This window comes from Streptomyces sp. NPDC048516 (assembly GCF_043199875.1).
In the GTDB taxonomy this organism is placed as follows: Bacteria; Actinomycetota; Actinomycetes; order Streptomycetales; family Streptomycetaceae; genus Streptomyces.
This window is the reverse complement of record NZ_JBICWS010000023.1, coordinates 1-56,760: the sequence shown is the minus strand read 5'-3', so window position 1 is coordinate 56,760 and position 56,760 is coordinate 1. Positions and strand designations below refer to the sequence as shown.

51 protein-coding genes, 1 tRNA gene and 1 pseudogene (1 of these 53 only partly in view) are annotated in these 56,760 nt (G+C 72.3%); 25 read left to right on the top strand and 28 right to left on the bottom strand.

The window, feature by feature from the left end:
• Nucleotides 1–638 carry the 3' portion of an alpha/beta hydrolase gene (locus tag ACGFR7_RS32295; RefSeq protein ID WP_393326042.1) on the top strand. It extends 367 nt beyond the left edge of the window, so 638 of the gene's 1,005 nt are visible here — the last part of the coding sequence; its start codon lies off the left edge, out of view; it ends in the stop codon at nt 636–638.
• Nucleotides 639–1,017: 379 nt separating this feature from the next.
• On the opposite strand, the gene ACGFR7_RS32290 is transcribed toward ACGFR7_RS32295, so the two are convergent.
• Nucleotides 1,018–1,227 (bottom strand): hypothetical protein, encoded by a 210-nt coding sequence (locus ACGFR7_RS32290; RefSeq protein ID WP_393326039.1) that lies wholly within the window; start codon nt 1,225–1,227, stop codon nt 1,018–1,020.
• A gap of 189 nt (nt 1,228–1,416) precedes the next feature.
• Between ACGFR7_RS32290 and ACGFR7_RS32285 the strand changes: the two genes are divergently transcribed.
• The 4 genes from ACGFR7_RS32285 to ACGFR7_RS32270 all read left to right on the top strand — a co-directional run bounded on the left by ACGFR7_RS32285 (nt 1,417) and on the right by ACGFR7_RS32270 (nt 3,592).
• Nucleotides 1,417–2,274, top strand: a complete 858-nt coding sequence (locus ACGFR7_RS32285) for a helix-turn-helix domain-containing protein (RefSeq protein WP_393326037.1) — start codon at nt 1,417–1,419, stop codon at nt 2,272–2,274.
• Nucleotides 2,255–2,473 (top strand): DUF397 domain-containing protein, encoded by a 219-nt coding sequence (locus ACGFR7_RS32280; protein ID WP_393326034.1) that lies wholly within the window; start codon nt 2,255–2,257, stop codon nt 2,471–2,473. The genes ACGFR7_RS32285 and ACGFR7_RS32280 overlap by 20 nt, the downstream gene beginning before the upstream one ends.
• 133 nt (nt 2,474–2,606) lie before the next feature.
• Complete coding sequence (locus ACGFR7_RS32275; RefSeq protein ID WP_393326031.1) at nt 2,607–2,825, top strand: DUF397 domain-containing protein; 219 nt, start codon at nt 2,607–2,609, stop codon at nt 2,823–2,825.
• A 170-nt stretch (nt 2,826–2,995) separates the two neighbouring features.
• Complete coding sequence (locus ACGFR7_RS32270) at nt 2,996–3,592, top strand: hypothetical protein (protein ID WP_393326028.1); 597 nt, start codon at nt 2,996–2,998, stop codon at nt 3,590–3,592.
• A 123-nt stretch (nt 3,593–3,715) separates the two neighbouring features.
• On the opposite strand, the gene ACGFR7_RS32265 is transcribed toward ACGFR7_RS32270, so the two are convergent.
• The 6 genes from ACGFR7_RS32265 to rsmI form a co-directional block, all read right to left on the bottom strand.
• Nucleotides 3,716–4,621 (bottom strand): 4-(cytidine 5'-diphospho)-2-C-methyl-D-erythritol kinase, encoded by a 906-nt coding sequence (locus ACGFR7_RS32265; RefSeq protein ID WP_393326026.1) that lies wholly within the window; start codon nt 4,619–4,621, stop codon nt 3,716–3,718.
• Nucleotides 4,618–5,604 (bottom strand): 16S rRNA (adenine(1518)-N(6)/adenine(1519)-N(6))-dimethyltransferase RsmA, encoded by a 987-nt coding sequence (gene rsmA / locus ACGFR7_RS32260; RefSeq protein WP_393326024.1) that lies wholly within the window; start codon nt 5,602–5,604, stop codon nt 4,618–4,620. Before rsmA ends, ACGFR7_RS32265 begins: the two co-directional genes overlap by 4 nt.
• Before the next feature lie 22 nt (nt 5,605–5,626).
• Nucleotides 5,627–6,781, bottom strand: coding sequence for a ubiquitin-like domain-containing protein (locus ACGFR7_RS32255; RefSeq protein WP_393326022.1), 1,155 nt, complete (start codon nt 6,779–6,781; stop codon nt 5,627–5,629).
• Between the two features lie 275 nt (nt 6,782–7,056).
• Nucleotides 7,057–7,932: a TatD family hydrolase gene (locus ACGFR7_RS32250; protein ID WP_393326020.1), complete on the bottom strand. Its 876-nt coding sequence runs from the start codon at nt 7,930–7,932 to the stop codon at nt 7,057–7,059.
• A 33-nt stretch (nt 7,933–7,965) separates the two neighbouring features.
• The gene (locus ACGFR7_RS32245) at nt 7,966–8,448 is read right to left on the bottom strand and encodes a hypothetical protein (RefSeq protein WP_393326017.1); all 483 of its coding nucleotides are present in this window, start codon (nt 8,446–8,448) and stop codon (nt 7,966–7,968) included.
• 294 nt (nt 8,449–8,742) lie between these two features.
• A complete protein-coding gene (gene rsmI / locus ACGFR7_RS32240; protein ID WP_393326014.1) occupies nt 8,743–9,636 on the bottom strand; it encodes a 16S rRNA (cytidine(1402)-2'-O)-methyltransferase in 894 nt (297 codons plus the stop codon).
• 88 nt (nt 9,637–9,724) lie between these two features.
• Here rsmI and ACGFR7_RS32235 point away from each other — a divergent pair, with 88 nt between their 5' ends.
• The 4 genes from ACGFR7_RS32235 to ACGFR7_RS32220 all read left to right on the top strand — a co-directional run bounded on the left by ACGFR7_RS32235 (nt 9,725) and on the right by ACGFR7_RS32220 (nt 14,756).
• A complete protein-coding gene (locus tag ACGFR7_RS32235; RefSeq protein WP_393326012.1) occupies nt 9,725–11,464 on the top strand; it encodes a dolichyl-phosphate-mannose--protein mannosyltransferase in 1,740 nt (579 codons plus the stop codon).
• Between the two features lie 188 nt (nt 11,465–11,652).
• Nucleotides 11,653–13,305 (top strand): penicillin-binding transpeptidase domain-containing protein, encoded by a 1,653-nt coding sequence (locus ACGFR7_RS32230; RefSeq protein ID WP_393326009.1) that lies wholly within the window; start codon nt 11,653–11,655, stop codon nt 13,303–13,305.
• 87 nt (nt 13,306–13,392) lie between these two features.
• Nucleotides 13,393–13,908: a YbaK/EbsC family protein gene (locus tag ACGFR7_RS32225; RefSeq protein WP_393326007.1), complete on the top strand. Its 516-nt coding sequence runs from the start codon at nt 13,393–13,395 to the stop codon at nt 13,906–13,908.
• Nucleotides 13,905–14,756, top strand: coding sequence for an EamA family transporter (locus ACGFR7_RS32220; RefSeq protein ID WP_393326004.1), 852 nt, complete (start codon nt 13,905–13,907; stop codon nt 14,754–14,756). The genes ACGFR7_RS32225 and ACGFR7_RS32220 overlap by 4 nt, the downstream gene beginning before the upstream one ends.
• A 23-nt stretch (nt 14,757–14,779) precedes the next feature.
• On the opposite strand, the gene ACGFR7_RS32215 is transcribed toward ACGFR7_RS32220, so the two are convergent.
• The 7 genes from ACGFR7_RS32215 to ACGFR7_RS32185 form a co-directional block, all read right to left on the bottom strand.
• Complete coding sequence (locus ACGFR7_RS32215; RefSeq protein WP_393326001.1) at nt 14,780–15,733, bottom strand: TIGR01777 family oxidoreductase; 954 nt, start codon at nt 15,731–15,733, stop codon at nt 14,780–14,782.
• A gap of 259 nt (nt 15,734–15,992) precedes the next feature.
• Nucleotides 15,993–17,201 (bottom strand): serine hydrolase domain-containing protein, encoded by a 1,209-nt coding sequence (locus ACGFR7_RS32210; protein WP_393325999.1) that lies wholly within the window; start codon nt 17,199–17,201, stop codon nt 15,993–15,995.
• Between the two features lie 205 nt (nt 17,202–17,406).
• Entirely contained in the window at nt 17,407–18,180 is a 774-nt protein-coding gene (locus ACGFR7_RS32205; RefSeq protein ID WP_393325996.1) for an energy-coupling factor ABC transporter ATP-binding protein, read from the bottom strand.
• Nucleotides 18,168–18,929, bottom strand: a complete 762-nt coding sequence (gene cbiQ / locus ACGFR7_RS32200) for a cobalt ECF transporter T component CbiQ (RefSeq protein ID WP_393325993.1) — start codon at nt 18,927–18,929, stop codon at nt 18,168–18,170. The genes ACGFR7_RS32205 and cbiQ overlap by 13 nt, the downstream gene beginning before the upstream one ends.
• Nucleotide 18,930: 1 nt before the next feature.
• Nucleotides 18,931–20,097, bottom strand: a complete 1,167-nt coding sequence (locus tag ACGFR7_RS32195) for an energy-coupling factor ABC transporter permease (RefSeq protein ID WP_393325991.1) — start codon at nt 20,095–20,097, stop codon at nt 18,931–18,933.
• A 224-nt stretch (nt 20,098–20,321) separates the two neighbouring features.
• Nucleotides 20,322–22,622, bottom strand: coding sequence for an MMPL family transporter (locus ACGFR7_RS32190; protein ID WP_393325988.1), 2,301 nt, complete (start codon nt 22,620–22,622; stop codon nt 20,322–20,324).
• Between the two features lie 138 nt (nt 22,623–22,760).
• Entirely contained in the window at nt 22,761–23,336 is a 576-nt protein-coding gene (locus tag ACGFR7_RS32185; RefSeq protein WP_393325986.1) for a TetR/AcrR family transcriptional regulator, read from the bottom strand.
• A 579-nt stretch (nt 23,337–23,915) separates the two neighbouring features.
• On the opposite strand from ACGFR7_RS32185, the gene ACGFR7_RS32180 reads away from it, so the two are divergent.
• A complete protein-coding gene (locus ACGFR7_RS32180; RefSeq protein ID WP_393326108.1) occupies nt 23,916–27,257 on the top strand; it encodes a S41 family peptidase in 3,342 nt (1,113 codons plus the stop codon).
• 155 nt (nt 27,258–27,412) lie between these two features.
• Nucleotides 27,413–27,697, top strand: a complete 285-nt coding sequence (locus ACGFR7_RS32175) for a hypothetical protein (protein ID WP_393325984.1) — start codon at nt 27,413–27,415, stop codon at nt 27,695–27,697.
• Between the two features lie 186 nt (nt 27,698–27,883).
• Here ACGFR7_RS32175 and ACGFR7_RS32170 read toward each other — a convergent pair whose 3' ends face one another.
• Genes ACGFR7_RS32170 through ACGFR7_RS32160 form a run of 3 tightly spaced genes read right to left on the bottom strand, consistent with a single transcriptional unit; the run spans nt 27,884 to nt 31,250 of the window.
• The gene (locus tag ACGFR7_RS32170; RefSeq protein ID WP_393325981.1) at nt 27,884–28,771 is read right to left on the bottom strand and encodes an SDR family oxidoreductase; all 888 of its coding nucleotides are present in this window, start codon (nt 28,769–28,771) and stop codon (nt 27,884–27,886) included.
• Nucleotides 28,768–29,721: an alpha/beta fold hydrolase gene (locus ACGFR7_RS32165; protein ID WP_393325978.1), complete on the bottom strand. Its 954-nt coding sequence runs from the start codon at nt 29,719–29,721 to the stop codon at nt 28,768–28,770. The genes ACGFR7_RS32170 and ACGFR7_RS32165 overlap by 4 nt, the downstream gene beginning before the upstream one ends.
• On the bottom strand, nt 29,718–31,250 hold the full coding sequence (locus ACGFR7_RS32160) for a flavin-containing monooxygenase (protein ID WP_393325975.1): 1,533 nt from the start codon (nt 31,248–31,250) through the stop codon (nt 29,718–29,720). The genes ACGFR7_RS32165 and ACGFR7_RS32160 overlap by 4 nt, the downstream gene beginning before the upstream one ends.
• A gap of 210 nt (nt 31,251–31,460) precedes the next feature.
• Between ACGFR7_RS32160 and ACGFR7_RS32155 the strand changes: the two genes are divergently transcribed.
• Complete coding sequence (locus tag ACGFR7_RS32155; RefSeq protein WP_393325972.1) at nt 31,461–32,273, top strand: MerR family transcriptional regulator; 813 nt, start codon at nt 31,461–31,463, stop codon at nt 32,271–32,273.
• Between the two features lie 25 nt (nt 32,274–32,298).
• Here ACGFR7_RS32155 and ACGFR7_RS32150 read toward each other — a convergent pair whose 3' ends face one another.
• The gene (locus tag ACGFR7_RS32150; protein ID WP_393325970.1) at nt 32,299–34,167 is read right to left on the bottom strand and encodes a BTAD domain-containing putative transcriptional regulator; all 1,869 of its coding nucleotides are present in this window, start codon (nt 34,165–34,167) and stop codon (nt 32,299–32,301) included.
• Nucleotides 34,168–34,527: 360 nt separating this feature from the next.
• Between ACGFR7_RS32150 and ACGFR7_RS32145 the strand changes: the two genes are divergently transcribed.
• Nucleotides 34,528–34,887, top strand: a complete 360-nt coding sequence (locus ACGFR7_RS32145) for a hypothetical protein (protein ID WP_393325968.1) — start codon at nt 34,528–34,530, stop codon at nt 34,885–34,887.
• Nucleotides 34,888–34,926: 39 nt separating this feature from the next.
• Entirely contained in the window at nt 34,927–35,109 is a 183-nt protein-coding gene (locus tag ACGFR7_RS32140; RefSeq protein WP_393325965.1) for a hypothetical protein, read from the top strand.
• Nucleotides 35,110–35,188: 79 nt separating this feature from the next.
• On the opposite strand, the gene ACGFR7_RS32135 is transcribed toward ACGFR7_RS32140, so the two are convergent.
• Complete coding sequence (locus ACGFR7_RS32135; RefSeq protein WP_393325962.1) at nt 35,189–36,001, bottom strand: exodeoxyribonuclease III; 813 nt, start codon at nt 35,999–36,001, stop codon at nt 35,189–35,191.
• Between the two features lie 134 nt (nt 36,002–36,135).
• Between ACGFR7_RS32135 and ACGFR7_RS32130 the strand changes: the two genes are divergently transcribed.
• From ACGFR7_RS32130 to ACGFR7_RS32085, 10 genes are all read left to right on the top strand, one after another.
• Nucleotides 36,136–36,624, top strand: a complete 489-nt coding sequence (locus ACGFR7_RS32130) for a GNAT family N-acetyltransferase (RefSeq protein ID WP_393325959.1) — start codon at nt 36,136–36,138, stop codon at nt 36,622–36,624.
• 133 nt (nt 36,625–36,757) lie between these two features.
• Entirely contained in the window at nt 36,758–37,687 is a 930-nt protein-coding gene (locus ACGFR7_RS32125; RefSeq protein ID WP_393325956.1) for an ABC transporter ATP-binding protein, read from the top strand.
• Nucleotides 37,684–38,709: an ABC transporter permease subunit gene (locus ACGFR7_RS32120; protein WP_393325954.1), complete on the top strand. Its 1,026-nt coding sequence runs from the start codon at nt 37,684–37,686 to the stop codon at nt 38,707–38,709. Before ACGFR7_RS32125 ends, ACGFR7_RS32120 begins: the two co-directional genes overlap by 4 nt.
• Nucleotides 38,710–38,920: 211 nt before the next feature.
• Nucleotides 38,921–39,316, top strand: a complete 396-nt coding sequence (locus ACGFR7_RS32115; RefSeq protein ID WP_088798196.1) for a GntR family transcriptional regulator — start codon at nt 38,921–38,923, stop codon at nt 39,314–39,316.
• A gap of 143 nt (nt 39,317–39,459) precedes the next feature.
• Nucleotides 39,460–40,239, top strand: a complete 780-nt coding sequence (locus ACGFR7_RS32110) for a MerR family transcriptional regulator (protein ID WP_393325952.1) — start codon at nt 39,460–39,462, stop codon at nt 40,237–40,239.
• Nucleotides 40,240–40,510: 271 nt separating this feature from the next.
• Nucleotides 40,511–41,779: a glycosyltransferase gene (locus ACGFR7_RS32105; RefSeq protein WP_393325949.1), complete on the top strand. Its 1,269-nt coding sequence runs from the start codon at nt 40,511–40,513 to the stop codon at nt 41,777–41,779.
• Nucleotides 41,780–41,937: 158 nt separating this feature from the next.
• Nucleotides 41,938–42,507 (top strand): M23 family metallopeptidase, encoded by a 570-nt coding sequence (locus tag ACGFR7_RS32100; protein ID WP_393325947.1) that lies wholly within the window; start codon nt 41,938–41,940, stop codon nt 42,505–42,507.
• A gap of 105 nt (nt 42,508–42,612) precedes the next feature.
• Nucleotides 42,613–43,044: a helix-turn-helix domain-containing protein gene (locus ACGFR7_RS32095; RefSeq protein ID WP_393325945.1), complete on the top strand. Its 432-nt coding sequence runs from the start codon at nt 42,613–42,615 to the stop codon at nt 43,042–43,044.
• Entirely contained in the window at nt 43,041–43,880 is an 840-nt protein-coding gene (locus tag ACGFR7_RS32090) for an alpha/beta fold hydrolase (RefSeq protein ID WP_393325942.1), read from the top strand. The genes ACGFR7_RS32095 and ACGFR7_RS32090 overlap by 4 nt, the downstream gene beginning before the upstream one ends.
• A 132-nt stretch (nt 43,881–44,012) precedes the next feature.
• On the top strand, nt 44,013–47,540 hold the full coding sequence (locus ACGFR7_RS32085; RefSeq protein ID WP_393325940.1) for a HelD family protein: 3,528 nt from the start codon (nt 44,013–44,015) through the stop codon (nt 47,538–47,540).
• Between the two features lie 523 nt (nt 47,541–48,063).
• Here the strand turns inward: ACGFR7_RS32085 and ACGFR7_RS32080 are convergent.
• From ACGFR7_RS32080 to galU, 9 genes and pseudogenes are all read right to left on the bottom strand, one after another.
• Entirely contained in the window at nt 48,064–49,077 is a 1,014-nt protein-coding gene (locus ACGFR7_RS32080) for a DMT family transporter (RefSeq protein ID WP_393325937.1), read from the bottom strand.
• Nucleotides 49,078–49,506: 429 nt separating this feature from the next.
• A pseudogene (locus ACGFR7_RS32075) lies at nt 49,507–50,172 on the bottom strand (DUF6192 family protein); the annotation flags it as partial.
• Between the two features lie 398 nt (nt 50,173–50,570).
• Nucleotides 50,571–50,643 (bottom strand) — tRNA-Ala (locus tag ACGFR7_RS32070).
• A 75-nt stretch (nt 50,644–50,718) separates the two neighbouring features.
• The gene (locus ACGFR7_RS32065) at nt 50,719–51,765 is read right to left on the bottom strand and encodes a hypothetical protein (RefSeq protein WP_393325935.1); all 1,047 of its coding nucleotides are present in this window, start codon (nt 51,763–51,765) and stop codon (nt 50,719–50,721) included.
• Nucleotides 51,766–51,916: 151 nt separating this feature from the next.
• Nucleotides 51,917–52,531 carry a GNAT family N-acetyltransferase gene (locus ACGFR7_RS32060; RefSeq protein WP_393325932.1) on the bottom strand — a complete coding sequence of 205 codons (615 nt, stop codon included), beginning with the start codon at nt 52,529–52,531 and terminating at the stop codon, nt 51,917–51,919.
• A 14-nt stretch (nt 52,532–52,545) separates the two neighbouring features.
• Entirely contained in the window at nt 52,546–53,049 is a 504-nt protein-coding gene (locus tag ACGFR7_RS32055) for a molybdenum cofactor biosynthesis protein B (protein ID WP_393325930.1), read from the bottom strand.
• On the bottom strand, nt 53,046–53,528 hold the full coding sequence (gene moaC, locus ACGFR7_RS32050) for a cyclic pyranopterin monophosphate synthase MoaC (protein WP_393325928.1): 483 nt from the start codon (nt 53,526–53,528) through the stop codon (nt 53,046–53,048). The genes ACGFR7_RS32055 and moaC overlap by 4 nt, the downstream gene beginning before the upstream one ends.
• 61 nt (nt 53,529–53,589) lie before the next feature.
• Nucleotides 53,590–54,906 (bottom strand): gephyrin-like molybdotransferase Glp, encoded by a 1,317-nt coding sequence (glp, locus tag ACGFR7_RS32045; RefSeq protein ID WP_393325926.1) that lies wholly within the window; start codon nt 54,904–54,906, stop codon nt 53,590–53,592.
• A gap of 4 nt (nt 54,907–54,910) precedes the next feature.
• Nucleotides 54,911–55,813 carry a UTP--glucose-1-phosphate uridylyltransferase GalU gene (gene galU / locus ACGFR7_RS32040; RefSeq protein WP_393325924.1) on the bottom strand — a complete coding sequence of 301 codons (903 nt, stop codon included), beginning with the start codon at nt 55,811–55,813 and terminating at the stop codon, nt 54,911–54,913.
• 87 nt (nt 55,814–55,900) lie between these two features.
• Here galU and ACGFR7_RS32035 point away from each other — a divergent pair, with 87 nt between their 5' ends.
• A complete protein-coding gene (locus ACGFR7_RS32035) occupies nt 55,901–56,596 on the top strand; it encodes a 5-formyltetrahydrofolate cyclo-ligase (protein WP_393326107.1) in 696 nt (231 codons plus the stop codon).
• Nucleotides 56,597–56,760 lie beyond the last annotated feature (164 nt).

Here is a 56,760-nt window from a genome sequence, read left to right as displayed (position 1 = left end):
GGCTGCTGGTGCTCGTACCGGACTGGCGCTCGGACGCCGCGGACGGGGGCCGGGCGCACCTGCTGGAGTCACTGGCCTTCGTGCGCGGAGAAGCGGGCGGGCTGGGCGGCGACGGAGAGTCGTTCGTGCTGGCCGGGTGGTCGGCGGGGGCCGGGACCGCGCTGGGGGTCGCACTGCGGCCCGAGATCGTGGAGGGGTGGCGGCCGAGGGCGGTGGTGGGCCTGGCGGGCCGCTACGACCTGCCGGCGCGGACCACCGGGACCGCGCCGCTGGCCGATCTCGCCGAGGGCCGGGTCCCGGGCGTCCCGGTCCGCCTCGTCCACGGCAGCCGCGACGCCGTCTTGAACTCCCACTGGTCCCGCGACCTCGCCGAGGCACTGCGGGCGGCGGGTCGGGCGGAGCGGGCGGAGCGGGCGGATGGGGTGGAGCGAGCGGATCGCGTGCCCCAGGCGGACGGGGCGGACCAGGTGGACCGGACGGTGACGCTGCAGGAGCCGGACACCGACCACGCGGGCGTGATCATGACCGCGTACGACCCGGCGGTGGACCGCTGCGTCCCGACGACCGCCGAACACGCCGTACGCGCGGGCCGGTTGGTCGCCAGGGTGCTGGCCGAGGCGGCCGGGGGCTCGGCGTAGCCCTCCGCCCCCCGCACGCCCATGGCGCCTCAGCGGCGCCCGCCCCCACCGGACGACCAGGTGTTGAGCCTGCGCACGGACTCCTCCAGCTCCCGGCGCCGGGCGTCCTGAGCCGCACGCTGCCGTGCCTCCGCGGCAGTGACGTCCGGCCGGACGGTGACGTACGGAGGGACAAGGCCGCCATCCTCAACGCACAGCGGCAACAGGCCGGGCGGCACCCGGCGGACCCGTACGAGGCGCCGCCGGGCCGAAGCCAGCGGCGACCCTGCCGAGGCAGCGAGCACACCGGCAGTGGTGGTCGTACGACGGCTTCCCCGCCCCGGAAGTAACCAGCTCAGCAGCGCTCCGAGGGTTGTCCGGACGAGCCCCGGCGTCCCGTTCAACGGGCGGCCGCCTTGCGGAGAACTTCGGTGAGTGCGCGTGCGGTGGTCGCGTTGCAGTTACCGAGGGCGACCAGCGGGACGCCGTAGACGGCCGCGAAGCCGGGCAGATCAACGCCGAGCGAGGGCAGCGTGATGCCGTGATCCTTGAGTGCCGTACGCAGCTCTTCGACGCTGGCGTGCACCTCGTCGTGCGGGTCGTTGTGCATGTGTCGTACGCCTTCCTGTGCGCAATGTAACGAAGCGCTCACAGAATGATGTGACGCGGCGTAGCGTGAAAGGGGTTTGGGCTCCCGGTCGCGGTCCGGGGAATGCGTGGTGTGACGTGGTGGAAATGTGGGAACCGCCGGGGCCCGTCCGCAACGACTGGGAATCAGCTACACGTACGGCGGTGAACCGTGGCACGACGCAAGGACATTGACGGCTCAGCGGGAGTCCCCACCTTTTACGGCGCGGAGCTGCGCTACCAGCGGGAGTTGGCCGGGCTCACGCTCTCGCAACTGGTCGAGGGCAGCTTCTACGGCCCGAGCCACCTCAGCGAGATCGAGCGCGGTGAACGGCGGATGCCGGCGGAACTGGCCGAGCATGTGGACAAGGTGCTCAAGACAGACGGCTTCTTCACGCGGCGCTGCGAGGACGTACGGAAGGCGCGACGGACCGGCCACGCCGAGTACTTCGAGCGCGTATTGGAGGCGGAGAAGTACGCCGCAAGCATCGAAGAGTGGTCCCCCACCGTCATTCCTGGTTTGTTGCGGACCGAGCCGTACACACGAGCAGTGGCGCAGGCCGCGCGTCCACTGGCGTCCGACGCAGAGGTGGACGAGAAGGTCAACGCCTCTATGGCCCGCGCCTGCCTGTTCGAGGCCGACCACAAGACCCCAGAGTATTGGGTGATCCTGCACGAGTCGCTGCTGCGTCACCCGATCCTTCCGCCGGAAGCTGCGGCTGACCAGCTAGACCACATCTCAGCGCTGGCACAGAGCCGCCGGATCGTTCCACAGATCCTTCCGTGGAACTGCGGACCGCATCCCCTCATGGTGGTGGGCTTGGCCAAGATCATGACCTTTGCGGATGCTCCGCCACTGGCCTACTTGGAGTCGCAGTACAGCGGTGACACGATCGATGATCCGGCTCTCGTGCAGAAGTACCGCAAGGCATACGATTGGCTCAGGGCCGCCGCGCTGCCGCCGAAGGCGTCCCTCGCCATGATCGACGAAGCGGCTGAGGATTATCGAAATGGCAAACAGCCACATTGACTTGAGCACGGTCGCCTGGCGCAAGAGCAGCTACAGCAACGGCGACGGCGGGGACTGCGTCGAGGTGGTCGACGACCTTCCCGGCATCGTTCCCGTCCGCGACTCCAAGGACCCCCACGGCCCGGCGCTCGTCTTCCCGGCCACCGCCTGGTCGAGCTTCGTCACCGCCGTCAAGGGCACCGGGCTGCCGAACGTCTGAATGCTCCCGGGCGCCCGAAAGCTCGGGGGTATGGGCGCCCGTGAGAACGCCAACCGGGCAACGCCGCGTTGTCGCCCCACGGCCGGGCAGGCTTCTCCCTGCAGGGATCGAGGCAGCGGCAGAGGAGGCCGAAATGGCAAGCAACCACGTTGACTTGAGCGTAGCCATCTGGCGCAAGAGCAGCTACACCAACGGCTCAGGTGGCGACTGCGTCGAGGTGGTCGACGGCCTCCCCGGCCTCGTCCCCGTCCGCGACTCCAAGGATGCCCACGGCCCCGCCATCGCCTTCCCGGCCGCCGCCTGGTCGACCTTCGTCACCGCCATCAAGTCGACCGACCTGCCGGGCGTCTGAGTCCGCCCGGCAGGCCAATCCACCGACCGCCGGCCTGCTGACATGATGTGACGCTCATGACGTGCGCCGGACACAATGACGAAGGTCAGGCGGCTGTTGAACACGGCCGCACCAACCGGGGGCCGGCGAAGAGGCCTGGGCCTCACCGGTGCAAGGAAGGTACGAGGGGGATGAACTTCACGCGCACGCTGCGTGCGGTGGGCGGCGCGATGGCGGTGGGGGCACTGCTCTTCGGCACCGCGTCGGTTGCTTCAGCAGACCAGATCAGGCACGACCAGCGGCCGTTGAGGTCTTTCGGAGCTCACGTCGTCGGGAAGGTCTCGACAGGCTCGAAGAACGGGCCGCTGCCCGCCCTCAGCGATGCCGCGCCCGCGGTGCCGGCCAAGAGCCTGGCCAGCGGCGGTGAGTACCAGCCCAAGGGCAACAAGGTCGCCATCGTCAGCATCGCCGGTGGTGTGGTCGTCCTCCTCATCGTCATCTTGGTTGTTGTCACGGTGACCGTGAAGAAGAAGCGCCGTAATGGGCCGCCTCCGGGTGGTCCTGGCGGTTACGGCGGTCCCGGTGGGCCGGGCTTCCCCGGTGGTTTTGTGCCGCAGCCTCCGGGTCCCTACCAGCAGCAGCCCAGCGCACCGGGCACCTACCCGCCCGCTCCTTACCAGCAGCAGCCCAGCGCGCCCGGCACCTACCCGCCCGGCACCTACCAGCAGCAGCCAGGGGCGCCCGCTTCGTTCCCGCCTGCACCGCCCACCCCGCCGTCAAACGGCTAGCGCACCGCCGTAGCGAAGACGGCAGGGCACCAGCTTGCACACAGGCTGCCGACCCCACCCTGCCCCGGACTGCATACAGTCCGGGGCTTTCGCTGCCACGACGGTTCCGGGAACCGTCCCCGCCTACAGAACTCGCGCCCCCGCCGCCGGCGCATCCGCCACCCGTACCTGGCGGCAGGTCCCCGACGCCAGCAGGTCCTGGGCCACCCGCCCGGCCGCGTCTGCGTCCTTGACCAGGAAGGCGGTCGTCGGTCCCGAGCCGGAGACCAGGGCGGCCAGGGCGCCGGCCGCGGTGCCCGCCTCCAGGGTGGCGGTCAGGGGCGGGCACAGGGACAGCGCCGCGGGTTGCAGGTCGTTGGTGAGGGCTCCGGCGAGGGCTGTGGCGTCGCCGGATTCCAAGGCCGTCAGCAGTTCAGGGGCCGCCTCCGGCTCCGGTACGTCCGTGCCCGCCGTCAGGCGGTCGAACTCGCCGTAGACGGCCGGGGTGGACAGCCCGCCGTCGGCGACCGCGAAGACCCAGTGGAAGGTGCCGCCGACGGGGAGCGGGGTCAGCAATTCGCCGCGGCCGCGGCCCAGTGCGGCGCCGCCGACCAGGCTGAACGGGACGTCGCTGCCCAACTCGGCGCAGATGGCCAGGAGTTCTTCGTGCGAGGAGCCGGTGGACCAGAGGGCGTCACAGGCCAGCAGGGCGCCGGCCGCGTCCGCGCTGCCACCCGCCATGCCGCCCGCGACGGGGATGTCCTTGGTGATGTGGAGGTGGACGTTCGGCTCGATGCCGTGGCGGGCGGCGAGGAGTTCGGCGGCGCGGGCGGCCAGATTCGTGCGGTCCAGGGGGATGCGGTCGACGTCGTGGCCCTCGGCGGTGATCCGGAGGGTGTCGGCCGGGGTGGCGGTGACCTCGTCGTAGAGGCCGACGGCGAGGAAGACGTTCGCCAGGTCGTGGAACCCGTCCGCGCGGGCGGCGCCCACCGCCAGCTGGACGTTGACCTTGGCCGGCACCCGGACGGTGACCGAGGTGGTGGTCGTCATGCCTGCTCTCCCCCTGCTGTCTGTTCTCCCCCTGCTGCCTGCTCTCCCCCTGACGCCTGTTCTCCGGCTGCGGCGCGCTCTCCCCGTGATTGCCGGATGCCCGGCGCCCCGCCCGGTCCCTTGTGCTCGGCGATCCGCGCGAACTCCTCGACGGTCAGCGCCTCGCCGCGGGCCTGCGGCGAGACGCCCGCGGCGACCAGCGCGGCCTCGGCGGCGGCGGCCGATCCGGCCCAGCCCGACAGCGCGGCCCGCAGCGTCTTGCGGCGCTGGGCGAAGGCGGCGTCGACGACGGCGAAGACCTCGTCGCGGGAAGCGGTCGTCTCGATCGGCTTCTCGCGCCGGACCAGGGAGACGAGACCCGAGTCGACGTTGGGCGCGGGCCAGAAGACATTGCGGCCGATGGCGCCGGCCCGCTTGACCTCGGCGTACCAGTTGGCCTTCACCGACGGCACGCCGTAGACCTTGTTGCCGGGGCGGGCGGCCAGCCGGTCGGCGACCTCGGACTGCACCATGACCAGGGTGCGGTCGATGGTGGGGAAGGCCGCGAGCATGTGCAGCAGCACCGGCACGGCGACGTTGTACGGGAGGTTGGCGACCAGCGCGGTGGGCGCGGGGCCGGGCAGCTCGGTGACGTGCATGGCGTCGCTGTGCACCAGCGCGAAGCGGTCGGCGCGCTCGGGCATCCGGGCCGCGACGGTGGACGGCAGCGCGGCCGCCAGCACCTCGTCGATCTCGACGGCGATGACCCGGTCGGCGGCCTCCAGCAGCCCCAGGGTCAGCGAGCCCAGGCCGGGACCGATCTCGACGACGACGTCGTCGGGCGTGACCTCGGCGGTCCGCACGATCCGGCGGACCGTATTGGCGTCGATGACGAAGTTCTGGCCGCGCTGCTTGGTGGGCCGGACGCCCAGCGCGGCGGCCAGCTCGCGGATGTCGGCGGCGCCCAGGAGGGGGCCGGAATCGTCGGTGGTGCTCTTGGTCATGCCAAAGCCTCGCTGCGCTCGTTCACCCGTGAAGCTTACGGCCGCAGACCGGCCACGGGCTCGCCCCCCTTCTGATGTAGAGCTTCTTGGCCCGGAAGGTCTGTTCCCGGGAGGAGGCGTCCTGCGGGCGGCCGCGGCCGCCGAGGGCCCGCCAGGTGGGGACGTCGAACTGGTAGAGCCCGCCGTAGGTGCCCGAGGCGTCGACGGCGTGCGGACGGCCGCCCGTCTCGCACTGCGCCAGCGCATGCCAGGCGAGGTGGTCGGCGCCGCGCACGGAGGCCGGCAGCACCATGGTGCCCAGGTGCACGATCTGCGGACGGGGCGCGTGCACGACCTTGCTGTGCAGCCGCTTCGGCTTCTGCCGGACGCCGTTGACGGTGCGCACCCGGTAGGTGACCCGCCGCACCCCGGGCCGTCCCTGCTGGACGACCGACTGGACGCCGCGGGCCAGATGCGGGTCGGCGCGCAGGATCGTACGGAAGGGCAGGCGCTCCTCGCGGACCTCCTTGGAGCCGGTGATCCGCATCACGGAGATGGTCTGGCCCTCGCGCGGGAAGCTGTCCGGCGGCACCGAGGTGGTGTCCTGGTCGCGCAGTGCGAGGCCGGCCTCGGCCAGCGCCTCGCGGACGGTGGCGGCGTTGGTGCGCACCCGGTGTTCCCGGCCGTCGGCGACGATGACCAGCGAGCGTTCGGTGCGGACCGCGAGCTCCATGCCGTGCTGCTCGATGCGCCGGGAGCGGTCGGCGGACAGCACGGCGCCCTCGGCCCGTACGCCGAGCTGGTGGAGCGCGCCGGCGACGGTGTCCGCGGTGGTCCACACCTGGCGGCGCTGTCCGTCGATGGTCAGGACGACCGGGCGGCCGTGCCGGACGACGATCTCGTCACCGCTGCTGAGCCCGGTGCCGGGGGCGGGCGCGACGAGGTCGTGGGCACCGATGTCGAGATGCTCGGCGGCGAGCAGATCGCCGACGTCGCCGGCGAAGGTGTGCAGAGTGCGCGGGGTGCCGTCGACGGTGAGCCGGACCGCCTTGTCGTGGACGACGAAGGCGGTGGTGCCACCGGCGAGGAAGGCGACGACCAGGGCCTGCGGCAGCAGCCGGCGCAGCGCTTCGGGGCCCTCGGCGCGGCGTCTACGACGGCCGCGCGCGGCGCGGTGGCTGCTCTGCGAATGACTCACGGCGCGCTCCACATGCCACGGGATGCGGTTGACGGCCGGAATGTAGCGGAGTGCGGGTGACTCTCCAAAGTCGGATCACTACGGAGCGTGGTCACATGGGCGTTTCGGTGACGGTCCGCGGTGGTGCCGGAGAGCCGCCGGGGGCCGGGCGGAAGGCCGCCGGGGGCCGGGCGGCAGCCCGTCGGCGGCCGGCGGAATACGGTGGCGTCCGTTCAGCATCCGAAGGCACGCGGGGGTGCCTTCGGATGCGCGTGATCAGTGCCCGAAGGCTCGTGTCAGTACCCGAAGGCGCGGGCGGTGTTCGCCGCGACGGCGGTGGCCAGTGCGTCCTCGGTCATGGCCTTGACCTCTGCCATCGCCCGCAGCGTGACCGGAACGAGGTACGGGGCGTTGGCCCGGCCGCGGTAGGGGGCGGGGGTCAGGAAGGGGGCGTCGGTCTCGACGAGGACCAGCTCGGGCGGGGCGACGGCGAGGGCGTCGCGCAGCGGCTGGGCGTTCTTGAAGGTGACGTTGCCGGCGAAGGACATGAAGTAGCCGGCCGCGGCGCAGACCTCGGCCATCCCGGCGTCACCGGAGTAGCAGTGGAAGACGACCCGTTCGGGGGCACCCTCCTCGCGCAGGATGCGCAGCACGTCGTCGTGCGCCTCGCGGTCGTGGATGACCAGGGCCTTGCCGTGGCGCTTGGCGATCTCGATGTGCGCGCGGAAGGACCGCTCCTGGGCGGCCATGCCCTCGGGCCCCGTACGGAAGTAGTCCAGGCCGGTCTCGCCGACGCCGCGGACCTGGGGCAGCGCGGCCATGTCGTCGATCTCCGCCAGCGCGGCGTCCAGGGCCCTGTCGCCGCCGGCCTGCCTGGCCCCCTGCCGCGACCAGCCGTCCGGATCGCCCAGCACGATCCGCGGCGCCTCGTTGGGGTGCAGCGCGACGGTCGCGTGCACGCTGTCGTGCGCGGCCGCGGTGTCGGCGGCCCAGCGCGAACCGGCCAGGTCACAGCCCACCTGGACGACGGTGGTCACGCCGACGGAGGCGGCCTTGGCGAGCGCGTCCTCGACGGTGCAGTCCTGCATGTCCAGGTGGGTGTGCGAATCCGCGACCGCCACCCGAAGGGGCTCGGGCAGCGGCGGCGGGGTGTTCTTGTCCTGCGGTGCCATGGCCGCGATCCTACGAGGGCCGCGGCACGGGCCTCACTTGCGGTGGTGCTGGAAGGGGTGCAGCAGGTCGGAGAGGTGCCAGTGGTGGCGTCCGGGGTCCTCGGCGGTGCTGCCGGCGTGGTCCGGGACGGTCGCGGAGGGTGCCGGGGCCGATGCCGGCGCCGGTGCCGGCGCCTTCTTACGCTCGCTGCCGTGCTGGCGCTGATGCATGCTCGCGATCGCGTCCGAGACCATCGAGACCTGGCCGGAGCGCATGATGCGTACGACGTTGCTGCCGCAGTTCAGGCAGGTGGGGCAGGTCAACGGGGACGGGACCCGCTCGCCGTCCGCGTAGTAGACGACATGCGTCTCGCCCTTGCCGTCGACCTGGTGGACTATCTCGTACGCCTGCTCCCAGCCGTGCCCGCACCTCATGCAGGCGAAGGAATAGGCCTCGTGCGCGGCGGCGTCCGGACGGGCGGCGGGGTGATCTCCGCCGGTGGTCGAAACGCCGGTGGTCTTCGCGATCTCGCTCATGTGCGCGCTCCTCTTGTCCGCTGGACAAGGTCTTCGGGAACCGTTCGTCCCTCGTCCAGTGGACGCCTTCGGCGCGTCCTGCGCAGCCCCCAGCCGACGCTATTGGCCCAGATTTGGCCGACGGTAGGAAAATCACCTCAACGCGCCGACCTGCGCTTTACCTTTCCGGTCAGCCGTTTACCTTCTGATGAGTCGCTTTTCGCCCGGCGCCGCGCATCAATTCTCCGCTGGGTCCTTCGCGGGGTCCTTCGCCGGAACCCTCGCGGGGTTCCGCGCGGCGTTCTCCCCGGGGCTTTACGCCGGGCCCTTCGCCGCGCCCTTCGCGGAGCCCTTCTCCGTGCTCTTCTCGGCGTTCTTCGCCGCGACCACCGCGTCGAAGACCTCCCGCTTGGGCAGCCCGGCGTCCGCGGCGACCGCGGCAATGGCCTCCTTGCGGCGCTCCCCGGCCTCCTCACGGACCCGCACCCGGCGCACCAGCTCGTCGGCGTCCAGCTCCTGCGGTCCGCTCTCCGGGGCGCCCTCGACGACGATGGTGATCTCGCCGCGCACCCCCTCGGCCGCCCAGGGCGCGAGGTCGCCCAGCGGCCCGCGCTTGACCTCCTCGTACGTCTTGGTCAGCTCTCGGCACACCGCGGCGCGCCGGTCGGCACCGAAGATCTCGGCCATCGCGACGAGGGTGTCGTCCAGGCGGTGCGGCGCCTCGAAGTAGACGAGGGTGCGGCGCTCGCCTTCGACCTCGCGCAGCCGGGAGCGCCGCTCGCCGCCCTTGCGGGGCAGGAAGCCCTCGAAGCAGAAGCGGTCCACCGGCAGTCCGGAGACGGCGAGTGCGGTGAGTACCGCGCTGGGGCCCGGTACGGCGGTGACCTTGATGTCCCGCTCGACCGCCGCGGCCACCAGGCGGTAGCCGGGGTCGGAGACGGAGGGCATGCCGGCGTCGGTGACCAGCAGCACCCGTGCCCCGCCGGCCAGCGCGTCGGCCAGCTCGGGCGTCCTGGCCGCCTCGTTGCCCTCGAAGTACGACACGATCCGCCCGGTGGGCTGGACGTCGAGCGCCTGGGTCAGCCGGCGCAGCCGCCGGGTGTCCTCGGCGGCGATCACATCGGCGGCGGCCAGCTCGGTGGCGAGCCGCGGCGGCGCGTCCGCGATCTCCCCGATGGGCGTCCCTGCAAGTACCAGCGTTCCAGTCACCTCCCCATCCTCCCAGGAGGCCGCCGCGCCCCGATCTGCCGGTGTCCCCCGGTGGCGTGCCCACCGGTCCACAGGCCGCTTCCCTACGATGGGCCGGGTGACGAGTGACACCACCGCGACCGACGCCGCCGCGCAGCACGCCCCGGAGCTGGCCAAAGAGCCCCCCGTGTGGCAGCGGCGGCTGCGCCGCTTCGGGTATCCCGTCCGCGCGCAGGGCGATGTCCGCGCGCGGCTGGTGCCCGCCTTCCCCGAGCCGAGCGGTCGCCTGTGGGCGGTGTTCGGCGTGGGCCCGGACGCCGCGGCCCGGCTGGCGAGGTGGTCGGGCTGGGCCGGTCCGCTGCTGGTGACGCTGTTCGCGGGGGTGCTGCGGTTCTGGAACCTGGGCAGCCCGCGGAAGGTGATATTCGACGAGACGTACTACCCCAAGGACGCCTGGTCGCTGCTGCAGTACGGCTACGAGGGCACCTGGGCCAAGAACGCCAATGCCGCGCTGGTCGGGCATCCGCCGCAGATCCTGCTCTCGCCCGAGCACTCGTATGTCGTCCACCCGCCGATGGGCAAGTGGCTGATCGCGCTCGGTGAGTGGGCGTTCGGGATGGACCCCTTCGGCTGGCGGTTCACCGTGGCGCTGCTCGGCACCCTCTCGGTGCTGCTGCTGTGCCGTATCGGCCGCCGGCTGATGCGGTCGACGGCGCTGGGCTGTCTGGCGGGCGCCCTGCTGGCGGTGGACGGTCTGCACTTCGTGATGAGCCGGACCGCGCTGCTCGATCTGCTCGTGATGTTCTGGGTGGTGGCCGCGTTCGGCTGCCTGCTGGTGGACCGGGACCGTACCCGGGCCCGGCTGGCGGCGGCGCTGCCGCTCGACTCCGCAGGCGTGGCGCACCCGGACGGCGGGGTCGGCGACCGGCTGCGGCTGGGGTGGCGGCCGTGGCGGATCGCGGCCGGGCTGTGTCTGGGCCTGTCCGCCGCGACGAAGTGGAACGGCCTCTACTACCTCGCGGCGTTCGCCCTGATGGCGGTGCTGTGGGATGTCGCGGCGCGCCGTACGGCGGGCGCCCGGCGGCCGTTCCGCTCGACGGTGCGGCGCGACGTCCTGCCCGCTTTCGGGTCCACCGTCGTCGTCGCCCTCGCCACCTATCTCGCGTCGTGGTCGGGCTGGATCGCCACCAAGGGCGGCTACTACCGCGACTGGGCGACCACGCCGGACGGCCGGGCGGGCGCCTGGACCTGGCTGCCGGACTGGCTGCGCAGCCTGTGGCACTACCAGACCGAGGTCTACGCCTTCCACACCGGACTGACCACCCCGCACGCCTACCAGTCCAACCCGTGGAGCTGGCTGATCCTGGGCCGCCCGGTCTCGTACTTCTACGAGGACCCCAAAGCAGGACAGGACGGCTGCGCGGCGGCCGAGGGCTGCGCCCGCGAGGTGCTGGCGCTGGGCACCCCGCTGCTGTGGTGGGCGGCCTGCTTCGCGCTGCTCTATGTCCTCTACCGCTGGCTGTTCCGGCGGGACTGGCGGGCCGGGGCGATCGCCTGCGGGGTCGCGGCCGGCTATCTGCCGTGGTTCCTCTACCAGGAGCGGACCATCTTCCTCTTCTACGCGGTGGTGTTCGTCCCGTTCCTGTGTCTGGCGCTGGCGATGATGACCGGCGCGCTCGTGGGACCGCCGGGGTCGACCGAGCGGCGCCGCACGATCGGTGCGGTCGGTGCCGGTGTCCTGGTTCTGCTGATCGTGTGGAATTTCATCTACTTCTATCCCCTGTATACGGGTTTGCCGATTCCCAAGTCGGCCTGGCACCAGCGGATGTGGTTCGACACCTGGGTGTAGCCGTCCGGCGCGGCGCGGCCGACCGGAGGCGGCCCCGCGGGAGTTCGACAACTCTGTAACAGCTGTACAACAGCGCGTCACCGGACCGTGCCCTGATCGAGACTCACCGCCTCCCCGTGTCCCTTAGAGTGCGGTGCACGTTCTTGTGTGCGTATTCAAGGACGAGGCTCTGGGAGGGAATCGGTGGCATGCGCCGAGAGGTGAAGTACGGGCTGATCGGCGGATCGGTGGCCCTGGTGGCGGGAGTCGTGGGCGGCTTCACGCTGTTCGGCGGCTCGGACGAGTCTCCGCAGGAGGTCAGGTCGGCGGACGCCAAGGCGGGTGACAAGGGGCCGAAGGTGGCGACCGGCCCGCTGTCGGCCAAGGAGGTCCACACGACGGCACAGGGCTTCCTGACCGCCTGGCAGTCCGGTGACGCGGCCAAGGCGGCCGGGATGACGGACGACCCGGAGAAGTGCAAGGCCGCCCTGGAGGCCCTGGCCAAGCAGGCCCGGTTCTCGAAGGTGTCCTTGACGCCGGGTACGCCGTCGGGCGACAAGGTGCCGTACTCCGTCGCCGCGCAGATCGACTACAAGGGCACCAAGGCGGCCTACTCGTACCGCAGCGCCACGACCGTGCAGCGCGACAAGACCACCGGGAAGCCGCAGATCGCCTGGCAGCCGGCGATGCTGCACCCGGGCCTGGCCAAGGGCGATCAGCTGCGGACCGGCGAGGCCGAGGCGCCGCCGATCAAGGCCGTGGACCGCAACGGCACCGAGCTGACCCCCGAGGCGCATCCGGCGCTGGCCGGGGTGCTGGACAGCCTGCGCGACAAGTACGGCGACAAGACCGACGGCAAGCCCGGGGTGGAGCTGTTCATCCAGCGCGCCAAGAGCGCCAAGCCCGCGGACCAGTTGCCCGACAAGACGCTGAAGGTGCTCTCCAAGGGGACCCCGGGCACGCTCAAGACCACCCTGGACGCCAAGCTGCAGTCGGCGGCCGAGCGGGCGGTCAAGGGCAAGAAGTCCGCCTCCGCCGCCGCGGTCAAGCCCAGCACCGGCGAGATCCTGGCGCTCGCCAACTCCCCCGAAAAGGGTTTCAACATGGCCACCCAGGGGTCCCTCGCCCCCGGCTCGACCATGAAGATCGTGACGTCGGCGATGCTGATGGACAAGGGCCTGACCTCGCCCGGCAAGAAGAACCCGTGCCCCAAGTACGTGACCGTCGGCGGCTGGAAGTTCCAGAACCTCAACAAGTCCGAGATCAAGGACGGCACCTTCGCGCAGAGCTTCGCCGCGTCCTGCAACAACGCCTTCATCTCGCACGCCAAGGACCTCAGCGACGACGATCTGACCAAGGAGGCCAGGGACGTCTTCGGCATCGGCCTGAACTGGCAGACCGGCATCCCCACCTTCGACGGCGCGGTGCCCGTGCAGAGCGACGCGCAGATGGCGGCCTCGCTGATCGGCCAGGGCGGGGTGCGCATGAACCCGCTCAATGTCGCCTCGCTCTCCGCGACGGTCCGGGCCGGCTCCTTCCACCAGCCGTACATCGTCTCGCCGTCGCTGGACCACCGGACGCTCGCCAAGGCCCCCCGCACGATGAAGCCGTCCACCCTCAGCGGACTGAAGTCGCTGATGAAGCTGACGGCGACCTCCGGTACGGCCGCCGAAGCGATGGCCGGGGTCAACGGTGACATCGGCGCCAAGACCGGCTCCGCCGAGGTCGACAACCAGAAGAAGCCCAACGCCTGGTTCTCCGCCTACCGCGACGATGTCGCCGCGGCAGCCGTCGTCCCGGCAAGCGGCCACGGCGGCTCCAACGCGGGCCCGCTGGTCCGCGCCATCCTCACCGCCGGCTGACCGGGCGAGGCGCCCGCCCCGGGCCCCTCATCTCATCGTCCGGATTCCGTTCGCATGGCCCGCACCGCCTTCGCTAGCGTGCGGGCCATGAGCGATTCCCGGTCCGGCACCACCCCGGAAACCACGCACGCACCTGCTCACCCCCGCTTCGCCGAGGCGCTCACCGAACTGGGCCTGACCGTGGAGGTCCGCAGCTTCCCCGAGGCCACCCGCACCGCGGCCGAGGCCGCCGCGGCCATCGGCTGCGAGCTCGCCCAGATCGTCAAGTCGCTGGTCTTCACGGTGGACGGGCAGCCGGTGCTGGTGCTCATGGACGGCGCCTCCCGCGTCGACATGGAGCGGGTGCGCACGGAACTCGGCGCCGCCGAGGCCGGCCGCGCCGATGCCGCCCTCGTCCGCGAGACCACCGGCTACGCCATCGGCGGCGTCCCGCCCTTCGGCCACCGCACCCGCACCCGGGTGCTGGCCGACCGCGGCCTGCTGGCGCACGACACGGTCTGGGCCGCCGCCGGGACCCCGCACACGGTCTTCCCGCTCGCCCCCGCGGCCCTGATCGAGTACGCCGGCGGCCGGGTCGTCGACGTCCGCGAGCGCACCGCATGACCCCGCTCGTCGTCGCGGCGGTCCTGCTGGCCGCCGTCACCCACGCCAGCTGGAACGCCATCGCCCACGGCATACGCGACCAGCTCCTGGCCTTCACCCTGGTCGGCGGCGGCGGTGCGCTCTGCGGCCTGGCCATGGCTGCCGTCACCCCGCTGCCCGCGGCCGGCGCCTGGCCCTACCTCCTGGCCTCCAGCGTGGTGCACATCGTCTACCAGGCCCTGCTCATGCAGTCGTTCCGCCTGGGCGACTTCGGCCAGATGTACCCCATCGCCCGCGGTACCGCGCCCCTGGTCGTCACGGTCCTGGCCGCCGTCTTCGTCCACGAGGTCCCCAACGGCTGGGGGCTGGCCGGTGTCGCCCTGGCCTCCGCCGGGCTGGTGGGCGTCGCCCTCTGGGGCATCCGCGGTTCGGGCACCAGGCCGCACTGGCCGGCCCTCCTCGCCGCCCTCGCCACCGGCCTGGCCATCGCCTCCTACACCACCGTCGACGGTCTGGGCGTCCGCGCCTCCGGCACCTCCCTGGGCTATATCGCCTGGCTGATGATCCTCGAAGGCATCGTCATCCCCGCCTACGCGCTCGCCACCCGCCGCCGTCAGCTCCTCACCGAGCTGCGCCCCATGGCCCTGCGCGGCATGGCCGGCGGTGTGCTCTCCGTCTTCGCCTACGGCCTGGTCCTGTGGGCGCAGACCCGCGCGCCCCTCGCCCCCATCGCCGCTCTGCGCGAATCGTCCATCATCGTGGGCGCCGCCATCGGCGCCCTCTTCTTCAAGGAACGCTTCGGCGCCCCCCGGATCGCCGCGGCCGGCCTGATGGTCATCGGCATCGGCCTGATGCTCCACACCGGCTGAGGGAGCGGCGCCCCGCGGACGGCTCAGGTGCCGGCCCGTGCGCCGCGCACCCGCCGCACGAGGTCGTCCGCTGCGCCCCGCCACTCCCCGTGGTCAAAGGTGAATCCCGCTTCGAGCAGGCGGCCGGGCACCACACGGCGGCTCTTGAGCAGGAGTTCGGTGTCGGAGCGCAGCGCGAACGCGCCCAGCGCGGCCATCCACTTCGTGGCCGGCAGGCCCACCGGGACGCCCCAGGCGGCCCGCAGCGCGCGCATGAATGCACGCTGCGGCAGCGGGGCGGGGGCGGCGAGATTTACCGGCCCGGCGAGGTCGCTCCGGTCGACCAGGAACTCGACCGCGCGGACGAAGTCACGGTCATGGATCCAGGACACGTACTGCGCCCCGCCCGCGACCGGGCCACCGAGCCCGAGCCGCGCCAGCCGCAGCAGGACGTCGAACACGCCGCCGCGATCGGGGCTCATCACCATGGCGGAGCGCAGCGCGACCTTCCGGGTGCCCGGGGTCTCGGCCTCCTCCTGCGCACGCTCCCAGGCCTTGGCGATCTCGACGCTGTACGCCCAGTAGTCCGGGACCCCTGCCTCCGCACCGCCGACCACCCCGGTCGCCTCGTCGTTCGGGGCGTCGAAGCGGTGGGCGTAAACGGTGGCGGTGCTCATCTGCAGCCAGACACGGGGCGGCCGGCCTGCGGACGCGATCGCTTCCCCCACGACACGGGCGGAGTCCACCCGCGAGTCCATCATCGCCCGGAGGTTGGCCGGGGTGTAGCGGCAACTGACGCTGCGTCCGGCCAGATTGATCACGACGTCGCTGCCGTCGACCGCCGCGGCCCAGGGGCCCTGCGTCACGCCGTCCCACTGCACTTCCCCGGCCCGCACCGGACGCCTGGTCAGGATGACGACCTCGTGCCCCGCGGCGGTCAGCGCACGCCTCAGGATCGTCCCCACCTGACCGGTCCCACCGGGTATCACCATCTTCATCGGGCTCCCTCCCCGTGCGCCTGACCGACCGTAGCCGCTTGCCGTGCTGCCGGGGGCAGGAACGCCTCGCGCAGGGGGACCCGGCGGGGGGTGGGGTCTGGGCGGGGGCCGCGGCTCGCCTCTGCGGGGCGGTTCAGGCGGGGGCGAAGGAGCTGAAAGCCCAAAGCTCGGCCGCGTCGTGGCCTGGCTGATGCTCGGGATCTTTGGTCTTTCTCCTGTTCCCCACCGGGGTGCGGAACAACGGACGAGGCAGGGCGGATCACCCGACAACGCGGGAAACGGCTCTCACCATCGCCTGGGGGCGCGGATCCGCCGTCACATTCCGCTGCATCCCGTTCGTGACGTAGCCGAAGGCGACCCCGCTCTCGGGGTCGGCGAAGGCGAGCGCGCCGCCGCGGCCGGGGTGGCCGAAGGAACTCGGGCCCAGGAGCGGCGAAGCGGGGCCGTGGAGCATGAAGCCCAGCCCGAAGCGGGTGGGGACGAGGAGGGTGCGGTCGGGCCCCGCGGACTCCTCGGTCCGGGCGAGGGTGAGCGTCGCGGGCGCGAAGAGCCGGGGGTGGCCGTCGACGCCCCCGATGAGCGCGGCGTAACAGCGGGCCAGCGAACGGGCGGTGGCGATGCCGGCGGAGGCGGGCAGCTCGGCGGCCCGGTATGCCGGGTCGTTCTCGTCGGGCGCCGGAGTGATCGCGGCGAAGGCGCGGCTGGTGAGCGAGTCCGGGTCGGCGTAGGCGTCGGCGAGGGACGGCTTGGGGCGGACCCGCAGGCCCGTCGCGGCGGGCGGGGCCGGTGCCCCGACGGCGCCCAGTCGTCCGACGCGGGACCGCGCCGCCTCGGGCAGGCCGATCCACAGATCGAGGCCGAGCGGCCCGGCTATCTCGTCGGCGATCCAGCTGCCGACGCTGCGGCCGGTGACCCGCAGCACCAGCTCGCCGATCAGCCAGCTGTAGGTCTGCGCGTGGTAGCCGTGGTCGGTGCCGGGCTCCCAGAGGGGTGCCTGGGCGGCGACCGCGGCGGGGCCGCTGACGCCGTCGATTGCCTGGCCGGGGGTGAGCGGGGCGTCCAGGGCCGGCAGCCCGGCGCGGTGCGAGAGCAGATGGCGGACGAGGACGCGTTCCTTGCCGGCGGCCTTGAACTCGGGCCAGTACGTGCCGACCGGCGCATCGAGGTCGAGCTGTCCGCGCTGGTGCAGCAGCAGCGGTACGAGGGCGGCGATGCCCTTGGTCGCGGACCGGATCACCTGGGCCGTGCCGGCCTCCCAGGGCGCCGCGTCCGCCGCGTGCTTGCCGGCGTCCCCGTCCTTGGTGCCGCCCCACAGGTCGACGACCTTGCGTCCGTGCCGGTACACGGCGACCGCCGCGCCCCGCTCACCGCGCCGGTCGAAGTTGGCCATGAAGGCGTCCCGGACCGGCTCGAAGCCGTCCTCGACCGTGCCCTGGACGTCCACCACTGATTCCTGCTTCCCACTCATCCGTCGCTTTCGTGACCCATCCATGGTGCAACGCGCGGATCAGTGCTGATGACCAGGACCGCACCCCGTGGCGTTCGTCACACGGGTGCGTCAGGGCCCGCGGCTCACCGGGGTCGGGGCGGCGAAGGGTCACCGTCGGAGGGGTGAAAGGGCCTTCGCCGGGCCGGGTTGGGCCGGCGAAGGGGCGCCGTCGGGCGGCGGCGGGTCACCGCGGGATGTCGACCGACCGCGGGTCGAAGCCGAAGGGCAGCTCCAGCCGGTGGGTGCGCATCAGTTCCTCGTCGCACAGCAGCTTCTGGGTGATCCCGTCGGCCACGAGCACCCCGCCGGAGAGCACGACGGACCGCGGGCACAGCTCCAGTGCGTACGGCAGGTCGTGCGTGACCATCAGGACGGTGACGTCCAACGACCGCAGGATGTCGGCGAGTTCACGGCGGGAGGCGGGGTCGAGGTTGGAGGACGGCTCGTCGAGGACCAGGATCTCCGGCCGCATCGCCAGCACGGTCGCGACGGCGACCCGGCGGCGCTGCCCGAAGGAGAGGTGGTGCGGCGGACGGTCGGCGAAGTCCGCCATGCCGACCCGGGCGAGTGCTTCGGTGACCCGCTCCTCCAGTTCGGCGCCGCGCAGTCCCGAGGAGGCCGGACCGAAGGCGACGTCCTCGCGGACGGTGGGCATGAACAGCTGGTCGTCGGGGTCCTGGAAGACGATGCCGACCCGGCGGCGGATCTCCGCGAGGTTTTCCCTGGCGACCGGGAGGCCGGCGACCTCGACGGTGCCGGCGCCCGCTTCGAGGATGCCGTTGAGGTGCAGGACGAGGGTGGTCTTGCCGGCGCCGTTGGGCCCGAGCAGCGCGACCCGCTCGCCGCGGCCGACGGTCAGGTCCACGCCGAAGAGCGCCTGGTGGCCGTCGGGGTAGGCGTAGGCGAGCCGGGAGACGGCGAGGGAGGGGGCGGGTGCGGTGGTGCTCAAAGGGTCCATCCCAGGAGGCAGACGGCGAGCGCGGCGAGGGGGAGGGCGGCCGCGCCCGTCCATTGTGCGCGGGTGACTGTGGCCTCGCCGACCTGGGGCATGGTGCCGGTGTAGCCGCGGCTGACCATGGCGAGGTGGACCCGCTCCCCGCGCTCGTAGGAGCGGATGAACAGCGCGCCGGCCGACTTGGCGAGCACGCCCCAGTGGCGGACGCCGCGCGCCTCGAAGCCGCGGGAGAGCCGGGCGATCCGCATCCGGCGCATCTCGTCGGTGATCACGTCGCCGTAGCGGATCATGAAGGAGGCGATCTGGACGAGCAGCGGGGGCATCCGCAGACGCTGGAGGCCCAGCAGGAGTTCGCGCAGTTCGGTGGTGGCGGCGAGCAGTACGGACGCGGCGACGCCCAGGGTCCCCTTGGCGAGGATGTTCCAGGCGCCCCACAGCCCCGACTCGCTCAGGCTCACCCCGAGGACCGCGACGCGCGGCCCCTCGGCGACGAACGGCATCAGCAGGGCGAAGGCGACGAACGGCACCTCGATCAGCAGCCGCTTGAGCAGGAACCCGGCCGGAATCCGGGCGGCCCCGGCGGCGGCCGCGATCAGCAGCGCATAGAGCCCGAACGCCCAGGTGGCCTCCCGCGGGGTGGAGACGACGACGAGCACGAAGCAGAAGACCGCGGCGATCTTGCAGTGCGCCGGCAGGGCGTGGACCGGTGAATGTCCGTGCCGGTACAGCTTGTGCGCATGGCCGGCGCCCATCTCAGGCGCTCTCCGACGAACGCCCGCTGCCCGCGGCCGGCTGCTCGCCGCTGCCGGCGTTCCTGCGGCGCCGGAGCACGACGAACACGCCGGTGCCGACGGCGAGCGTCGCGCCGACCCCGATCACACCGGCGAGGCCGCCGGCCAGGCGCGGGTTGGTGATGTCCTTGACGCTGTAGTCGGCGAGCGGGGAGTCCTTGGCGGCGTGATCCCTGGCCTTCGCGTCGATGCCCTGGTCGTGGGCGACCTTCTCCAGGCCGTCGGGGCTGGCGGAGGCGTAGTAGCTGATGCCGCCCGCGCACACCAGGGCGGCGACGAGGCCGGCCAGCCAGACCCGGCGGGCGGAGCGGCGCGGGGCCGCGGAGGTCGCGGCGGCGGCTGCGGGAGCGGCGGAGGCGGGTGCGGCGGCTGCGGCGGCCCGGGGCTCGTCGGCCGGGGCGGACTCGTCGGCCGGGGAGGCGAGCGGCGAGGTCCGCAGCTCCAGCGGCTTGGTCAGGCCACGCGCGCCGTACACCAGGTCGGGACGTACGGCGATCACCGCGCCGACCGTCAGGGCGGTGATCGCCGCCTCGCCGATCCCGATCAGGACGTGGACGCCCACCATGGCGGTGAACACCTTGCCGATCGACACGTCCGAGGTCCCGCCGAGCGCATAGATTGCGGTGAAGGCCACCGCTGCCGCCGGCACCGACAGCAGCGCGGCGACGAACGAGGCCACGGTGACCGAGCGGCGACGCCGCGGCAGCACCTTCACCAGCCCGCGGAACAGGGCGTAGGCGACCACGGTCGTCACGATCGCCATATCGGTGATGTTCACGCCCAGCGCGGTCAGCCCGCCGTCGGCGAACAGCACGCCCTGCATCAGCAGCACGACGGAAACACACAGCACACCGGTGTACGGGCCGACGAGTATCGCCGCCAGCGCACCGCCCAGCAGATGCCCGCTGGTGCCCGCCGCGACCGGGAAGTTCAGCATCTGCACGGCAAAGATGAACGCCGCGACCAGCCCGGCCAGCGGCGCCGTGCGCTCCGCGCCCGCGACAGCGCCCGCGCCCGCACCCGCCAGCTCGCGCCGGGCGCCGCGCAGGCTGACCGCGACCGCGGCGGCGGCGACCACACCGGTCGCGGCCGACACCGGCGCATTGATGAATCCATCGGGTACGTGCATCTCAGGCTTCTTCCGCTTCAGGCTCTGCAACCCACCAATGGTGGTGTCTCCTGCAAATAACTCGCAAGAGCGCCCATGATGCGAAACGGCCACGGCGAGCGCAAAAGCGGGTCCCACCTGCACACCCCTCACCCAGGGGAACATGCGCACGAATGAGGGGGACGAGGACCGCGCCGGGCCGCGCGCTGCGCACCGGCCCGGCGCGGTCCGTCAGACGCGGTCCGTCAGACGCGCACCGCTTCGCGCGCTGCGCTCTCGTCCGGCCCCTCGGTGGTGCCGGTGCCGCAACCGCCGCCGCTGTCGCTGCCGCCGGGCTGCGTACGCAACCCCTCCCCCTCGACATCCACGTTCGGCAGCAGCCTCTGGAGCCACCGCGGGAGCCACCAGGCGGAGCGGCCCAGCAGCGCCAGGACCGCGGGGACGAGGGCCATGCGGACGAGGAAGGCGTCGAAGAAGACGGCGATGGCGAGGCCGAAGCCGATCATCTTGATCATCGAGTCGGAGGAGCCGATGAAGCCGGCGAAGACGCTGATCATGATGACCGCTGCGGCGGTGACCACGCGTGCGCCGTGCCGGAAGCCGGTGATCACGGCCTCGCCAGGACGCTCACCGTGGACGAAGGCCTCGCGCATCCGCGTGACGAGGAAGACCTCGTAGTCCATCGCCAGCCCGAAGACCACGCCCACCATGAAGATCGGCATCATGCTCATGATCGGGCCGGTCTGCTCGACCCCGAACACGTCGGCCAGCCAGCCCCATTGGAAGACCGCGACGACCGCGCCGAGCGCCGCCACCACCGAGAGCAGGAAGCCCAGGGCCGCCTTGAGCGGGACGAGCACCGAGCGGAAGACCACCATCAGCAGCAGGAAGGCCAGGCCGACGACCAGCGCCAGATAGGGCACCAGCGCGTCGTTCAGCTTCTGCGAGACATCGACATTCATCGCGGTGGTACCGGTGACCAGGGTCTTCGCCCCGGTGTCCCGGGCGATGCCGTTCGCCGTGGACCGGATGTCGTGCACCAGGTCCTCGGTCCCGGTACTGCTGGGCTTCGACTTCGGGACGACGTTCAACAGCGCGGTGTCGCCGGCCTTGTTGAAGGTGGGCGGGGTGACGACGGCGACGTCGTCCAGCTTGCCGACCTCCTTGGCGACCCGCGCGGCAGCGGACTTGGTGGTCTGCCCACCGTGCGCGCCCCGCCCGTCGACCACCAGCATCAGCGGGCCGTTGAAACCCGGGCCGAAGCCGTCCGACAGCAGGTCGTACGCCTTGCGCTGGGTGGTGTGCGTGGGCTGCGATCCGTCGTCCGGCAGGCCCAGTTCCAGTGAGGCCGCGGGGATCGCGACGACGCCGAGGCCGACCACGCCCGCGAGAAGCACGGAGACCGGACGCCGCAGCACGAAGCGCGCCCAGCGGGTCCCCATGTTGGGCCGCTCGCCGGTGGCACCGGACCGGCTTCGCCCCGCGCCGGCCGCCTTCCCCTTCTCCGTCCTGTCCGTATCCGTCTTACGCGCCTTACGGGGCAGCACCCGCGCCCCCGCGAAGCCCAGCAGCGCCGGGATGAGGGTGAGCGCGATCAGTACGGCGATGACGACGGTGCCGGCCGCGGCCAGGCCCATCTTCGTCAGCATCGGGATGTTGACGACGGTGAGGCCGACCAGCGCGATCACCACGGTCAGCCCCGCGAAGACGACCGCCGAGCCCGCGGTGCCCACCGCGCGTCCGGCGGCCTCCTCGCGCTCGCGGCCCTCGGTGATCTCGGCGCGGTAGCGGGAGACGATGAACAGGGCGTAGTCGATGCCGACGGCGAGGCCGATCATCGTGGCCAGCGTCGAGGTGGTGCTGGAGAGGTCGAGCGTGCTGCTCAGCGCGGTGATGGTGGAGACGCCGATGCCGACCCCGATCAGCGCGGTCAGCAGCGGCAGTCCGGCCGCGATCAGCGCACCGAAGGTGATGACGAGGACCACCGCGGAGATCGCGATGCCGATGACCTCGGTCGCACCGGTCTCGGGCATGGCCTGCAGGGCGTTGCCACCGGTCTCGACGGTCAGTCCGGCATTCCGGCCGTCCTTGGCCGCGTCCTCTAGGGCGTCCTTGGAGGCGTCGGTCAGTTCAAAACCGGTGACCTTGTAGGAGACCTGGGCGTAGGCGGTGCGGCCGTCCTCGCTGAGGGCCCTGGCGGTGTACGGGTCGGTGACCCGGTCGACCTGTGAAGAGCCCGACTGCAGGGCGTGGACGGTCCGTTCGACGGCCGCCTTGTTCGCCGGGTCCTTCATCGTCTCGCCCGCGGGGGCCCGGAAGACCACCCGGGCCGTGGCGCCGTCGGCGTTCGTGCCGGGGAAGCGCTGGTCGAGGAGGTCGAAGGCGCGCTGGGCCTCGGTGCCGGGAATCGAGAAGGAGTCGGCTGCGGGTGCGGCGGCGGTGGCGGCTCCGACGCCGGCAACTGCCAGCAGGGCCACCCATATCAGGGCGACGAAGCGGCGCCGCCGGAAGGCGAAGCGGCCGAGTTTGTAGAGGAAAGTGGCCATGAGACCGGGTGCTCCCGTGGGATGAAGGGCGTACATGGGCGTACAGAGGCATGCGCCATCACCCCGGCGACGAGAGCGGCGTGCCGGGTACGAGGGCTGGGATGAAGGGGAGTGTGAAGAGGAGTGGGGCGGGCGGGATCAGACGCCGAGGGCGGGGAAGACCACGGCGTCGAGGTAGGCGGAGAGGAACGCGGCATCGGCGCAGCGGTCCTCGATGAGCTGCTGGGCGATGAGGGCGCCGGCGAGCATGTGCGGCGCGAACTGGAGCGCGGGACACCCGGCCGCGATCTCACCGCGGTCGATGGCGCGCTGCAGCATCGCGTTCAGCCCGGTCACCTCGGGGTCGAGGAGGACTTCACGCAGGGCCTCGTGGAGCTCGGGGTTGCCGTGGATGGCCATCCCCAGCCCCCGCATCAGGGCCGCGTCCTTCTCGACATGTCCCTCGTCGTCGGCCCGGCGCACCAGCTCGTGGAAGTCGCCGCGCAGGCTGCCGGTGTCGATGTCCGCGGTGCTGACCGGCTTGCAGTGCCGCAGCGCCCTGGCGACGAGCTCCGGCTTGCCCTGCCACTGGCGGTAGAGGGTGGCCTTGCTGGAGCGCGTACGGGCGGCGACGGCGTCCATGGTCAGCGCGTCATAGCCCACCTCGCACAGCAGATCGAGCACGGCGTTGAAGAGCTCGGCCTCCCGCTCGGGAGTCAGCCGGCTGCGCCCCATGACACCTACCTCCTGGTCGGACCGTACGCACGCGCCCACCTTACCGATGACTGCGAACGAAACGGTTTCGTACACCTCGAAGATAGACCCCCACCGATCGAAACGAAAGCGTTTCGCTCGTGGCCTGCGTCACCGCGGGCGGTGTCAGTGCGCGATGACCCCCTCGGGGCAGGCTCCCGGCACCCCGCGGACCGCCGACCGTGAGGGCACTCGCCGACATATGCGGCGCCCTCAAGTGGCCATCCGCCTGCTCCCGTTCGGCGCGGCCGCGGATGCGGCGGGATCCGCAGAGCGGTGGTCGGCCGAAGAACGGCGGGTGGCGGGAAACCGCTCGCAGCGCGTTTTCGCGGCCCCGACCCTCGTCGCCGTGCCGCCGCCGCCCGCCCACCAGGCCGACTTGCCGCCGCTCCCCCGTCCCGGAACGATGGTTGGGTGAGCGATGTACCCGAGGACGTCGGGCCGCGCCCGGAGTCGGAACCCGCCAAAGCCCGCGGGCGGCTGCGTCGGGACAAGGCCCGCGGGCGGCAGCGTCGGGGGCCGACCGCCACGGGCCCGCCGGGGAGGTCGGGCGGCGCGTACCTGCGGTATCCGCATCTGCACGACGATCTGCTCTGCTTCGCCGCCGAGGACGACCTGTGGATCGCCCCGATCGCCCCGGACGGCGCGGAGCCCGGCCGCGCCTGGCGGCTGACCGTGGACCGTACCCGCGTCGGCCACCCCCGCTTCTCCCCCGACGGCGCGCACATCGCCTTCACCACCTGGCGCAGCCTCGACCCGGAGGTCCATCTCGCGCCGGTCGACGGCGGCCCGGCCCGGCGGCTGACGTACTGGGGCAGCACCGATGCCCGGGTCTGCGGGTGGACACCGCCCGACCACGAGGGACAGGCGCACGTGCTCGCGGTCTCCTCGCACGGCCAGCCGTTCTCGTACTACTCGTGGGCCTACAGCGTGCCCACCGACGGCAGCCCCGGCGGCCAACTGCCCTGGGGGCCGGTCTCCGACATCGCGGTCGCCGACTTCGAAGGGGAGCGCCGCACCCTGCTGCTGAGCGGCAAACCGCCGCACGAGCCCGCCTCCTGGAAGCGCTACCGGGGCGGGGCGATGGGCCGGATGTGGCTGCACGGCACCCGGCTGCTGCCGGATCTGTACGGGCACCTCGACTCGGTGATGTTCGTCGGCGGCCGGGTCGCGTTCCTCTCCGACCACGAGGGCATCGGCAACGTCTACTCCTGCCTCCCCGACAGCACCGACCTGCGCCGGCACACCGACCACGCCGACTTCTACGCCCGGCACGCCTCCAGCGACGGCTCGCGGATCGTCTACCAGTGCGCCGGTGACCTCTGGCTGATCGACGATCTGAGCCCGCAGGCCGTACCGCGCAAGCTGGCCGTACGCCTGGGCGGTCCGCGGGCCGGCCGGCGGACCTACCAGGTGCCGGCCGCCGCGCACGTCACCGGGCTCGCGGTGGACACCACCGGGCGGGCCAGCGCGGTCGGCGTACGCGGCAGCCTGTACTGGCTCACCCACCGCGACGGTCCGGCCCGCACGATTCACGACACCCCGGGCGTACGGGTCCGGCTCCCCGAAATGCTGGGTTCCACCGGCCGGATCGCGTACCTCACCGATGCCGAGGGTGAGGACGCGATCGAGATCACCAACCTGCCGCGGGCCGGCGCGCCGGGCGAACCGCGCCGGCTGGCCGCCGGTGAGCTGGGCCGGGTCCACGAGATGAGCTCCGCACCGGACGGGGAGCGGCTGGCGGTGGCCTCCCATGACGGCAGGCTGCTGCTGGTGGACGTGTCCCGGCCGGAGGAAGGGGAGGCCGGGGAGGGGGCGGCCGGCGAGGGGCCGGGGGCGGGAGACGAGGAGGCGGCCGCGGGGCCCGGCGGCGTCACCGAGCTGATCCGCTCCACCAACGGACCGGTGCGTGATCTGGCGTTCTCGCCGGACTCGCGCTGGCTGACCTGGTCGCACCCCGGCATCGGCCGGACACTGCGGCAGATCAAGATGGCCCGGCTGTCCGACCGGCACATCGTCGACGTCACCAACGGACGGTTCGAGGACGAGCAGCCGGTGTTCACCCGCGACGGCCGCTATCTGGCATTCCTGTCCTGGCGCGGCTTCGACCCGGTCTACGACGTGCACACCGGCGACCTGTCGTTCCCGCTGGGCTGCCGCCCGTACCTCGTACCGCTGTCGTCGGCGACCCCCTCCCCCTTCGCGCTGTCCCCGGAGGGCCGGCCCGCGGCGGGCGGCCTGGACCCGGACGAGATTCCGCCGCCGTCCGGCGAGGGGCCGGTGCTGGTGGAGGTGGAGGGGCTGGAGAACCGCGTCACCCCGTTCCCGGTGGCCGCGTCCAAGTACTCCTCCCTGGAGCCGGTCAGCGGCGGCGGGCTGGTCTGGCTGCGCTGGCCGATCTCCGGTGCGCTGGGCGAAACCTTCGCCAACCCGGCCGACACCTCGGGCCGGCCCACCCTCGAACACTTCGATCTGACCAAGGCGCGGCGCACCGAACTCACCAGCTCGCTGGACGCCTTCGCGCTCAGCGGCGACGGCACGCGGCTGGTCGTCAACGACGAGGGCGACCTGCGCGCGGTGCCCGCGACCGAGTCGCCGGACAGCGACTCGACGGTCTTCCTGGACCTGCGGCGCATCCTGCACGACGTCGATCCGGTGGCGGAGTGGCACCAGGCGTTCGACGAGGCGGGCCGGATCGCCCGGACCTACTTCTGGGACCCGCAGATGTGCGGCCTCGACTGGGACGCGGTGCTCGCGCAGTACCGGCCGCTGCTCGAACGGGTCGCCTCCCCGGACGAGTTCGCCGATCTGCTGCGCGAGGTGATGGGCGAACTGGGCACCTCACACGCCTATGTCGTGGGTGCCCGGCGCAACGAGGGGCCGCCGCACTACCAGCGCGCCATGGGCCTGCTCGGCGCCAACCTCGTGTGCCGCGACGGCCATTGGGTGGTCACCCGGATCCTGCCGGGCGAGTCCTCGGACTCCAAGGCCCGCTCCCCACTGGCCGGTACGGGCATCCGCGAGGGCGCGGCGCTCACCCATGTCGACGGCCGCGGGGTGGACCCGGTGACCGGCCCGTATCCGCTGCTGGCCGCGGCCGGCGGCACCACCGTGGAGCTCACCTTCTCCCCGCCGGAGGGCGAGGGCCCACCGCGCCGGGTCGCGGTGGTCCCACTGGTCGACGAACGGCCGCTGCGCTACCAGGACTGGGTGGCCAAACGCCGCGCCGTGGTAAGGGAGTTGAGCGGCGGCCGGTGCGGCTATCTGCACATCCCCGACATGGGCGGCTCCGGCTGGGCGCAGTTCAACCGCGATCTGCGGATGGAGGTCTCCCGGCCCGCGCTGATCGTGGACGTACGGGGCAACGCGGGCGGCAATATCTCCGAGCTGGTGATCGAGAAGCTGACCCGCACCATCATGGGCTGGGATCTGACCCGCGACGCCGAGCCCGTCTCGTACACCAGCAACGCCCCGCGCGGTCCTGTGGTGGCGGTCGCCGACGAGATGACCTCGTCCGACGGCGACATGATCACCGCGGCCTTCAAGCTCCTGGGCATCGGCCCGGTGGTCGGCATGCGGACCTGGGGCGGGGTGGTCGGGATGACCGGCCGGCACCGGCTCGCCGACGGCACCGCGATCACCGTCCCGATGAATGCCGCGTGGTTCCGGCTCTACGGCTGGGGCGTGGAGAACCATGGCGTCGAGGTCGACATCGAGGCGCTGCGCTCCCCGCTGCACTGGGCCGAGGGCCGGCATCCGCAGCTGGGCGTCGCGGTGCGCACGGTGCTGGAGCTGCTGGAGCGGCATCCGGCGTCGGCCCCTCCGGACCTGTCGGACGCGCCGGACCGGCGGCGCCCGCCGTTGCCGCCCCGGAGCGGGGGCGCGGCGGAGGCGGCGGGCTAGCCGTTCGTGCGAAGCTCAAGGCCGTCGCCTGACCTCGGCACTCAAGGCCGTCGCCTGACCGTCGGCTGACAACGCGGTGGGGCGCACCCGGTCGACCGGGTGCGCCCCTTCACGCATGACGCGTACGCCGCCGCGCGTGATGTTCAGGACGAGCCGTGTCAGCTCTGGAAGCGGCCCTCGGCGGCGTCCATCGCGTCCTGGGCGGGACGACCGCCCTGCTGGCCACGCTCCCGCGGCGACTGGCCACGGTCCTGGCCGCCCTGACGCTGACCGCCACGCTCCTGGTCCTGACGCTGACCGCCGTGCTCACGGTCCTGGCGCTGACCACCGCGCTCGTGACCCTGCTCGCGAGCGTCGCTCCGGGCGTTCTGCGCCTGGTTCTTGAGCTCGTTGGCCTTGTCCTGGAACTGGTCCTTGATGCCCATGCTGTTCACTCCTAGTGGGGTGTAGGGGGGTTGGGCCCCGTTCAGCGTGACACGCCCGGACATTGCTCGCATTTCGATCACGGATGACTACGCTCCGTGATACGCGCGGCTCGCTCATCGGCCGCCCACCAGATACACGCCGGGCGCCGACCAGCCGCTCAGGGGCAGGTCAGGCAGGTCGCAGGCCGTCCCTCGCCCGGCTCACCGGTCCGCCCGCGCCTTCTCGTCCGCCGCGCCGCCGGCCCCCATCAGGCCGACCCGCATACCGTCCAGCCGGCTGCCGAACCGCCGTACCTCCCGCTGGCCCACCGATCCGATGAGCGAGGGCAGATACCCGCGGAGCGACTGCATCCCGCGCAGCCACCACTGCCCGTAGACGTGCGCGGAACGGCGCTCGACGCCCGCGACGATCCGGTCGACGGCGGGGCCCAGCGGATAGGTCTTGTTCGACGGCCACGGCAGCCGGGAGCGCAGCTCGCGCATGACCTCGTTCTGGTCGGCGCCGCGCACCATATCGGTGTCGGTCCAGCTCAGATAGCCGACCCCGACCCGTACGCCCTGGTGGCCGACCTCGGCGCGCAGGCTGTGCGCGAAGGCCTCGACGCCCGACTTGGAGGCGCAGTAGGCGGTCATCATCGGCGCCGGGGTGATCGCGGCGAGCGAGGCGATCTGCAGGAAGTAGCCGCGGGACGCCATGAGGGCCGGGAGGAAGGCGCGGCCGGTGACCGCCCCGCCGATGAGGTTCACCTCGATGACCCGCCGCCAGGAGTCCGGGTCGGAGTCGGCGAACGGGCCGCCGGTCGCCACCCCGGCGTTGGCGACGACCACATCGACCTTCCCGAAGCGGTCCTTGACCTCGCCCGCCACCCTGACCATCGCCTCGTGGTCGGTGACGTCGGCATGCCAGTGGTGCGCCGGACCGTGCAGCGAGGCCGCGACGCCCCGCAGTTCGTCCGGCTCCAGACCGACCAGCGCCAGCGTCGCCCCGCGCGCCGACAGCTTGCGGGCCAGCAGCGCACCGACCCCACGGGCCGCGCCGGTGACGACCACGACCTGGCCTTCCAGACTCCTGGACCTGCTCGCGCTCATGCCGACTTCTCCTTCTTCTTCTCGGCACCGGCGCCCGTCGGCCGCAGATGCTCCTCGACGAGTGCGCGCAGCCGGCCGGCGACCGCACCGGGGTCCTCGATCGGCGTCATGTGCCCCAGGCCCGGCAGCTCGGTCAGGCCGAGGCAGTCGGGGAGGACGGAGGCCAGCCGACGGGCGTGCACGAGCGGGGTGAGCCGGTCGGCGGTACCCGCGAGGACCGCGGTCGGCAGCTCCAACTGTCCGACGCCCCCGGTCAGTTCGAGTCCGGCCAGGACCTTGCCCCAGCGGGCCCGCACCCCGGGCGGACAGGCGTGCACGATGCGCGCACAGGCCTCGATCTGCCCGGCGGTGGCGCCGGGGCCCATGGTGGCGTACCTCAGGGCGCGTTTGGCGAGCGGCGATACGGGACCGAGCGGCGCCCGGGAGTGCAGCATCAGCCGGTGCGCACGGCGCCGCCCCTGCGGGCTGCGCAGCGGGAACACCCGGGATTCGGCGGGCAGATCGGCCATGCCGGTGCTGCACAGCAGCGCGGCGGCGGCCCGCTCGCGCAGCTGCGGCCGTCCGGCGGCGGCCATGATCGTCATTCCGCCCATGGAGTGGCCGCCCACCACGGCGCGTTCGTCCGGCCGCAGGGTGGCTTCCAATACGGCCACCAGGTCGTCGGCGAGCGCATGGGTGCTGTGGCCGGCCGGCCCGGCGGCGGGGCTGCGGCCGTGACCGCGCTGGTCGTAGACGACGACCTTGTACTCGGGGGCCAGGTCGCGGACGACCGGCGCCCAGAAGGCGGTCGAGCAGGTCCAGCCGTGCGCCAGGACGACGGCCGGCGCGTCCTTCGGGCCGTGGACCTCGGCGTAGAGCCGGGCGCCGTCGGCCGAGACGACGGGCAGCGTCGTACGGGGCACCGGCGGCGCGTACGGGCCGGTGGTGACGTGTCCGGGCCGGCGGCTCATGCGGCCACCTCCGTGCGCGGGCCGGCGGCGGTCCGGTCCCCGGGCCGGCCGGCCGGTGGCCGCAGCACCTCGTACTCCGCGAGGTCGACCTGCCGGGTGACCTTCTTGAACTCCCCGGTCGTCCCCGGCCAGACGGTGGTGTTGCGGCCGTTCGCGTCCAGATACCAGCTGTTGCAGCCGCCGGTGGTCCACACCGTGCGCGCCATCCGCTGCTGGAGCGTGTGGTTCCACGCCCTGACGGCGGAGGGCCGGGCGTCGAGGGCGATCTTCCCGCCGAGGACGTCCAGCTGGCGCATGAAGTCGGCCAGGTAGTTCAGCTGCGCCTCGATCATCAGGATCATCGAGCTGTTCCCGAGGCCGGTGTTGGGCCCGATGACGGTGAGGAAGTTGGGGAAGCCGGCCGCGCTGGTGCCGCGCAGCGCCTCCATGCCGTCCTTCCACTCCTCGGCCAGCGTCGTCCCGTGGGCGCCGGTCACCCGCTGGGCGATCGGCAGGTCCGTCACATGGAACCCGGTGCCGAAGACGATCGCGTCGGCCTCCACCTCGCTCCCGTCGGCCCCCACCAGGGTGCTGCCGCGCACCTCCTTCAGCCCCGCGGCGACCACGTCCACATTGGGCTGCGCGAGGGCCGGGTAGTACGTGTTGGAGAGCAGGATCCGCTTGCAGCCGATGCGGTAGTCGGGGGTCAGCGTGGCCCGCAGCACCGGGTCCTTGACGGCCTTCTTCATATGGTTCCGGGCCAGGAGCTCGACCAGTCCCAGCTCGTTGGGGCGCTTGGTGAAGGCGCTGACCTGCAGTTCCCTGAGGCCCCAGAGCAGTCCGCGGCGTGCGGCCCGGGTCGCGGGCACCTTGGTGTGCAGCCACTTCTCAGCCGCGCTGATCTTGCGGTCGGCGCGCGGCAGCACCCAAGGCGGGGTGCGCTGGAAGAGCGTGAGGCGTTCCACCTCCGGCTGGATCGCGGGCACGATCTGGATCGCCGAGGCCCCCGTACCGATCATGGCGACGCGCTTGCCCCGCAGGTCGTAGTCGTGGTCCCAGCGGGCGGAGTGCGAGACCTTGCCGGGGAAGGTGTCCAGCCCCGGCACGTCGGGAACCTTGGGGTCCGACAGCGGCCCGGTCGCGGAGACCACCACATCCGCGGTCAGCGGTCCGCCGGCCGTCTCCACCTCCCAGTGCAGCGCCTGAGTGTCCCAGCGCAGGCCGTGCACCTCCGAGTTGAGGCGGAGGTGCGGACGCAGTCCGAAGGTGTCGGCGACCCGTTCCAGGTAGGCGCGGATGTGCGGCTGCCCGGAGAAGTTCCGCGGCCACTCCGGATTGGGCGCGAAGGAGAAGGAGTACAGATGCGAGGGCACATCGCAGGCGCATCCCGGATAGCTGTTGTCCCGCCAGGTGCCGCCCACCGCACCGGCCCGCTCCAGGATGACGAAGTCGGTGATTCCCTGGCGCCGCAGCCGGACCGCCGCGCCGAGACCACCGAACCCCGATCCGATCACCGCAACCCGCACATGCCTGCGCTCGCGCTCGGCCATTGCGCCGCCTCCCGAGTTCGACGTACTTCACTGCCATCTTCGGTGCCGTGAGGTCCGACGCCACAGCCGCCCACCCCATCGCGCCAGCAATCACTGGCGCAGTTGGAGCGTAGGGCAGCCGCGTACCGAGCGGTAGAGGTCGGACGGCGGAAAGTTGCCGCTGGTTGCCGCCCCGGTCCCGTGCCACACCCCCGGGCATAGGCTGAGCCCGTGGCAGCGAACGAGAACTCCGAGGACGCGCGCACGGAGGCGGCAGCACACCCCCCGGCGCGCGAAATGCGCATGGCCGACCTGGCCGGGGAAGCCGGCATCACGGTCCGTACGCTGCGCTTCTACCGCGAGCGCAAGCTCATCCCGCCGCCGCGCCGCGAGGGCCGGATCGCCTGGTACAACGAGCATCACCTCGCCCGCCTGCGCACCATCGGCGCCCTCCTGGAGCGCGGCCACACCCTGGGCGGCATCGCCGATCTCCTCTCGGCCTTCGACACCGGCCGCGATGTGCGCGAACTGCTGGGACTGGACAACACCCTGGTGGCGCCCTGGTCCGAGGAGACGCCCGTCCGCCTCACCCCCGAAGAACTCGCCGACCACTTCAGCGAGGACATCACCCCCGAAAACCTCACCACGTCCCTGGACATCGGCTACCTGGCCGTCGACGGCGACGAGTTCGTCCACATCAGCCGCCGCCTGCTGGACGCCTCCACCGAACTCGTGGGCCGGGGCATCCCATTGGCCGACGTCCTCGAAGCCGGCCGCCAGGTGCGCGCCCACGCCGACGCCCTCGCCGACATCTTCACCACCCTCATCCGCACCCACATCCTCTCCGACGTCCTCTCCCGCACCTCCACGGGCGAGCCCCCCGGCCCCGGCGAGGTCGACCGCGTCGCCGAGGCCGTCGAAAAGTTCCGCCCGCTCACCAAGGGCGTGGTCGAGGCCGAACTCTCGATGGCCGTGGACCGCCGGGTCCGGGCGGAGCTGGCGGAGTGGCTGCGGGAACAGGAGCAGGAGGGGGAAGGGACGTGAACCCGGACCGCCGGGCGGACGCACCTCAGCCGTACGGCGCCTTGGACCGGAGCAAGTGGTCGAGCAGGCGCCGCACGGCCAGGTCCTGATCGGACCGCGATTCCTCCGCCCCGACGAGCTGCGCGGCGTAGCTGTGCACCAGCCCGGCCCACACATAGTGCCCCTGCGCCTGCTCGGCAAGCAGATGCGTGTCGCACAGCTCGGCGAGGTGCCGGCGGGTGTGCTCGATCTCCCGGCCGGCCAGTGCCGCGGCGGGCGGGAGGCCCACGCAGGTGCGGGGGTGCAGTCCGAGGATGCGGAAGAGCCGGGCGGCGCCGCTCGACAGCGCGCGATAGCTGCGGTAGATGCTGGCCTCCACGGACAGATCGGCTTCGGGGGCGGACAGCTCGCGCAGCCGACGGCGCTCATCGCCCAGCTTCTTGGTCCAGCACCCCAGCGACCAGTCAGGGTGGGCCATCAACCGTGCCGCGGCGATCCGCAGCGCCAGCGGCAGCCGGTCGCACCGTTCGACGAGTTCCCGGGCGGCAGCTCCCTCCGCCGCGATGCGCTGCCTCCCCAGGGCGGTGCCCAGCAGCTCCAGAGCCTCGTCCGCGGGCAACGGCCCCACCGTGACCAGCGCCGCCCCGTCGTGGACCATCAGCCCGCTCAGTCGCCTGCGGCTGGTCACCAGCGCCAGGCAGCCCGGTGTCGCCGGCAGGAGCGGGCGCACCTGTTCGGCGGTGCCGGCGTTGTCCAGCACCACGAGCAGCCGCCGTCCGGCGAGCAGTGAGCGGTAGAGCGCCGAGCGCTCCGTCACGGAGTCGGGGATCTTCGCGCCCGGCACCCCCAGGGCCCGCAGAAACGTCCCCAGCACGGTGCCGGGCCGCATCGGGGGACGTTCAAAGCCCCGCAGGTCGGCAAAGAGCTGCCCGTCGGGGAACTCGGCTTTGCGGCAGTGCGCCCAGTGCACCGCCAGCGTGCTCTTGCCGGCCCCTCCCCCTCCCGCGATCACCACGCAGTCCGGCCTCGGCACCCGGTCCAGGTTCTGGTCCAGCGCAGCGAGCTCCCGCAGCCGGCCACAGAAGTCCGGTATGCGAGGCGGGAGTTGGGCGACAGGAGGCAGCGGCGCCGAGGGGCGGCCGGGGGCGTACGGCACGGCGGGGCCGGGACCGGCCGGCGAGCGGTCGGGGAAGTGCGGCGCGAGGGCGGGGAAGTGCGGCGCGAGGGCGGGCTTCCCGCCGAGCACCGCCAGGTACGTCTCGCTGAGGGCCGGGCCGGGATCGATGCCCAGCTGGTCGTTCAGATGCCGCCTGGTCCGGTGGAAGTGATCGAGGGCTTCGGCCTGCCTGCCGCTCGCCTGCAGCGCCCGCATCAGCAGCGAGGTCAGCTCCTCGTGCAACGGGTGCTCCGCGAGCCAGGCGGTCAGCTCCGTGACCAGCTCCCCGTAACGGCCGAGCAGCAGCAGCCTTTCCCCGAGCTCCTGCAGCGCCGCCACCCTCGCCTGGGTCAGGCCGACGCCCAGCGTCCGTCTGACCCGGTCGCCGGGCACATCCGCCAGCGCCTCACCACGCCACAGACCGAGCGCCTGGCGCAGTTGCGCGACGGCGGTCCACGGTTCGGCCTCACGGGCGCCGGACACCAGCTCCCGGAACCGGTTGACGTCCACCGCACCCGGATCGGTGATCAGCGCGTACCCCTGTCCGCGGGTGGCGATTTCGGCCTGGTCGGCCAGCAACTGCCGCAAGCGGTGCACATGGTTGTGGACCACGCCTCTCGCCCTGGCCGGCGGGTCCGCGTCCCATGCCAGGTCGATCAGCCTGCCCACCGGGATCACGCGGTTGACCTCGCTGATCAGAATCGCGGCCACGGTGCGCAATCGGCCCGTTCCCAGGCTCAGCAGTCGCCCATTGTTCACTTCGATTTCTACCGGCCCCAGTAGCCGCAACTGAACCATTGTGCCCCCGAGTTCATGCCGTCGATGCGTGCACAGCAAACCGCCCTTTTGCCAGCAAAGACCACCGATGGGAAGGCCAGGTTCCGTTTCCCTCACCGCTCTCACTATGTGGACGCAGTACGTGGGCTGACGGAAAGTCAGTGAAGTGTGCGGACCACCCGCGACGTACGTGACCACGATGTGAGCGGTTCATGAGCGGGGCCGCGAAACATCGTTCCTGTGCCGGTCGCAGCGGCAATCCCCCAGCCGCTGCCCGGCCGGCTCTCCGATACCCGCTTCCGGGACCGGAGCGAAATGCCATCCGTACACACGAGGAGAACCATGTTCACCAAGAACGTTGTGAAGAAGGGCCTTGCGACGGCAGCGCTGTGCGCGGCACTGAGCAGCGCGGCTGTCGCCTTCCCGGCGACGGCATCGGCCTCGCCTGCGGCTCCCGCCGGCCAGGCCGCGGCGGCCGCCGGCTCGCCGGTGGGCGGCAACGTCAACCTCGACGTCCAGATCGACCCGCTCGCCATCGCCAACAAGATCGAGTCGTCGATCAAGACGTCCGAGAACCGTCCCGGCTTCGTCAACAACCTCAAGGAAGCGGCATTCCACGCGGCCGGCGGTAAGTACAACGTGGTCGTCCAGAACCTGAGCACGGAGTACAACGCCGACAACCTCGAGGGCGTGAAGATGTAGGCCTCGGCCGTCTACGACCACGCCACCTTCGGCGTCTGGGTGTTCGAGAAGGGCGTGTTCCAGAGCCTGGGCGACCGCAGCAACGACACCTGGACCTTCCGGGGCAACCTGGCCGCCCGCGGCAGCGACGACGGCAAGTGGGGTGCCGACGTGGTCTTCGCCCCGATGGGCGAGCCGACCCCCTCCCTTCCCCCCGAGGCTTACAAGCCGTCCGGCGAGTGATCGAGCCCCGCTCCCCCACCACGGCCCGCCGGTGCACCCGGCGGGCCGTTCCGCTGCCCGGGGCCCCGGGCGCCGGGCGTCAGGCGCCCGGCAGCTCGAACACCGCGGTGACCGGCGCATGATCGGACCACCGCTGGTCATGGCTGGCCGCCCGCTCCACGTACGCCTTCACCGCACGCCGCGCCAGACCGGGCGTGGCCATGGCGTAGTCGATGCGCCATCCCGCGTCGTTGTCGAAGGCGCGGCCCCGGTAGGACCACCACGAGTACGGGCCCTCGGTGTCCGGGTGCAGGCCGCGGACGACGTCCACATAGCCGCCGCGGGTCTCGTCGAGGACATCGGTCAGCCAGGCGCGCTCCTCCGGGAGGAAGCCGGACTTCTTCCGGTTGGCCTTCCAGTTCTTCAGGTCGGCCTCCTGGTGGGCGATGTTCCAGTCCCCGCACACCACCACCTCACGGCCGTCCGCCGCGGCCCGCTTGCGCAGGTCGACGAGGTAGGGCAGGAACTCCGCCAGGAAGCGCTCCTTCTCGTCCTGCCGCTCCGTGCCGACCTCGCCGGAGGGCAGGTAGAGGCTGGCCACGGTCACACCGGGCAGGTCCGCCTCGACGTACCGCCCGCTGCCGTCGAATTCCGCCGACCCGAAGCCCACCTGCACCCGCTCCGGCTCCCGCCGGGTGTAGAGCGAGACCCCGGCCCGGCCCTTGGCCGCCGCGGGGGCGTGCACGGTGTGCCACCCCGCGGGCTCCCGCACCTCCTTCGGGAGCTGAGCGGTCTCGGCCCGCACCTCCTGCAGGCAGAGCACATCGGCCGCGGTCCCCGCCAGCCACGGGACGAAGCCCTTCTTGGCCGCGGCGCGCAGCCCGTTCACATTCACGGTGGTCACGGTGAGCACAACATGCTCCTTGGTTTCGCAGGCGGGAGAAGGCTGCCCCACACACTGACAGTGGTCACGGCGAGCATCCCGGCACGATACCCATCCCCGGACCTCATCGCGCCGGGCGCCCGCTCACCCGTACGATTTCTGGAATGGAGATACGCCCCGTCCGCTACGACCACCCCGACGCGGTCGCCCTCGACGCGCTGGTCCAGCAGGAGTACGCCCGGCGCTACGGCGATGACGGCGACATCACCCCGCTCGCCCCGGAGATGTTCACCCCGCCGCGCGGCACGTATCTGATCGCGTACGACGGCACCCGCCCGCTGGCCACCGGCGGATGGCGGCTGCAGGAGGACGCGGCGGAGGGGTACCAGATCGGCGACGCCGAGATCAAGCGGATGTTCGTGCTCCAGGAGGCGCGCGGGCGGGGGCTGGCCCGGCGGATCCTGGCCGCCCTGGAAGCGGACGCGCGGGCCGCGGGGCGCTCCCGGATGGTGCTGGAGACCGGAACCAAGCAGCCCGAGGCACTGGAGCTGTACGCCTCCAGCGGCTATGTGACGGCCGAGAAGAAGTTCGGGCTGTACCGGACCTACGAGGACAGCCGGTGCATGACGAAATCGCTGGTGGAGCGCGTCTGAGGGACACCGGGCCGACGCATGCCGGCTCCCCCGCCCGCGCGTGCGCACGGGCGGGTCCTGAGTTTTGTTGACAGGCGTCCGGGCCGCTCCCCATACTCATTCCACTAATCAACTAGCTAAAGGGGGGATCCGGGTGAGCGACGCGAGCCCATGGGCCATCGAGGCCGAAGGACTGGGGAAGAAGTACCGCCGTGGCTGGGCGCTGCGGGACTGCTCCTTCCGGCTTCCCGCCGGCCACATCTGCGCACTGGTCGGACCGAACGGCGCGGGCAAGAGCACGTTCCTGGGCACCGCGACCCGGCTGATCCAGCCGACCACCGGCACCCTGAAGCTGTTCGGCGTCCCGGTCTCCGACCCCGCCGTCCTGCAGCGGGTCGCCTTCCTCGCGCAGGACAAGCCTCTCTACCCGCGCTTCACCGTGGCCGAGACCCTGCGCCTGGGCCGTGAGCTGAACCCGCGCTGGGACCAGGCACTGGCCGAGCGGATCGTACGGTCCGGGAAGGTGCCGCTCAGCGCCCGGATCGGCACCCTCTCCGGCGGCCAGCGCACCCGCGTCGCCTTCGCCCTCGCCTTCGGCAAGCGGCCCGAGCTGCTGCTGCTCGACGAGCCGATGTCCGACCTCGATCCGCTCGCCCGGCACGAGTTGTCGGGGCTGCTGATGGCCGAGGCCGCCGAGCACGGCACCACGGTCTTGATGTCGTCCCACATGCTCGCCGAGATGGAGGTCATGTGTGACTACCTCCTGGTGCTCGCCGAGGGCCGGCTGCGGATGGCCGGCCAGACCGAGGAACTGGTGCCCGCGCACCTGCTGGTGACCGGCGTGGCCGGTGACGACGGCGGGGTGCCCGAGGAGCTGCGCCGGCAGCACACCGTGGTCGAATCCCGGGTCACCGGGCGGCAGTTCAGCGCCCTGGTCCGGCCGCACGGCCCGCTCTCCGACAGCTGGGATGCGCTGACGCCGAGCCTGGAGGAGGTCCTGCTGGCCTACCTGCGCTCGCCCGACGCGCCCACCCTGATCGCGGACGAGGCCCGCACCGACGGACCGCACGAGGCCGCCGCATGAGCCGGACCGGCACGTCCGTCACACCGGGCGTAACGGACACGGCCGCGGACACGGGCCGCGGCCCCGCCCCCGCGGCCGCGGCCCGCCGCGAACTGCTGCACGGCCTGCCCTGGCTGGTCTGGCGCCGGCACCGCGCGCTGCTGGGCACCGGCCTGCTGATCACCGTCGCGGGCTGTGCGGCCTTCGCCTACCAGCGCATCGGCCTGATGGACTTTTTGCACACCAAGGGCGCCTCGGCGGGCCCCGGCAGCGAGGTGTCCACGGAATTCCAGAACACCTTCGGCACGACGTTCAGCCGCGATATCGGGTTTGTGCAGCTCCTGCCCCTCCTCGCAGGCATGTTCCTCGGCGCACCGCTGATCGCGGGCGAGCAGGAGCGCGGCACGCTCAAGCTGGTCACCACCCAGTCCGCGAGCCGCGGCCGCTGGATCGCCGCCACGCTCGGCCTGCCGCTGGCCCTCGTCGTGCTGTGCACCACCCTGCTGTCGGCGGCGTTCACCTGGCTGTGGTCCCCGGCCCACGCCCTGGTCGCCGACGGCGACTGGCTGGAGAGCGGCGCCTTCGACGCCACCGGACCGGTGCCGGTGGCCACGGCCCTGTTCCTGGCCTCGTGCGGTATCGCCCTCGGCGTGCTGATCAAGCGGGTCACGGCGGCGATGGCGGCCACCGCCGTCCTCGCCGTGGCCACCAACGTGATCTGGGACGAGGTGCGCCCCCTCCTCGGCACGCTGCGCAGCGTCAGCTACCCGTACGGCGGCGACGGCCCGTCCCTGCCGGCCGCCTCCGTACGGATCGACGACTGGGTGTCCACCGCGGACGGCAAGCTCTACGGCTTCGGCACCTGCACCACCGGCGACGCCGAGGCCTGCCGGGCCAAGCTGGGCATCGTGAGCCGGGTGACCCAGTACTTCGACTACGGACAGATGGCGGGGATGCAGTGGCTGGGCGCGGGGATTCTGCTGGCGTCGGCAGCCGTGGTCCTCGCGTGCGTCGTCCGGCGGGCACACCGGCGGCCGCTCTGAACGGCACGACACGTGGCGGACGGTGCGGCCGGCCGCCCGCGGGCCGCGCGCGTAAGGGGAACCCGCCGGGTGGCGCTTTGACACCCGGCACGACCGGCCCGATCATCAAGCGGTCGGGCAGCACGGTCCCGGCGGCCCGCAGGGCGGCACCTGCGGCCCACAGGGCGGCAGCCGCGGCCCGCAGGGCGGCACCGGCGAAAGAAGCAGAGAGGTGGTGAGCGTCGTCGAATTCCGCATCGACCGCCGCAGCGGCGTCGCCACCTACCTCCAGATCGTCCAACAGGTCCAGCAGGCATTGCGGTTGGGCATCCTGGTGGAGGGCGACCGGCTGCCGACCGCCGCGCAGGTCGCCGCCACGACCAAGGTCAACCCCAACACGACCCTCAAGGCGTACCGCGAGCTGGAACGCGAGGGCCTGGTCGAACCCCGCCCCGGCCTCGGCACCTTCGTCAGCCGTACGCTCGCCCGCCCGGAGTCCGCGGCGGACGCCCTGCTGCGCGAAGAGCTCCGCTCCTGGGTGGACCGGGCCCGCGCGGAGGGGCTGGACCGCGAGGACGTACAGGCGCTGATGAACTCGGTGCTGCAGGACCGGTATCCGCAGGGCTGAGCCCGACGGACCGAGCGGGCGGTGGAGCGGCTTGACCCTCACCCCACGTCAGGTTCCACCCTGAAGGACGGCACGGCCCGCCACCGGTGGCACCCCACCGGGAAGGACGGGCCGGCCGGACGGACGGGATGAAAGGCGCTGCGATGAGTTACTCGGTCGGGCAGGTCTCCGGATTCGCGGGCATCACGGTGCGGACCCTGCACCACTACGACAAGGCCGGCCTGCTCTCCCCCAGCGACCGCAGCCCCGCCGGCTACCGCCTCTACAGCGACGCCGACCTCGCCCGGCTGCAGCAGATCCTCTTCTACCGGGAACTCGGCTTCCCGCTCGACGAGATCGCCACCATCCTGGAAGATCCGCAGGCCAACGCCCTCGACCATCTCCGCGCCCGGCACCGCAACCTCAACGACCAGATCGCCAAGCTGCAACGGCTGGTCGAGGTCGCCGAGAACGCCATGAAGGTCCAGGAGACGGGCGTGCAACTGACCCCCGAGGAGCGTTTCGAGGTCTTCGGTGAGCTGACCTTCGACCTCACCTATGCCACCGAGGCCCGTCTGAAGTGGCAGCACCTCGAAGGCCACCAGCGCTCGATGGCGCGGGCCGCCGCGCACTCCAAGGAGGACTGGGCGACGCTCATGGCCGAGCACGCCGACTGGCGCCGTCGGCTGACCGCCGCCTTCGACGCCGGGGAGCCCGCGGACGGCGAGCGCGCCATGGACCTCGCGGAGGAACAGCGCCGGCACATCGCCCGCTGGTTCACCCCGTGCCCCACGGACATGCACGGCCGGATCGCCGACGACTTCGCCGCCGACCCCCGCGCGTTCGCCCTGGTCGTCCCGCCCAGCGAACAGCGGCCCGGCCTCGCCGCGTATGTGCGCACGGCCGTGCACGCCAACGCCGTACGCCAGTCACCGGCCTCCTAGGGGTCCTCAGGGCGCCCAGGGGTTCCCTTAGGGCCTGTCCTCAAGCTCCCGGCGGCCCCGCGCACCCGGTCCCGCGCCACCCAGCCTGCACCGGACGGCACCAGCCCGCCCGCCCCGGGCCACACCGCCCTGCCCTGCCCCGCCCTGCCCTGACCGCCCGGTGCCGCACCACCTGCCCGCACCACCCTGCCGCAGCCCACTTCCCCTGGCCGCTGCCGCCCTGACCGCTGCCCGCCCTGACCGCCCGCCCTGCCCGAGAAGGCCGACGACCATGACGAACATCCTGATCACCGCCGCCGGATCGTACGGCGACGTCGCCCCGTACACCGGCCTGGGCGCCCGGCTCCGTGCAGCCGGGCACGAGGTCGCCCTCGCCACGCACGACACCTACGCCGGCCTCGTACGAGCCGCCGGCCTGGAGTTCCGCCCCTTGCCGGCCGACCCCCGCACCCGCCGCCCCGGTGCCGCCGGACAAGCGCAGCCCGCCGGGCCCGCCGGCAACCGCGCCCTCATGCGCCAGGCCGCCGCCTTCATCAAGGAACTGGGCGGCGGAATCGCCGAGGCCGCCCACGCGGACACCGGCCTCCTGCTGCTCTCCGCCACCACCGCGCCGCTCGGCCACCATCTGGCCGAAGCGATGGACATCCCGTACCTCGACCTGCCCCTCGTACCCGGCGCGCCCACCGGCGACTTCGCCCCGGTCGTCAGCGGCGGCCGCTCACTGGGCCGCCTGGGCAACCGCGCCGCCGGCCGCCTTTCGCTCCGCATCATCGACCGCCTCTACGCGGACGCGACGGGCGACCTCCGGGCCCGCCTCGGCCTGCCGCCCGCCACCGCCCGCACGGCCCGCCGCCGCGCCGAAGCCGCCGGCCGGCCGGTCCTGCACGGCTTCAGCGAGGTCCTGGTGCCCCGCCCCGCGGACTGGCGTGCCGGCCTGGACGTGGTCGGCAACTGGTGGCCCTGGCATGCGCCGGACGCCCAACTCCCGCCCGTCGTCGAGGACTTCCTCGCCGCGGGCCCGCCCCCGGTCTTCATCGGCTTCGGCAGCATGGCCGGCGGCGACGGTGAGCGTCTGAGCGCCCTCGCGACTGCCGCCCTGCGCCGCGCCAAGGTCCGCGGCATCCTCCAGTCCGGATGGGCCGGGCTGACCACCCGGCACGCACCCGGGGACGCCGACATCCTCACCATCGGCGACGTCCCGCACGCCCTGCTCTTCTCCCGGATGGCCGCCGTGGTCCACCACTGCGGCGCCGGAACCACCGCCGCGGGGCTGCGCGCGGGCGTCCCCACCGTCCCGGTCCCGGTCACCGCCGACCAGCCCTTCTGGGCCGCCCGCCTGGCCTCCCTGGGCGTGGCCACCGCCCCGATCCCCTTCGCCGGCCTGTCCGCCGACCACGCCGTCGCCCGCCTGGCCCACGCTCTCACCCAGGCCACCGCCGCCCCCGACCGCCGCAACCACGCCGCCGAGGCCGCCCAGCGCCTCGCCGCCGAGGACGGCGCGGGCCAGGTCCTCAAGGCGGTCGAACGCCTGGAGGCCTGAGGCCCCCGCCCGCCCCCGCCTCTCCCCGCACTCCCGCACCTCCCCATCCGGCCGCCCGGCCCAACGAGGCTCACCCGCCGGGCCAACCTCCACCCGTTCGGCGGCCCGGCGGCCCGCCCCGGGATGCGACCACCCGCCACAAGGCGTGGGCTCGCCACATGACCCCATTCCGCACCCACCCCCCGCTCCGCAGGATGCTGCTCCACGCCATAGCCACGGCGGCCATGGGCTCCGTCCTCACGCTGACGGCCTCCCAGGTGGCCCACGCCGCCGCGCCCACCGCCGCCGGCACCCGCTCCGGCAAGTGGACCCACCCCACGACCGCGCACTACCGCATCAGCTCTCCCTACGGCGCCCGCGGCCACTGGCGCGCCGGCCACCACACCGGCATCGACCTCGCCGTCCGTTCCGGGACCCGGGTCAGATCCGTGGGTTCGGGCACCGTCGTCCTCGCCAGGAGATCGGGCGCCTACGGCAAGGCCGTGACGGTCCGGATGAAGGACGGCCGCTACATCCTCTTCGGCCACCTCTCGCGCATCACCGTCCGCCCCGGCCAGAAAGTCCGCGCCCGCACCCGCCTCGGCTACAGCGGCGCCACCGGCCGCGTCACCGGCCCCCACCTCCACCTCGAGGTGCGCAAGAGCCGCCGCTACGGCTCGGACATCAACCCCCTCACCTACCTGGCCAGACACGGCGTCCGCCTCACCTCACGGTCCTTCACCCGCTGACCCCCTCCCCGCCTCCTGATCCTCCGCCCTCGCCTCCCCATCACTCTTCAAACTTCCCCAACCTTCCCTATTCCCTCCCCCAACAGGGAACGTTAAGGTAGTTTCGTGAGTGAACCCTTCTACTCCGTGGAGCAGGTCGCCGAACGCCTCGGCCTGCACGTGCGCACCATCCGCGGCTACGTACGGGACGGACGGCTCCCCGCGGTCCGCATCGGCAAGCAGTACCGGATCGCACCCGAGGACCTGGAAGCGTTCACCGGCCGTCCGGTGCCGGCGCCCCCGGGCGAGACGGGCGGGCGGCAGCGGCATACCGAGGTGTCGAGCATCGTGGAGATCGACGCGATCAGCCCTGAGACGGCCGACCGCCTGACCATCCTCCTGGTGGGCTCGGCGACCAACGGCCGGCCGGGGGACGAGCCGCTGCGGATCGAAACGGTCTACGACCAGGAGCGGGCCCGGATGAAGATCATTGTGCTGGGCGGTCTGGGAGCCACCGCCCGGCTGCTCGACTACGTGGAGGGGGTGCTCTCATCATGAGCACGATTTACAAGTCCGAGGACGGCGCGAACGAGATCCAGCGGCGCTACCAGGAGGCGCTGAGCGCCTGGCCGGTCCCCGCCGAGCACATCCGGTTACCGACCCGGGAGGGCGAGACCTTCGTCATCGTCTCCGGCCCCGAGGACGCACCGCCCCTCCTGCTGTTGCACGGCAGCGGGGCGAACACGACGGTGTGGCAGGACGACATCGCCTCCTGGTCCCGGCATTTCCGTACCTACGCCGTCGACGTCATCGGCGAGCCCGGCAGGAGCGCGCCGTCCCGCCCGTCCCTCGCCTCCGAGGCCCCCGCGCTGTGGCTGGACGATGTACTGGAGGGTCTGGGAATCACGCACACCTCGATCGTGGGGATGTCACTCGGCGGCTGGCTGGCGCTGGACTACGCCACCCGCCGGCCGCAACGGGTGACCCGCCTGGCCCTGCTGTGCCCCGGTGGCGTGGGGAGGCAGAAGATGGGCCTGGTGTTCACGTTCCTGCTCCTGCGCCCCTTCGGACGCCGGGGCGCGCTCCGGTCGGCGCGAGCCGCCACGGGCCTCGACACACCGCAGACCCGGCACCTCCTCGACCATGTGTCGCTGACCTTCAGGCACTTCAAGCCGCGCACGGAACGGCTCCCCGTGTTCCCCGACAGCGCCTTGCGCAGCCTGACCATGCCGGTGCTGGTGACAGCCGGCCTCCGCGACGCCATCTTCGACTCGGAGGAGACCGCCCGGCGCATGCACCGATGCGTCCCGCACGCGACCGTGAACCTCCTGCCCGAGCCCGGCCACGCACTCCTCGGCCAGACCGCGGCCGTCCTGGCCTTCCTCCAGGGCTGACCCCTCCGGAGGGCGGCCCGCAGGAACTCATGCGATGACCATTCGTCACCGTCCCTTCTCTGATAGTTATTTCAACGGGGTACGGGCGCAGGCCCGTAGCGGCATCCCCTGGACGCCGCAGGGAGGATGCACATGAGCGCCACCACACGCGATGAGGTCATCGCCGTCGAGCAGAAGGCGGTGGACCACGCCTACGACTGCTACCGCGCGCGGCTGGCCCAGATGAGCGGGGCGTCGGCCGCCACGGCTTCGGCGAGCGGCAAGGACAGCATCGCCAACCGGATCGAGGCGGAGGCGCGGGCCGAGGAGTACGGCGGGCTCGGCGACGAGTCACTGGTCTTCTCCCGCGTCGACGCGCCGGAGGAGCCGGGCGGCGAGCACCGTCCCTGGTACATCGGGCGGCGAGGCGTACGCGACGACGTGAACGAACCGGTGGTCCTGCTGTGGACCAGCCCGCTGGCGAAGAAGTGGCTGGAGGCACGGCCCGAGGCGCCCGGGGAGGTGAGCCTGCGACGGCAGTTGCGCTGTGTGCAGCGTGTGGTCGAGGGCTACTTCGACGAGATCGCCCGGACAGCTCCCGCTGCCCCCGCAGCCCCTGTATTACCCACGCCCACGCCCGTCCCGGCGCCGCGGCCGACCGCGGACGACTCCCGTCCTGCGGCCACACCCGAGGCCCCCGTCGCGGCGCCGGGGAGGCAGCGCCCGCCGTCCCGTACACCCGGCGATGCCGCCCGGCGACGGCGAGTCAAGACGCTCCAGCCGGACGACTTCCTGCTGCGGGAGCTCCAGCGGTCACGCAGTGGCCGTATGCGGGACATCGTCGAAACCATCCGCCGGGACCAGATGGACCTGGTCACGGGCTCCCCCTCCGACATCCTCGTGGTGCAGGGCGGCCCGGGCACCGGCAAGTCCGCAGTCGGTCTGCACCGCGTCACCTGGCTCGTCAACAACGAGCACTTCAAGGCCCAGGACATCCTCGTCATCGGCCCCCACCAGCGGTTCCTCGATTATGTCGGGCAGGTCCTGCCCACCCTCGGGACGCGGGACGTCAACGCCGTCCAGTTGACCCGCTTGTGGGACGGCGAGATCCGCGGCACCGACACCCCGCCGACGCGGCTGGTGAAGTCGGACGAGCGCATGGCGGCCGTCCTGCGGCGCCGGGTCGAGAACGACTGCCGGCCCGAAATCCTCGACGACCTCACCACCGCCCCCTCGTTCGAGGGCGACGAGCCCGCGGTCGTCGTCACCGCCGGCAGCACGACCCTGCGCGTCCCGCGGACCGAAGTCCTCGCCCTCCTCGACGAGGCGCGGGGCGGCGACGGCGCCTACCGGGAGCGCCGCGAACGCTTCCGCAGCCTGTTCGTCGACCGGCTGCTGCGGGAACTCGCCGCCATCGCCCCGCGCCGCGGACAGGGCGGTACGATCCGCCGCGACCTGGAACGCAATCGCCGGGTCGAACGGCTCGTGGAACGCCTCTGGCCCTCGCCGGGCGCCCGGGAGGCCCTGCGCACTCTCTACGACTCGGCCGACCTCCTTGCCACCTGCGCCGCCGGCATCCTCGACGACGACGAGCAGGCGGCCCTGCACCGCCCCCGGGCCGCCACCGCCGATGCCGACCCATGGACCCTCGACGACCATGTCTGCCTCGAAGAACTCCGGTTCCTCATCTCCGGGGAGATCCCGAGGCGCTACGGACACATCGTCATCGACGAGGCGCAGGACCTCACCCCCATGCAGGCCCGCGCACTGCGCCGCCGTTGCGCGGCGGGCGGCTCCATGACGGTCCTCGGTGACCTCGCCCAGGCCACCGGCCCCCACCCCCACACCAGTTGGGACCGCCTGGGCACACTGCTGTCCGACCACGGGGACTGGCACGTCGCCGAGCTGACCACCAGCTACCGCGTGCCGGCGGAGATCATGGAGTTCGTGGCGCCCCTCGCCCGTGCGGTCGCCCCGGCCCTGCCCTACCCGCAGGCCGTGCGGGAGGCGGGCGACGACGCGGTACGGACCCTGGCGACCGAGCCGTGGAAGCTCCTCGACGACACCGCCGCCCAGGTCACCCGTCTGGTGGGCACCAGCGACGGGAACACCCCGCGTTCCGTGGCCGTCATCGTCCCCGACGACTCGGGCTGGCTCGACGAGATCAGCCGCCATCTCGACGAGCATGCCGGCCTCACCGCGCAAGGCCGCGAGACGGTCTCCGTCCTGGCCGCCGCGCAGGCCAAGGGCATGGAGTACGACCACGTCCTGGTCGTCGAGCCCGCCACCATCGCCAACCGCGGCCCGGCCGGCCGCCGCCAGCTCTACATCGCCCTCACCCGCAGCACCCAGACCCTCACGGTGCTCCACACCTCCGCCCTCCCGGAAGTCCTCACGAACCCCAACGGCACCCTCGACACAGCCGGCGACCCCACCGCCGAACCACCCGAAGCACCCGAAGCACCCGAAGCACCCGCCACCGAAACCGACGAATCACCGGGCACCGAAACCGAACCCGAACCCGAACCCGGCACAACGCAAGGGGGCATCCCCCCGATCGGAGCCGACATCCGCGTACGGGTCATCGGCCCCGGGCCGGGCGGCCGCTACAAGGTCAAAGCCCTGGCCCCCGATACCGACCGTCCACTGGTCCTGACCGTCCGGCACGGCTCCGCTCCCCCGCGCCGAGGCGAGAAACTGGACTGCTGGGTCTTCGCCAACGAGACCAACCAGAGCGTGCTCACCACCGACCAGCGCGGCCGCAAGCCCCTCTCCCCCACGATGGCGGAACGCTACGCAGCGGCACTCGACGTGCTCCACGAGCTGGTGACCGGCGACGGAAACATCCCCCAGGACGCCCGCAGCCGGCTGTCCGATCTGCAGTCCATGGCCCACCGCGTCCTCCGCCGCGACCAGGCGGACTGGGTGGACGTACGGCGCGTGCTCGGGTCCCCGGACAGACCTCGTCTGGGCGTGCTGCGCGACCTCATGGCGGGCGCCCACCGCGCGCTCAAGGACAACACCCTGGACGCCAGCCGGTTGCAGCACGAACTCACGCGCTCCGGCTGGACCCAGGCCCTGGCCGAAGCCCGGGAAACCCTCCGGGCCCGCCTCGCCACCACCGACACCGAAACGGACGTCGAAAACCTCCCCACCACGCCCGCCACCCCCACCATGCCCGCGCCTTCTCAGCCCGACCCGAAGGAATCCGACCCCGTGCCCACCGTCGCAGACGTTCCCACCGCACCGGCCGTGACCACGAAGGAGGGATTCCTGCGCGCACTGGAGACCTCGGCGGCCGCCGACCGCACCTGCAAGAAGCACGAGGCGGTGCGCCACGCCCTGAAGTCCGCCCTGCTCTGGGCGGACCTCCAGCCGACGGACTCCCCGCTCGTCGACGTCAGCTGCCTCACGGAAAACGGCCTGTTCCTCTACGAGGTCCTGGGCGCCGGCCGCTCCACCTACGAAGACCTCCGCTCAGGAGCGACCCGTCTCCTGGAGATCAACCACACCCTGCCCACCCCGGCCGACAGCCTCTACCTTGTCCTCTCCGAAGCCCCCACGGAGGACTGGTCCGCCGACACCGTCCACGACGTCTTCCGCGTCCACGTCCTGTGGCGCACCCCGGACAGCTGGGGCGGCACCAACCCGGAGTCCGCCCTGGCCCCCGGCCAGAAGTAACACCGCCGCCCTGCGCCCAAGCCAATCCGTGCAGTTGGGCGCATCGGTAGGAAACTCAGTTACCTGGTGTGCCCATCCCAGACCGACGGGCCACCGGGGATTGCCCCGGACGGAACGTGCAGCTTGCCGCCGGTTTTGCCGCGGTCGGCCGGATTCGGCCCGGCCGACCGCGGGATCGCGGTGACCATGGAGATCCATCCGCACGCGCCCTCGGAGCCGACGCGGAAGGCGCTGCGGAAGCTGGGGCAAGCGCCTTCGGCCATCAGCTGATCCCACGCAGTTGCTGCACTTCACTGCTGATACGACAGGAAAAAGCCCCCACCAAATCATCCCGGTGGGGGCTTTGACGCGCTGTGGGGTGTTCACGAGTGGTGGTGCTATGCGGCGGAGCATCCCGGTTGGAGATCGTTTCCCGTGCGTCGGAAGATCGTTTCCCGTGGATGGCGGCGAGATGACGGTGTCGCCGTACAGGGTGGGCGGGCCCCAATGGACCAGCGCCCACCTTGTACATGGTGTGTCGGTGTCAGTCCTTGGCGCGCATGGCCGGACGCGGCGCGCGCTGACCGTGGTCAGCACCTGGGCCGGGCGTCCTTCGGGAAGCCGCTCGGCCAGTCCCCTCGTCGGCGGCGAGGAACAGCACGGCAAGCAGCAGAAGGGCCGTGCCGGTGAGGACGGTCGCGTTGGGCCGCTCGCCGAAGGCCAGGATGCCGATGACCGCCGCGGTGAGCGGCTCCACCAGGGCGACCACGGAAGCAGTGGTCGCCCGTACGACGCCGAGGCCGACGAAGAACAACGTGTACGCCAGCGCCGTCGGCACAGCCCCCATGTAGAGGATCAGGCCCAGGGTCCATGCCGGACGCTCCATGTCGGGCAGCAAGCCTTCCAGCAGAGCCATCGGCAGAAGGCAGACCGTGCCGACCGCGAAGCCGGTCACCGTGGACTCGAACGCGCCACCGGCGTTCTTTCGGCCGGAGGAGCGGCCCAGCAACGTCACGCCCGCATAGCCGGCGGCGGAGAGCAGCGCGTATCCGATGCCCAGGAAGGGAGCCGGACCGGTACTCCCGTCTGCGCCTCCCATCAGCAGCATCAGGCCGACGACGCCGCTCGCCATCGCTGCGGTTCCTGCGGTGCCGGTGCGCTCGCCCAGCGTGAGCCGGGCGCCGACGGCGACCAGTACCGGACCCGAGCCCAGGGTCACCACCGTGGCCACGGTCAGCCCGGCCTGCTGCACGGAGGCGAAGTAGGCCGTCTGGTACACCGCCAGCCCGAAGCCTGTGGTCAGGGTTCGCCGCGGGCTCGCCACGAACGTTGCGCGCAGTGACAGCGCCGTCTCCGGCCGCCGGGACCGTCGGATCAGGTGAGCTGCCAGGAGCAGCCCGAGTCCGGTGAGGAACCGCCAGAAGGAAACGGCGATGGGGCCGATCCCGTCGACGTCGTACAGTTCGGCGGCCACTGCACCACCGGTGCCCCACGCAGTGGCTGCGATCGCGACGTAGAGAACACCCTGCCGAACGGGCAGGGCGGAAGAGGACTGCAACTGAGGTCTCCTCGATTGATTGCCATCACGATGTCTCCGTGGGCAACCTGCGCAGCCACCCCGGTAACCCCGGGATGGCTCTGCATGACTGCCCGCCTTAAGCGGCGGGCGGCGGAGGTGTCAGAAACAGCTGCATGTGATCATCCTACCCACCGAAGGGGTACGCGTTCCGGCATCGGCTTTCAAAGGATCTCCTCGGCAGGCGACCGGGCGGTTCAGCGCGCCCCGGGCCGGGAGGCCATCTCCAGGTTGGATTCGATCGCCCGCACCTGGGCCGTGAGGTATTCGGCCCTCGGCGGGTCTGCCAGCGGCTGAGTCCGCATGCTGCAGCGAGTTCGAGCAGGGTCCTGCCGGCGGGTGCGGTTCGGAGCAGAGCGGTGCGGACGAGGTCGGCGTGGCGCTCCGCGGTCGGGGAGCGCTTGTCCACCGCTATTCACCCCGCAGGAGGCGGGTGAGTTCGTCGTCCATGTCGACCTTGCCGGTGTCGACGGCGGTCTCGATCCAGTCGAGGGTGGCGCGGACCTTGGCTATGTTCTGGTGGACGATGGTGCGTTCGTCGTCGGCGAGGGTGCGGTCGCGCAGGCCGCGGACGGTGCGGCCGGCTGCGGCGACGAAGGCGTGGCAGGCGGTGACGAGGTCGAGGAACTCCGCGGTCCGGTCGATGTGCCGGACGGCCGGGGCGACGGGGCTGGTGCGTTCGAAGGTGTCGCGGGCCTGACGGCTGCGCTCCACCTGGGCTTGGTTGACCTGGGACCGAGCCGTGTCGTCACCCATTGCCTTGAACGCGATGTCCGGCCGACGCAGCAGGTTGGTCGCCGCGGTCGTGGCGACCTCCTCGTCGCGGGTGAACTCGTCCACCATCTGGGCCTTGTTCTCCGGGGACAGTTTGGCCGCGACCTGCGGACGCTTGAGGAAATCCGTCGTCACGGTCGCGGCGACCTCTTCGTCGCGGGCCAGGTGATGGATCTCGGTGATCTTCTCCTGCGGGGTCTCCGGGTTGTCGACCCTCCACCCCACCCGCCGCTTGGCTTCATCCGGCGTCCACCGGGTCTTTCCCTTGGGTGGTGTCCTGAGCGCGGCGAACCTCTCCTCTTCGTACCTCGACATCCTGCGCAGCTGGACACAGACCAGCACACCCGCCGCTGACGAGTTCACGCTCACCGAGGAGACCACTGGGAGCGACGGACAACGGCCATCCATCTCGTCGACGTCCGGGATTCCACCGCCTGCCGACACCCGCATCACCCAGGCGACCTGACACCACCGCGCCATGACCCGGGCTTCGGCCTGCCCCGCGGCGCCCTCGCCCCGTCTCCCGCACCGAACCACCACCGATTCCCCGGCGACGTCCCCACCAGTGGCCACCCGTGACGCCCCGCACATTCGGACACCGCCTCGAACTAACCCCAGAAACGCCGAAGATCCCGCCCGATCTTTCGATCGGACGGGATCTCGTCAACTACCCCTGAGCTAACTCAAGAACAGTTGCGCTGTGGACCTGAGGGGATTCGAACCCCTGACCCCCTCGTTGCGAACGAGGTGCGCTACCAGCTGCGCCACAGGCCCTTGCGACGAATGAAACTCTAGCATCTCGGTCGCGGTGCTCGGAAATCGCTTCCGGTGCTGGTCAGCCGAGGGCCGTCACTCGTTCGCCGCGCGCGGGCGGTCCTCGTTCTCGTACTGGTCGAAGAGAGGGGTGCGGCCGCGGGTGCGGCGGCCGGGGTGGGTGGGGCGGTCCTGGGAGGGGGTGTCGGCATGCGGGTGGTCGGGGGCTGCGCTGGAGCGGGCGGAGCTCCAGGCGTCCTCGGCGTCCAGGTCGACGTGGCTGGTGGCGCGGGGGGCGACCGGCGCGGTGACGTAGGTGGGGAGGGGGACAGGGACCGGGTCCCAGCTGCCGGCGGCGGGGCGCGGGCGTTCGCGTTCGCGCTGCTGGTCGACCCACTCGGCGTGGTCGGTCTCCTCGACCAGGGCGCGGCGGCCCGCGGTGTGGGCGGGGGTCGCGGGGCGGGGCGGTTCCGGGGCGGCGTCGGGCGGGGCGTCAGCGCGGACGTCGGCCGGGTGGTCGGCGGCGGGCGGCTGGTCGGCCGCCTGCTGAGGGCGGGCCCGGCGGCCTTCCCGCAGGCGCTGGGCCGCGGCCTCCGCCTTGCGCCGGTCCATGGTGAAGGTGAAGCGCCGCCGCTCCTGGGCGCGCAGGTAAATGATGTACGCGGTCAGCAGGAGCGCGGGCAGCGCGGGGGCCCAGAGGAAGGGGAGGCCACCGACCGCGGCGACGATGGCGCCGGCGGTGAAGGCGAGGAAGAGGATGGTGGTGGTGCGCCGGCGGCGGGCGAGGACCTTGGCGCGCTTGGTCCGCTCGGCGGCGGAGGGGCGCGGCGGGACGGCCTGCACCCGGGTGTGGGGAGCCTCGGCCGGGTCCGCCGCGGGGTCGCCGAAGGCCCGGGCGGCGGCCTCGTCGGCCGGGGCGTCCGGGTCCACGTCGTCGCCCGCATCGTCGGCGGGGTGCTCCCCGTGTGCCTTGTCGTAACGGCGCTGCATCGCCGCCCGTCCGGACAGCAGCCGGATGGCGGTGCTGAAGCGCTCGGTCGGACGGGCCTCGTTGAGCTCGTCCTGCCTACGGAGCCACATCGGCACCAAGTAGGCGGCCCAGGCCCCGACGATGACTGCGTAGATGAGGCCGCTGCTTCTCACAACTCACACGGTAGAGGGGTTTGCAGGGGGCCATCCGCCAATTGGGCCGGTGTGTCGCACGATCTGGCTGATATCTCGAACTTTTTTGTGATGGTAGAGATCAGTGTCTCCGCCGATCCGGTCAATCAGAGAATAGATTCGAACATTTATTTTATTTATGGGGTGTGCCGGGAGTACTGGGCTTCTCCCTGCGCCAGCGGCTGAGCAGGCCTTCGGGCACTTCTTCCGCGGTGAGGGCGAAGACCAGGTGGTCGCGCCAGGCGCCGTCGATGTGGAGGTAGCGCGGGCGGGTGCCCTCTTCGCGAAAGCCGAGCTTTTCGACCACCCGGCGGCTGGGGACGTTCTCCGGGCGAATGCAGATCTCGATGCGGTGCAGTCCCACGGACCGGAAACAGTGGTCGGCGGCGAGCGCCACGGCGGTCGGGATGACACCGCGGCCGGCGACTTCCCGGTCGACCCAGTAGCCGATATGGCCGGAGCACATGGAGCCCCAGGTGATGCCCGCGACCGTCAGCTGGCCGACGAGCCGGCCGCGGTACTCGACGACGAACGGCAGCATCCGGCCCGCGTGCGCCTCGGCGCGGAGGTGGCGGACCATCTGACGGTACGTGGGGCGGTGCGGCGGGACGAGGCCGGGCGGGGGCGGCGGGACCGTCGCTTCCCAGGGGCGCAGCCAGTCGCGGTTACGGCGGTTGACCTCGCGCCAGGCCCGTTGGTCGCGCAGCTTTATCGGGCGGAGGGTCACCTCTCCGTCCGTGAGGACCACCGGCCAGGGCGCGTTCAGCTCGGGCTCCCGGATGGTCTGGGGTGGTCGCCGCCGCGGATCTGGTCGACGGCGTGCGGCAGGATGCCGGTGAGGACGGCGAGGCCGTCGCGGACCCCGCCGGACGAGCCGGGGAGGTTGACGATCAGGGTCGTACCGGCGACGCCCGCCAGTCCCCGGGAGAGCGCGGCGGTGGGGACCTTCGTGCGGCCGGCGGCGCGGATCGCCTCGGGGATGCCGGGGATCTCGTAGTCCAGGACCTGGCGGGTGGCCTCGGGGGTGCGGTCGGTGGGCGACAGACCCGTGCCGCCGGTGGTGAGGACGACGGCGTAGCGGGCGGAGGCGACGGCGCCGCGCAGGGCGGCTTCCACCGGTTCGCCGTCGGGCACCACCTGCGGGCCGTCGACCTCGAAGCCCATGGCGGTCAGGCCCTCGGCGAGCAGCGGGCCGCCCTTGTCGGGGTAGATGCCGGCCGCCGCGCGGTTGGAGGCGGTGACGACCAGGGCACGCCCGGGGCTCATGACCGGCTCCAGTCGCCGGACTTGCCGCCGGTCTTCTCCTCCACGCGGATGTCGGAGATCACCGCAGCCTTGTCGACGGCCTTGACCATGTCGACGACGGTGAGCGCGGCGACCGAGACGGCGGTCAGGGCCTCCATCTCGACTCCCGTGCGGTCGGTGGTCTTGACGGTGGCCGTGATCTCGACGGCGTCGTCCGTGAGGGAGAGGTCCACCGTGACGCCGGAGACGGCCAGCGGGTGGCACAGCGGGATCAGCTCGGGGGTGCGCTTGGCGCCCATGATGCCGGCGATCCGGGCGGTGGCCAGGGCGTCGCCCTTGGGCATGCCCTCGCCCCTCAGCAGCTCGATGACCTGCGAGGAGATCAGGACGCGGCCGCGGGCGGCGGCCGTGCGGGCGGTGACGTCCTTCGCGGAGACGTCGACCATCCGCGCCGCGCCCGCCGCGTCGAGATGGGTGAGGTGTTGCTGGCCGCTGCTCATCGTTCTCCCGGTACCCAAACTGCCGCCTGTGGGACGACACCGTACCCCTGGCGGCAGCGGGCTACCCGAGCAGGACGAGGTCCACCTCGGCGCCCGCGGCGACCTCGGTGGTGTCCTCGGGGACGATGATCAGCGCGTTGGCGTGCGCCATGGCCTTGATCAGGTGGGAGCCGGCGCCGCCGACGGGGGTGACCGTGCCGGCGTCGGCGTCGTAGGAACCGCGCAGGAACTGGCGCTTCCCCTTGGGGGAGGAGGCGATGGCGTCGGCGCACCGGGCGGGGGTGACGGGGCGGTGTACCTCGGGCAGCCCCATCAGGGCCCGGATGGCGGGCCGGACGAACAGCTCGAAGGAGACGTACGAGCTGACGGGGTTGCCGGGCAGCGCGAGGAGCGGGGTGCGGTCGGGGCCGATGAGGCCGAAGCCCTGGGGCTTGCCCGGCTGCATGGCGAGCGTGCGGAACTCGACCGTCCCTTCGTCGGCGGACAGGGCGGTCAGCGTCTCCTTGACCACGTCGTACGCGCCGACGCTGACGCCGCCGCTGGTGACAAGGAGGTCGGCCCGGATGAGCTGGTCCTCCAGGGTGGAGCGCAGGGTCTCGGCGTCGTCGGCGACGGCGCCGACGCGGTAGGGGATCGCGCCGGCGGCGCGGGCGGCGGCGGTGAGCTGGTAGCTGTTGGAGTCGTGGATCTGCCCGGGGCCCAACGCCTCGCCGGGCTGGACCAGTTCGCTGCCGGTCGACAGCACCACGACCCGGGGGCGGGGGCACACCATGACCGTGCCACGGCCGATGGCGGCGAGCAGGCCGATCTGGGAGGGGCCGAGGACCGTGCCCGCCCGCAGGGCCGGCTCGCCTTCGGTGGCATCGCTGCCGCGGGTGCGGATATGGGCGCCGGCGGCGGCCGGGCGGTGGACGCGGACCTCGCCGGCGGCGTCCTGGGGGGCGGCGCTGTGGGCCCGCATCGTGGCGGCCGGCCCCTCGCCCGTGCCGCCGTCGGTCCATTCGACGGGGACGACTGCCTCGGCGCCGGGCGGCAGCGGGGCGCCGGTCATGATGCGGGCGGCCTGGCCGGGGCCGATCTCCGGCAGTCCGCCGCTGCCCGCCGCGACATCGCCGAGGACGGCGAGGGTGACCGGTGCCTCTTCCGTGGCGCCCGCGACATCGGCGGCGCGGACCGCGTAGCCGTCCATGGAGCTGTTGTCGAAGGGCGGCAGGGCGACGGGGACCGTGATGTCCTCGACCAGGACGCAGCCCTGGGCTTCGAGGAGCTGCAGCTCGATCGGGTCCAGCGGGGCGATCTTCGCCAGGACGTCATCGAGATGCTCGGCCACCGACCAGACGCGGTCCTGGTGGCGGGTCCGGCCGGTGGCGTGGTTCAACGTCTCACATCTCCTCGGTGACGTAACTGCGAAGCCAGGCCCGGAAGTCCGGGCCCAGGTCTTCACGTTCGCATGCCAGTCGGACAATGGCACGCAGATAGTCGCCGCGGTCGCCGGTGTCATAGCGGCGGCCCTTGAAGACCACACCGTGCACCGGGCCGCCCAGGGCGGGGTCGGCGGCCAGCGCCTGGAGGGCGTCGGTGAGCTGGATCTCGCCACCGCGGCCCGGCGCGGTCTTGCGCAGCACCTCGAAGACGGCCGGGTCGAGGACGTAACGGCCGATGATGGCGAGGTTGCTGGGCGCCTCGGCCGGGTCGGGCTTCTCGACCAGGTCGGAGACGACCACGACATCGTCGTCGCCGGTGGGCGCGGCAGCGGCGCAGCCGTAGAGGTGGATCTGCTCCGGGTCGACCTCCATGAGGGCGATCACGGAGCCGCCGTACTGCTCCTGTATCTCGACCATGCGCGCCAGCAGCGGGTCACGGGGGTCGATCAGGTCGTCGCCGAGGAGGACCGCGAAGGGCTGGTCACCCACGTGCGGTGCGGCACACAGCACCGCGTGGCCCAGCCCCCTGGGGTCGCCCTGCCGTACGTAGTGCATGGTCGCCAGGTCGCTGGACTCCTGCACCTTGGCGAGCCGGGACTCGTCGCCCTTGCGGTGCAGGGCCTCTTCGAGCTCGTAATTGCGGTCGAAGTGGTCCTCGAGCGGGCGCTTGTTGCGGCCGGTCACCATCAGCACGTCGGAGAGTCCGGCGGCGGCCGCCTCCTCCACCACGTACTGGATGGCGGGCTTGTCGACGACCGGAAGCATCTCCTTGGGTGTGGCCTTGGTGGCGGGGAGAAAGCGGGTGCCGAGGCCGGCTGCGGGGATGACAGCCTTGCTGATCCGTGTGTGCGATGGGGTCATGCGCGACACCATAACCGGCCCTATCGGAACGATGATGAGGGTCTGGTGAATAGAGCATGAGAGCGGGAGCAAGGGCACACCGTGAGCATTGACGACGATAGAAAGCGCAGGTTGCGGCGGCATCTCCTGGAGGTGAGGAGAGCGTTGCCGGCGGATGTCGTCGCCGTGACGGGCGAGGCGCTGGCACGACGGACGCTGGAGCTGGACGAGTTGGCCGCGCCCGTCAGAGCGCGCCCCGGCGACGCCGACGGCCCCGGCGACGCCGACGGCCCCGGCGACGCTGGCGGCCCCGGCGGCCCCGGCGGCCCGCCCACCGTCGCCGCCTATGTGTCGATAGGCGGCGAACCCTCCACCCGCGCCCTGCTGGACCGGCTGCGGGCGGCCGGGGTGCGGGTGCTGCTGCCCGTCCTGCTGCCGGACAACGATCTGGACTGGGCGCTCTACGAAGGCACCGAACGGCTCGTACGGGCCGGCCGGGGGCTGCTGGAACCTGACGGGGACCGGCTGGGCCCCGAGGCCGTCACACAGGCCGACGTGGTGCTGCTGCCGGGGCTCGCGGTGGACCGCGGCGGGCTGCGGCTGGGGCGCGGCGGCGGCTCCTACGACCGGGTGCTGGCCCGGCTGGAGCGGGCCGGTGCGCGGGCGTCGCTGGTGGTGCTGCTCTATGACGCGGAGGTGCTGGCCGAGGTGCCCGCCGAGCCGCACGACCGGCATGTGCATGCCGCGGTGACGCCGTCGGCGGTGCACCGGTTCACGGCGCCGGGGGGCCGTACGGAGGGCTGAGGCGCAGCGCGGGCGGCGCCGCGGAAAACCGTCGGGGGGGGGGGGGGGGGTGGGGCCCCCCCCCCCCCCCCGCGGGAACCCAGTGGCGGCACAAACGCCCCCCCGCCCCCCGGGGGACCCCACCCCCACGGCGCCCACACACCGCCCCACCCGAGCCGGTGCAT

Coding starts and splice junctions, on each gene's coding strand:
- ACGFR7_RS32290 (WP_393326039.1), bottom strand. CDS start 1,227: ATGCACAACGACCCGCACGACGAGGTGCACGCCAGCGTCGAAGAGCTG.
- ACGFR7_RS32280 (WP_393326034.1), top strand. CDS start 2,255: ATGGCAAACAGCCACATTGACTTGAGCACGGTCGCCTGGCGCAAGAGC.
- ACGFR7_RS32275 (WP_393326031.1), top strand. CDS start 2,607: ATGGCAAGCAACCACGTTGACTTGAGCGTAGCCATCTGGCGCAAGAGC.
- ACGFR7_RS32270 (WP_393326028.1), top strand. CDS start 2,996: ATGAACTTCACGCGCACGCTGCGTGCGGTGGGCGGCGCGATGGCGGTG.
- ACGFR7_RS32265 (WP_393326026.1), bottom strand. CDS start 4,621: ATGACGACCACCACCTCGGTCACCGTCCGGGTGCCGGCCAAGGTCAAC.
- rsmA (WP_393326024.1), bottom strand. CDS start 5,604: ATGACCAAGAGCACCACCGACGATTCCGGCCCCCTCCTGGGCGCCGCC.
- ACGFR7_RS32250 (WP_393326020.1), bottom strand. CDS start 7,932: ATGGCACCGCAGGACAAGAACACCCCGCCGCCGCTGCCCGAGCCCCTT.
- ACGFR7_RS32245 (WP_393326017.1), bottom strand. CDS start 8,448: ATGAGCGAGATCGCGAAGACCACCGGCGTTTCGACCACCGGCGGAGAT.
- ACGFR7_RS32235 (WP_393326012.1), top strand. CDS start 9,725: ATGGGCCGGGTGACGAGTGACACCACCGCGACCGACGCCGCCGCGCAG.
- ACGFR7_RS32230 (WP_393326009.1), top strand. CDS start 11,653: ATGCGCCGAGAGGTGAAGTACGGGCTGATCGGCGGATCGGTGGCCCTG.
- ACGFR7_RS32225 (WP_393326007.1), top strand. CDS start 13,393: ATGAGCGATTCCCGGTCCGGCACCACCCCGGAAACCACGCACGCACCT.
- ACGFR7_RS32220 (WP_393326004.1), top strand. CDS start 13,905: ATGACCCCGCTCGTCGTCGCGGCGGTCCTGCTGGCCGCCGTCACCCAC.
- ACGFR7_RS32215 (WP_393326001.1), bottom strand. CDS start 15,733: ATGAAGATGGTGATACCCGGTGGGACCGGTCAGGTGGGGACGATCCTG.
- ACGFR7_RS32210 (WP_393325999.1), bottom strand. CDS start 17,201: ATGAGTGGGAAGCAGGAATCAGTGGTGGACGTCCAGGGCACGGTCGAG.
- ACGFR7_RS32205 (WP_393325996.1), bottom strand. CDS start 18,180: ATGGACCCTTTGAGCACCACCGCACCCGCCCCCTCCCTCGCCGTCTCC.
- cbiQ (WP_393325993.1), bottom strand. CDS start 18,929: ATGGGCGCCGGCCATGCGCACAAGCTGTACCGGCACGGACATTCACCG.
- ACGFR7_RS32195 (WP_393325991.1), bottom strand. CDS start 20,097: ATGCACGTACCCGATGGATTCATCAATGCGCCGGTGTCGGCCGCGACC.
- ACGFR7_RS32190 (WP_393325988.1), bottom strand. CDS start 22,622: ATGGCCACTTTCCTCTACAAACTCGGCCGCTTCGCCTTCCGGCGGCGC.
- ACGFR7_RS32185 (WP_393325986.1), bottom strand. CDS start 23,336: ATGGGGCGCAGCCGGCTGACTCCCGAGCGGGAGGCCGAGCTCTTCAAC.
- ACGFR7_RS32170 (WP_393325981.1), bottom strand. CDS start 28,771: ATGAGCGCGAGCAGGTCCAGGAGTCTGGAAGGCCAGGTCGTGGTCGTC.
- ACGFR7_RS32165 (WP_393325978.1), bottom strand. CDS start 29,721: ATGAGCCGCCGGCCCGGACACGTCACCACCGGCCCGTACGCGCCGCCG.
- ACGFR7_RS32160 (WP_393325975.1), bottom strand. CDS start 31,250: ATGGCCGAGCGCGAGCGCAGGCATGTGCGGGTTGCGGTGATCGGATCG.
- ACGFR7_RS32145 (WP_393325968.1), top strand. CDS start 34,528: ATGTTCACCAAGAACGTTGTGAAGAAGGGCCTTGCGACGGCAGCGCTG.
- ACGFR7_RS32130 (WP_393325959.1), top strand. CDS start 36,136: ATGGAGATACGCCCCGTCCGCTACGACCACCCCGACGCGGTCGCCCTC.
- ACGFR7_RS32120 (WP_393325954.1), top strand. CDS start 37,684: ATGAGCCGGACCGGCACGTCCGTCACACCGGGCGTAACGGACACGGCC.
- ACGFR7_RS32110 (WP_393325952.1), top strand. CDS start 39,460: ATGAGTTACTCGGTCGGGCAGGTCTCCGGATTCGCGGGCATCACGGTG.
- ACGFR7_RS32105 (WP_393325949.1), top strand. CDS start 40,511: ATGACGAACATCCTGATCACCGCCGCCGGATCGTACGGCGACGTCGCC.
- ACGFR7_RS32100 (WP_393325947.1), top strand. CDS start 41,938: ATGACCCCATTCCGCACCCACCCCCCGCTCCGCAGGATGCTGCTCCAC.
- ACGFR7_RS32090 (WP_393325942.1), top strand. CDS start 43,041: ATGAGCACGATTTACAAGTCCGAGGACGGCGCGAACGAGATCCAGCGG.
- ACGFR7_RS32085 (WP_393325940.1), top strand. CDS start 44,013: ATGAGCGCCACCACACGCGATGAGGTCATCGCCGTCGAGCAGAAGGCG.
- ACGFR7_RS32055 (WP_393325930.1), bottom strand. CDS start 53,049: ATGAGCCCCGGGCGTGCCCTGGTCGTCACCGCCTCCAACCGCGCGGCG.
- moaC (WP_393325928.1), bottom strand. CDS start 53,528: ATGAGCAGCGGCCAGCAACACCTCACCCATCTCGACGCGGCGGGCGCG.
- galU (WP_393325924.1), bottom strand. CDS start 55,813: ATGACCCCATCGCACACACGGATCAGCAAGGCTGTCATCCCCGCAGCC.